At 64.8% G+C, this 55,450-nt stretch carries 53 protein-coding genes and 1 tRNA gene (2 of these 54 only partly in view); 33 read left to right on the plus strand and 21 right to left on the minus strand.

Features of this window, described 5'->3' with window-relative positions:
* Positions 1-756: the 3' portion of a prolyl oligopeptidase family serine peptidase gene (locus QTH87_RS00310; RefSeq protein WP_286606042.1), read on the plus strand. 1,305 nt of this gene lie to the left of the window's left edge; only the last 756 of its 2,061 coding nucleotides appear in the window; its start codon lies off the left edge, out of view; its stop codon occupies positions 754-756.
* Between the two features lie 12 nt (positions 757-768).
* Here the strand turns inward: QTH87_RS00310 and QTH87_RS00315 are convergent, their stop codons facing one another.
* From QTH87_RS00315 to QTH87_RS00325, 3 genes are read right to left on the minus strand one after another with little or no spacing between them, the layout of a single operon-like run.
* On the minus strand, positions 769-1,287 hold the full coding sequence (locus QTH87_RS00315) for a TPM domain-containing protein (RefSeq protein ID WP_286606043.1): 519 nt from the start codon (positions 1,285-1,287) through the stop codon (positions 769-771).
* A 2-nt stretch (positions 1,288-1,289) separates the two neighbouring features.
* Entirely contained in the window at positions 1,290-2,234 is a 945-nt protein-coding gene (locus QTH87_RS00320) for a TPM domain-containing protein (RefSeq protein ID WP_286606044.1), read from the minus strand.
* A gap of 22 nt (positions 2,235-2,256) precedes the next feature.
* On the minus strand, positions 2,257-2,853 hold the full coding sequence (locus QTH87_RS00325) for a LemA family protein (RefSeq protein WP_444812730.1): 597 nt from the start codon (positions 2,851-2,853) through the stop codon (positions 2,257-2,259).
* Between the two features lie 45 nt (positions 2,854-2,898).
* On the opposite strand from QTH87_RS00325, the gene QTH87_RS00330 reads away from it, so the two are divergent.
* From QTH87_RS00330 to QTH87_RS00345, 4 genes are all read left to right on the plus strand, one after another.
* Positions 2,899-3,681, plus strand: coding sequence for a hypothetical protein (locus tag QTH87_RS00330; RefSeq protein WP_286606045.1), 783 nt, complete (start codon positions 2,899-2,901; stop codon positions 3,679-3,681).
* Positions 3,682-3,727: 46 nt separating this feature from the next.
* Complete coding sequence (locus tag QTH87_RS00335) at positions 3,728-4,180, plus strand: YybH family protein (RefSeq protein ID WP_286606046.1); 453 nt, start codon at positions 3,728-3,730, stop codon at positions 4,178-4,180.
* An 8-nt stretch (positions 4,181-4,188) separates the two neighbouring features.
* Positions 4,189-5,187, plus strand: a complete 999-nt coding sequence (locus tag QTH87_RS00340; RefSeq protein WP_286607983.1) for a YheT family hydrolase — start codon at positions 4,189-4,191, stop codon at positions 5,185-5,187.
* Positions 5,188-5,323: 136 nt separating this feature from the next.
* A complete protein-coding gene (locus tag QTH87_RS00345) occupies positions 5,324-5,887 on the plus strand; it encodes a DUF2946 family protein (RefSeq protein WP_286606047.1) in 564 nt (187 codons plus the stop codon).
* Positions 5,888-5,956: 69 nt separating this feature from the next.
* On the opposite strand, the gene QTH87_RS00350 is transcribed toward QTH87_RS00345, so the two are convergent.
* The 4 genes from QTH87_RS00350 to QTH87_RS00365 all read right to left on the minus strand — a co-directional run bounded on the left by QTH87_RS00350 (position 5,957) and on the right by QTH87_RS00365 (position 12,511).
* Positions 5,957-6,568 (minus strand): c-type cytochrome, encoded by a 612-nt coding sequence (locus QTH87_RS00350; RefSeq protein ID WP_286606048.1) that lies wholly within the window; start codon positions 6,566-6,568, stop codon positions 5,957-5,959.
* A 121-nt stretch (positions 6,569-6,689) separates the two neighbouring features.
* Entirely contained in the window at positions 6,690-8,096 is a 1,407-nt protein-coding gene (locus tag QTH87_RS00355; RefSeq protein ID WP_286606049.1) for an efflux transporter outer membrane subunit, read from the minus strand.
* The gene (locus QTH87_RS00360; protein ID WP_286606050.1) at positions 8,089-11,250 is read right to left on the minus strand and encodes an efflux RND transporter permease subunit; all 3,162 of its coding nucleotides are present in this window, start codon (positions 11,248-11,250) and stop codon (positions 8,089-8,091) included. The genes QTH87_RS00355 and QTH87_RS00360 overlap by 8 nt, the downstream gene beginning before the upstream one ends.
* A gap of 13 nt (positions 11,251-11,263) precedes the next feature.
* Positions 11,264-12,511 (minus strand): efflux RND transporter periplasmic adaptor subunit, encoded by a 1,248-nt coding sequence (locus tag QTH87_RS00365; RefSeq protein WP_286606051.1) that lies wholly within the window; start codon positions 12,509-12,511, stop codon positions 11,264-11,266.
* 168 nt (positions 12,512-12,679) lie between these two features.
* On the opposite strand from QTH87_RS00365, the gene QTH87_RS00370 reads away from it, so the two are divergent.
* From QTH87_RS00370 to QTH87_RS00385, 4 genes are all read left to right on the plus strand, one after another.
* Positions 12,680-13,324: a TetR family transcriptional regulator gene (locus QTH87_RS00370; RefSeq protein WP_286606052.1), complete on the plus strand. Its 645-nt coding sequence runs from the start codon at positions 12,680-12,682 to the stop codon at positions 13,322-13,324.
* A 33-nt stretch (positions 13,325-13,357) separates the two neighbouring features.
* Positions 13,358-13,432, plus strand: a tRNA-Arg gene (locus QTH87_RS00375).
* Between the two features lie 174 nt (positions 13,433-13,606).
* Positions 13,607-14,830 carry a tyrosine-type recombinase/integrase gene (locus QTH87_RS00380; RefSeq protein ID WP_286606053.1) on the plus strand — a complete coding sequence of 408 codons (1,224 nt, stop codon included), beginning with the start codon at positions 13,607-13,609 and terminating at the stop codon, positions 14,828-14,830.
* A gap of 160 nt (positions 14,831-14,990) precedes the next feature.
* Positions 14,991-15,947, plus strand: a complete 957-nt coding sequence (locus QTH87_RS00385) for an Abi family protein (RefSeq protein ID WP_286606054.1) — start codon at positions 14,991-14,993, stop codon at positions 15,945-15,947.
* A 24-nt stretch (positions 15,948-15,971) separates the two neighbouring features.
* On the opposite strand, the gene QTH87_RS00390 is transcribed toward QTH87_RS00385, so the two are convergent.
* Positions 15,972-16,418, minus strand: coding sequence for a hypothetical protein (locus QTH87_RS00390; RefSeq protein ID WP_286606055.1), 447 nt, complete (start codon positions 16,416-16,418; stop codon positions 15,972-15,974).
* Positions 16,419-17,286: 868 nt separating this feature from the next.
* On the opposite strand from QTH87_RS00390, the gene QTH87_RS00395 reads away from it, so the two are divergent.
* The 6 genes from QTH87_RS00395 to QTH87_RS00420 all read left to right on the plus strand — a co-directional run bounded on the left by QTH87_RS00395 (position 17,287) and on the right by QTH87_RS00420 (position 22,623).
* On the plus strand, positions 17,287-17,709 hold the full coding sequence (locus QTH87_RS00395) for a hypothetical protein (RefSeq protein WP_286606056.1): 423 nt from the start codon (positions 17,287-17,289) through the stop codon (positions 17,707-17,709).
* Positions 17,706-19,301 (plus strand): DUF3987 domain-containing protein, encoded by a 1,596-nt coding sequence (locus QTH87_RS00400; RefSeq protein ID WP_286606057.1) that lies wholly within the window; start codon positions 17,706-17,708, stop codon positions 19,299-19,301. Before QTH87_RS00395 ends, QTH87_RS00400 begins: the two co-directional genes overlap by 4 nt.
* Positions 19,301-19,660, plus strand: coding sequence for a hypothetical protein (locus tag QTH87_RS00405; RefSeq protein ID WP_286606058.1), 360 nt, complete (start codon positions 19,301-19,303; stop codon positions 19,658-19,660). The genes QTH87_RS00400 and QTH87_RS00405 overlap by 1 nt, the downstream gene beginning before the upstream one ends.
* A gap of 506 nt (positions 19,661-20,166) precedes the next feature.
* Positions 20,167-20,793, plus strand: coding sequence for a hypothetical protein (locus tag QTH87_RS00410; RefSeq protein ID WP_286606059.1), 627 nt, complete (start codon positions 20,167-20,169; stop codon positions 20,791-20,793).
* A 229-nt stretch (positions 20,794-21,022) separates the two neighbouring features.
* Positions 21,023-21,886 (plus strand): restriction endonuclease, encoded by an 864-nt coding sequence (locus QTH87_RS00415; protein ID WP_286606060.1) that lies wholly within the window; start codon positions 21,023-21,025, stop codon positions 21,884-21,886.
* 2 nt (positions 21,887-21,888) lie between these two features.
* On the plus strand, positions 21,889-22,623 hold the full coding sequence (locus QTH87_RS00420) for a PIN domain-containing protein (RefSeq protein WP_286606061.1): 735 nt from the start codon (positions 21,889-21,891) through the stop codon (positions 22,621-22,623).
* Positions 22,624-22,765: 142 nt separating this feature from the next.
* Here the strand turns inward: QTH87_RS00420 and QTH87_RS00425 are convergent, their stop codons facing one another.
* Positions 22,766-23,953 (minus strand): PDDEXK family nuclease, encoded by a 1,188-nt coding sequence (locus tag QTH87_RS00425; RefSeq protein WP_286606062.1) that lies wholly within the window; start codon positions 23,951-23,953, stop codon positions 22,766-22,768.
* 382 nt (positions 23,954-24,335) lie between these two features.
* Between QTH87_RS00425 and QTH87_RS00430 the strand changes: the two genes are divergently transcribed.
* Complete coding sequence (locus QTH87_RS00430; protein ID WP_286606063.1) at positions 24,336-24,923, plus strand: recombinase family protein; 588 nt, start codon at positions 24,336-24,338, stop codon at positions 24,921-24,923.
* Between the two features lie 489 nt (positions 24,924-25,412).
* Here the strand turns inward: QTH87_RS00430 and QTH87_RS00435 are convergent, their stop codons facing one another.
* From QTH87_RS00435 to QTH87_RS00445, 3 genes are read right to left on the minus strand one after another with little or no spacing between them, the layout of a single operon-like run.
* Positions 25,413-25,925, minus strand: coding sequence for a hypothetical protein (locus QTH87_RS00435; RefSeq protein ID WP_286606064.1), 513 nt, complete (start codon positions 25,923-25,925; stop codon positions 25,413-25,415).
* A 54-nt stretch (positions 25,926-25,979) separates the two neighbouring features.
* Positions 25,980-26,378 carry a (deoxy)nucleoside triphosphate pyrophosphohydrolase gene (locus tag QTH87_RS00440; protein WP_286606065.1) on the minus strand — a complete coding sequence of 133 codons (399 nt, stop codon included), beginning with the start codon at positions 26,376-26,378 and terminating at the stop codon, positions 25,980-25,982.
* 7 nt (positions 26,379-26,385) lie between these two features.
* A complete protein-coding gene (locus QTH87_RS00445; protein ID WP_286606066.1) occupies positions 26,386-27,501 on the minus strand; it encodes an HNH endonuclease in 1,116 nt (371 codons plus the stop codon).
* Positions 27,502-28,118: 617 nt separating this feature from the next.
* On the opposite strand from QTH87_RS00445, the gene QTH87_RS00450 reads away from it, so the two are divergent.
* From QTH87_RS00450 to QTH87_RS00495, 10 genes are all read left to right on the plus strand, one after another.
* On the plus strand, positions 28,119-28,892 hold the full coding sequence (locus QTH87_RS00450) for a DUF6615 family protein (protein WP_286606067.1): 774 nt from the start codon (positions 28,119-28,121) through the stop codon (positions 28,890-28,892).
* A 57-nt stretch (positions 28,893-28,949) separates the two neighbouring features.
* Positions 28,950-29,801, plus strand: a complete 852-nt coding sequence (locus QTH87_RS00455; RefSeq protein ID WP_286606068.1) for a hypothetical protein — start codon at positions 28,950-28,952, stop codon at positions 29,799-29,801.
* A gap of 64 nt (positions 29,802-29,865) precedes the next feature.
* The gene (locus QTH87_RS00460) at positions 29,866-30,339 is read left to right on the plus strand and encodes a hypothetical protein (protein ID WP_286606069.1); all 474 of its coding nucleotides are present in this window, start codon (positions 29,866-29,868) and stop codon (positions 30,337-30,339) included.
* Between the two features lie 782 nt (positions 30,340-31,121).
* A complete protein-coding gene (locus tag QTH87_RS26180; protein ID WP_353506134.1) occupies positions 31,122-31,448 on the plus strand; it encodes a hypothetical protein in 327 nt (108 codons plus the stop codon).
* Between the two features lie 300 nt (positions 31,449-31,748).
* The gene (locus tag QTH87_RS00470; RefSeq protein ID WP_286606070.1) at positions 31,749-34,871 is read left to right on the plus strand and encodes a DUF499 family protein; all 3,123 of its coding nucleotides are present in this window, start codon (positions 31,749-31,751) and stop codon (positions 34,869-34,871) included.
* The gene (locus QTH87_RS00475; protein ID WP_286606071.1) at positions 34,868-35,512 is read left to right on the plus strand and encodes an anti-phage-associated DUF3780 domain-containing protein; all 645 of its coding nucleotides are present in this window, start codon (positions 34,868-34,870) and stop codon (positions 35,510-35,512) included. The genes QTH87_RS00470 and QTH87_RS00475 overlap by 4 nt, the downstream gene beginning before the upstream one ends.
* A gap of 3 nt (positions 35,513-35,515) precedes the next feature.
* Positions 35,516-38,353 (plus strand): anti-phage-associated DUF1156 domain-containing protein, encoded by a 2,838-nt coding sequence (locus QTH87_RS00480; protein WP_286606072.1) that lies wholly within the window; start codon positions 35,516-35,518, stop codon positions 38,351-38,353.
* Between the two features lie 44 nt (positions 38,354-38,397).
* Positions 38,398-38,733, plus strand: coding sequence for a hypothetical protein (locus QTH87_RS00485; protein WP_286606073.1), 336 nt, complete (start codon positions 38,398-38,400; stop codon positions 38,731-38,733).
* Entirely contained in the window at positions 38,730-41,462 is a 2,733-nt protein-coding gene (locus tag QTH87_RS00490; protein WP_286606074.1) for a phospholipase D-like domain-containing anti-phage protein, read from the plus strand. The genes QTH87_RS00485 and QTH87_RS00490 overlap by 4 nt, the downstream gene beginning before the upstream one ends.
* 344 nt (positions 41,463-41,806) lie before the next feature.
* Entirely contained in the window at positions 41,807-42,268 is a 462-nt protein-coding gene (locus QTH87_RS00495) for a hypothetical protein (RefSeq protein ID WP_286606075.1), read from the plus strand.
* A gap of 56 nt (positions 42,269-42,324) precedes the next feature.
* Here QTH87_RS00495 and QTH87_RS00500 read toward each other — a convergent pair whose 3' ends face one another.
* Positions 42,325-43,650, minus strand: coding sequence for an NAD(P)/FAD-dependent oxidoreductase (locus QTH87_RS00500; protein WP_286606076.1), 1,326 nt, complete (start codon positions 43,648-43,650; stop codon positions 42,325-42,327).
* Between the two features lie 24 nt (positions 43,651-43,674).
* Complete coding sequence (locus QTH87_RS00505) at positions 43,675-44,922, minus strand: cation:proton antiporter domain-containing protein (protein ID WP_286606077.1); 1,248 nt, start codon at positions 44,920-44,922, stop codon at positions 43,675-43,677.
* A gap of 122 nt (positions 44,923-45,044) precedes the next feature.
* On the opposite strand from QTH87_RS00505, the gene QTH87_RS00510 reads away from it, so the two are divergent.
* Positions 45,045-45,686 (plus strand): LysE family translocator, encoded by a 642-nt coding sequence (locus QTH87_RS00510; RefSeq protein WP_286606078.1) that lies wholly within the window; start codon positions 45,045-45,047, stop codon positions 45,684-45,686.
* 10 nt (positions 45,687-45,696) lie between these two features.
* Here the strand turns inward: QTH87_RS00510 and QTH87_RS00515 are convergent, their stop codons facing one another.
* The gene (locus QTH87_RS00515; RefSeq protein WP_353506135.1) at positions 45,697-46,068 is read right to left on the minus strand and encodes a c-type cytochrome; all 372 of its coding nucleotides are present in this window, start codon (positions 46,066-46,068) and stop codon (positions 45,697-45,699) included.
* A gap of 92 nt (positions 46,069-46,160) precedes the next feature.
* Between QTH87_RS00515 and QTH87_RS00520 the strand changes: the two genes are divergently transcribed.
* Together QTH87_RS00520 and QTH87_RS00525 are read left to right on the plus strand one after the other, a co-directional pair.
* Complete coding sequence (locus tag QTH87_RS00520) at positions 46,161-46,541, plus strand: hypothetical protein (RefSeq protein ID WP_286606079.1); 381 nt, start codon at positions 46,161-46,163, stop codon at positions 46,539-46,541.
* Positions 46,538-46,954 carry a hypothetical protein gene (locus QTH87_RS00525; protein WP_286606080.1) on the plus strand — a complete coding sequence of 139 codons (417 nt, stop codon included), beginning with the start codon at positions 46,538-46,540 and terminating at the stop codon, positions 46,952-46,954. The genes QTH87_RS00520 and QTH87_RS00525 overlap by 4 nt, the downstream gene beginning before the upstream one ends.
* Positions 46,955-47,024: 70 nt before the next feature.
* Here QTH87_RS00525 and QTH87_RS00530 read toward each other — a convergent pair whose 3' ends face one another.
* From QTH87_RS00530 to QTH87_RS00540, 3 genes are all read right to left on the minus strand, one after another.
* On the minus strand, positions 47,025-47,774 hold the full coding sequence (locus tag QTH87_RS00530) for an acetoacetate decarboxylase (protein WP_286606081.1): 750 nt from the start codon (positions 47,772-47,774) through the stop codon (positions 47,025-47,027).
* On the minus strand, positions 47,771-48,958 hold the full coding sequence (locus QTH87_RS00535; RefSeq protein WP_286606082.1) for a patatin-like phospholipase family protein: 1,188 nt from the start codon (positions 48,956-48,958) through the stop codon (positions 47,771-47,773). The genes QTH87_RS00530 and QTH87_RS00535 overlap by 4 nt, the downstream gene beginning before the upstream one ends.
* A 75-nt stretch (positions 48,959-49,033) precedes the next feature.
* Positions 49,034-49,657, minus strand: coding sequence for an N-acetyltransferase (locus QTH87_RS00540; RefSeq protein WP_286607987.1), 624 nt, complete (start codon positions 49,655-49,657; stop codon positions 49,034-49,036).
* A gap of 132 nt (positions 49,658-49,789) precedes the next feature.
* Between QTH87_RS00540 and QTH87_RS00545 the strand changes: the two genes are divergently transcribed.
* The gene (locus QTH87_RS00545) at positions 49,790-50,518 is read left to right on the plus strand and encodes a glutathione S-transferase (protein ID WP_286606083.1); all 729 of its coding nucleotides are present in this window, start codon (positions 49,790-49,792) and stop codon (positions 50,516-50,518) included.
* A 4-nt stretch (positions 50,519-50,522) separates the two neighbouring features.
* On the opposite strand, the gene rsmI is transcribed toward QTH87_RS00545, so the two are convergent.
* Positions 50,523-51,470 (minus strand): 16S rRNA (cytidine(1402)-2'-O)-methyltransferase, encoded by a 948-nt coding sequence (gene rsmI / locus QTH87_RS00550; RefSeq protein WP_286606084.1) that lies wholly within the window; start codon positions 51,468-51,470, stop codon positions 50,523-50,525.
* On the opposite strand from rsmI, the gene QTH87_RS00555 reads away from it, so the two are divergent.
* Together QTH87_RS00555 and QTH87_RS00560 are read left to right on the plus strand one after the other, a co-directional pair.
* The gene (locus QTH87_RS00555) at positions 51,470-51,871 is read left to right on the plus strand and encodes a YraN family protein (protein ID WP_286606085.1); all 402 of its coding nucleotides are present in this window, start codon (positions 51,470-51,472) and stop codon (positions 51,869-51,871) included. The genes rsmI and QTH87_RS00555 overlap by 1 nt on opposite strands.
* 36 nt (positions 51,872-51,907) lie before the next feature.
* Positions 51,908-52,543 (plus strand): SIS domain-containing protein, encoded by a 636-nt coding sequence (locus QTH87_RS00560; RefSeq protein ID WP_286606086.1) that lies wholly within the window; start codon positions 51,908-51,910, stop codon positions 52,541-52,543.
* A gap of 12 nt (positions 52,544-52,555) precedes the next feature.
* On the opposite strand, the gene QTH87_RS00565 is transcribed toward QTH87_RS00560, so the two are convergent.
* Entirely contained in the window at positions 52,556-54,034 is a 1,479-nt protein-coding gene (locus QTH87_RS00565) for a patatin-like phospholipase family protein (RefSeq protein ID WP_286606087.1), read from the minus strand.
* Positions 54,035-54,231: 197 nt separating this feature from the next.
* Between QTH87_RS00565 and QTH87_RS00570 the strand changes: the two genes are divergently transcribed.
* Complete coding sequence (locus QTH87_RS00570; RefSeq protein ID WP_286606088.1) at positions 54,232-55,023, plus strand: BON domain-containing protein; 792 nt, start codon at positions 54,232-54,234, stop codon at positions 55,021-55,023.
* 12 nt (positions 55,024-55,035) lie between these two features.
* Here QTH87_RS00570 and QTH87_RS00575 read toward each other — a convergent pair whose 3' ends face one another.
* On the minus strand, positions 55,036-55,450 hold the final stretch of the coding sequence (locus tag QTH87_RS00575) for an NAD(P)-dependent oxidoreductase (protein ID WP_286606089.1). Its footprint extends 506 nt past the window's final position; 415 of the gene's 921 nt are visible here — the last part of the coding sequence; the start codon falls outside the window, past its right edge; it ends in the stop codon at positions 55,036-55,038.

A 55,450-nucleotide genomic window follows, 5' to 3' on the forward strand; every position in this document is an offset into this window, starting at 1 on the left:
GGCACGCGCGTGCCTTACTTCGTCGTGCGGCCGAAGGCGCTGACCTTCGACGGCAGCGCGCCCACGCTGCTCTACGGCTACGGCGGCTTCGAGATTTCCCTCACGCCCCAATACTCGGGTGCCATGGGCCGCGCCTGGCTCGACCGCGGCGGCGTCTACGTGGTCGCCAACATCCGCGGCGGCGGCGAATACGGGCCCGGCTGGCACCAGGGCGCACTGCGCGAGAAGCGGCCCCGTGCCTACGAGGATTTCGCCGCCGTGGCGCGCGACCTGGTGGCGCGCGGCATCACCTCGGCACCGCAGCTGGGCATCCAGGGCGGCAGCAACGGCGGCCTGCTGGTGGGCAACATGCTCACGCAATATCCCGAGCTGTTCGGTGCCGTGGTGGTCCAGGTGCCGCTGCTCGACATGCAGCGCTATCACCACCTGCTGGCCGGCGCCTCGTGGATGGCCGAATACGGCGACCCCGACCTGCCCGCGGACTGGGCCTTCATGCGCGGCTTCTCGCCCTATCACCTGTTCGATGCGGCGCGCCGCTATCCGCCGGTGATGTTCCTGACCTCGACCCGCGACGACCGCGTGCATCCCGCGCATGCACGCAAGATGGCGGCCCTGATGCTCGCGGCCGGCAAGGCGGTCGACTACTACGAGAACATCGAGGGTGGCCACGGCGGCGCAGCCGACAACGCGCAGGCCGCGCACATGGAGGCGCTGGCCTACAGCTTCCTGTGGGAGAAGCTCGGGGCGAGGGCGTAACGCCGAGCGCCCTCAGAGCACCACGGGCGCGTCGGGCAGCTCGTTGCGGTCGGGCTCGCCTTGCGCGAGCGGGAAGTGCTCGACCAGCAGCGCCGAGACTTCCTCGAGCGCCTGCGTGAGCCCATCCTCGAAGCGCCCCTCGCGAAACGCCGCGGCCATGCGGGCGGTCATCGCAGCCCATTGCTCGGCGCTCACGTGGGCGTCGATGCCGCGGTCGGCCACGATCTCGATCGCATGCTCGGCCAGCAGCAGGTAGATCAGCACGCCGTTGTTGTGCGCGGTGTCCCAGACCCGCAGCTTGCCGAACAGCATGATCGCGCGCTGCCGGGCCGGTGCCTCGCGCTGCAGGTAGGACCAGGGCAGGCCGGCTTCGACGCACAGCCGGATCTCGCCCGTGTGGCGCTGCTCGCTGGCCGCCACGCGGCGCTCGAGGCGCTCGAGGGCATCGGGCGGCAGCGCGCGCCGCACGTCGGCCTCGTCGGTCCAGCGATGGCGCCACAGGCGCGCGAAGCGGGCGAACAGCGTTGCCATGGTCACCAGTCTCCCGAGGCGCCACCGCCGCCGAAATTGCCGCCGCCACCCGAGCCGAAACCGCCACCGCCGCCGCGCGACGATCCGCCACCCCAGCCGCCGGTGCCGAATCCGCCTCCGAGCCCGCCGCCGAAGCCGCCACCACCGCCACGCCGACCGATCGACGGCCCGCCGCCGAAGGCCATCGACAGCAGCGTGAAGAGCAGGGCGCCGAGGCCGGCCAGCACCGCCACCACGAGGCTGGAGGTGAGCACCATCACGACCACGCCCGTCAAGCCGCCGAGCGCGAGCGAGCCCGGCACCTTGCCGAGCACGCGCCGTGCGATCGGCCCGCCGACCGCCACCGCGATGAACAGGAAGATGCCGAGGTCCTGCCAGTCGAAGCCCTGGCCGCCGCGCGGGCCGCCCTCGAAATCGCCGCCGCGCACGTCGACCTCGGGCAGGGGCTCGCCGTTGACGCGTGCGATCAGCTGGTCGGCGGCGGCGTCGAGGCCGCCCGCGAAGTCGTTCTCGCGAAAGCGCGGCTTCATCGCGCCGTCGATGATGCGCACGGCCGCCAGGTCGGGCACTGCGCCTTCGAGCGTCTTGGCGACCTCGATGCGCATCTTGCGGTCGTCCTTGGCGACCACCACGAGGATGCCGTCGCCGACCGCCTTGCGGCCGATCTTCCAGGCGTTGCCGACGCGGTTGGCGTAGCTCGCGATGTCCTCGGGCTGGGTGGTCGGCACCATCAGCATCACGATCTGCGAGCCCTTCTTCTGCTCGAAGTCGGCGAGCTTTGCCTCGAGCGCCGCGCGCTGGGCGGCGTTCAGGGTGCCGGTCTGGTCGATCACGCGCGCCTCGAGCGCAGGCACCGGCAGCAGCGGCTGGGCCTCGGCGCCGAACAGCGCGAAGGCCGTCAGCCACAGGGCCGCGAGCGCTTGCCGGAGGCGAACGGCCGTGATCATCGGGAGCGGGGCGCGCGCGGGCCTACTTCTTGGGCGCGCTGAAGTCCACCGTCGGCGGCGTGGAGATCTGGGCCTCGTTCTGGACCGTGAAGTTGGGCTTCGGCTGGTAGCCCAGCACCTTGGCGGTCAGCATCGTGGGAAAGCTGCGGGCCAGCACGTTGTATTCCTGGATCGTCTGGATGAAGCGGTTGCGCGCCACCGTGATGCGGTTCTCGGTGCCTTCGAGCGTCACGCGCAGGTCGCGGAAGGCCTGGTTGGCCTTGAGATCGGGATAGCGCTCGGACACCGCCATCAGACGCGACAGCGCGCCCGACAGCTCGCTCTGCGCCTGCTGGAAGCGGTTGAAGGCCTCGGGATTGTTGAGGGTCTCGGGCGTGACCTGGATCGAAGTCGCCTTGGCGCGCGCGTCGATCACCTTGGTCAGGGTCTCCTGTTCGAAATTCGCTTCGCCCTTGACCGCGGCGACGATGTTCGGCACCAGGTCGGCGCGCCGCTGGTACTGGTTGAGCACCTCGCTCCAGGCCGACTTGCTGGCCTCGTCGAGGCGCTGGAAGTCGTTGTAGCCGCAGCCCGCGAGCGAAAGCGTCGCGACAAGGATCAGAAGCCAGCGTTTCAACATGGGACAGCCCTCACTTTGAGAAGTCGGCAAAGGTAGCATAGATGGATGGCGCTCGACCCCCTACAGGCACTGCAGGCCGCCGCCGGCCGACGGCCGGGCCTGCATCCGGACGCCGCCACCGCGCCCGGCGCCACTCGTGGCGCGCTGCTGATCGCGGGCGCCACGGGTGCGCTCGGCCACGAGCTGGTGCGCCGCCTGGCCGGCCGACATCGCTACGACCACACCTACGTGCTGGCGCGCGAGCCGATCCGTGACGGCCTGCGCGGCGTCGAGACCGTGCTGACACCGGCCGTCGCACCGATCGCCGGGTGGCCACTGGTGGCGGCCGATACCGCACTCGTGCTGTTCGAGCCGCCGCGCCTCTACTACGACCGCGAACGCGCGCTGTGGACGCCCGAGCCCGCGCAGCTGCCTGCGCTGGCCGGCTGGCTGCGTGCCTGCGGCGTGCGCACGCTGGCCGTGGTGCAGCCGCACGACCAGGGTCGCCTGCCCGAAGCCCTCAAGCACGGCCTGGCGAGCCTCGACGAGCAGGCCGTGGTGGCGCTGGGCTTCGAGCGCGTGCTGCTGGTGCGTTCGGCGCGCAAGCCCGGCCCGCAACGCTTCGCCAATCCGCTCGAGCGGCTCGCGGCCTGGATGCTGTCGATCGCGCGCTTCATGGTGCCGACCAGCGAGCAGCCGGTGCGGGCCTCGAAGGTGGCCGAGCTGATCGACGTGGCGCTGCGGCTTGCGCCGCCCGGCGTCCATGTGGCGGCACCCGAACTGGTGTGGCGCGCCACCCAGGGCGAGATGCGCGCCGTGGTGCAGGGCTGGGTCGCGCCGGTGCACTGAGCACTCGCGGCCGAGGCAAAATCGCAACCTCCGGCAGAACCCTTCCATGTCCACCAAAGCCAAACTCCGCGCCAGCACCGTCGGCGGCACCGCCGACGAGGTCGAGGCCGCCTTCTACGAAGCGCTGCAGCGCGGCGATATCGACGCCCTGATGGACTGCTGGGCCGACGAGGAAGAAGTCTTCTGCGTGCATCCGGGCGGTCCGAGGCTGGTCGGCACCGAGGCCATCCGCGCCGCCTTCGAGCACATGTTCGGCAACGGCAGCATCCAGGCCACGCCGGCGCGCGTGCGCAAGGTCGAGTCGCTCGCCAGCGCGGTGCACAACGTGCTCGAGCGCATCGACGTGCTCACGGCCGAGGGTCCGCGCCATGCCTTCGTGCTGGCGACCAACGTCTACCACCGTACCGCGCAGGGCTGGCGCATGGTCGCGCACCATGCGAGCCCCGGCAGCGCCCAGGAGCCCGGCGACACGGGCGAGGCGCCGCAGACCCTGCATTGAGCAACGCGATGCCGCCCGACTACGTCGCGCCCCGCTGGCTGCCCGGCGGCAACCTGCAGACCATCTGGCCCGCGCTCTACGGCCGGCGGGCCGAGGCGCCGCTGCCGGCCTACCGGCGCGAGCGCTGGTCCACCCCCGACGCCGACTTCATCGACGTCGACTTCCTCGATGCGCCCGGTGCCGAGGTCGCCAGGCCGCTGCTGGTGCTGTTCCATGGGCTCGAGGGGTCGTCGCGCAGCCACTATGCCGAGGTGTTCGGGGCCTTCGCGCATGCGCGCGGCTGGGACTACGCGGTGCCGCATTTCCGCGGCTGCAGCGGCGAGCTGAACCTCGGGCCGCGGGCCTACCATTCGGGCGATTTCGAGGAGATCGGCTGGATCCTCTCGCGCCTGCACGAACGGCGCGAGGCGGCGGCGCCGGGCCATGCGCCGCCGATGTACGCGGTCGGCGTCTCGCTCGGCGGCAACGCGCTGATGCGATGGGTCGAGGAGTCGGGCGAACAGGCGTCGCGCCAGGTGCGCGCTGCCGCCTCGATCTCGGCGCCGCTCGACCTGGCGGCCGGCGGCGCCGCCATCGGGCGCGGCTTCAACCGGTTGGTCTACACGCGCATGTTCCTCGCGACCATGAAGCCCAAGGCGCTGGCCAAGCTGGCGCAGCATCCGGGACTGTTCGACCGCGAGGCGCTGCTCGCCGCGCGCGATCTGCATGCCTTCGACAACGTCTTCACGGCGCCGCTGCACGGTTTTCGCGACACCGACGACTATTGGTCCCGCGGCTCGGCCAAGCCGCACCTGCACCGCATCCGGATTCCGTCGCTGGTGGTGAACGCAGCCAACGACCCCTTCGTGCCGGCCAGCAGCCTGCCGCGCCAGGCCGACGTCGGCGATCACGTGACGCTGTGGCAGCCGGCCCATGGCGGGCATGTCGGCTTTCCGCTCGGCGCGCCGCCGGGCCATGTGCGCGGCATGCCCGAGCGCGTGGTCGACTGGCTCGACGGGCTCGGCTGATCGAGCGGGCCGGCGAAGCGAGGCCCGTCTTCGGGAAACACCGCGGAACCGGCCTTGCCGGGCCGCTGGTGTTGCCCCCGGCAAGGGGTGGGCGGCTACACGAAGTGAGCCAACCTGGGGGGAGCAAAATATCGCCATGGATGACATCGTCAAGCAGGCCCTCGCCAAATGGCCCAACGTGCCGCACTGCTACGGCTGGCTCGGCCTCGATGCGCGCGGCAACTGGTTCATGCGCGACGACCGGACCCAGGCCATGGGCCCCTTCGCCGAGGCCAAGGGCTCGCAGCTGCGGCACGACAAGCTGATCGACTTCATCCAGCGCAACTACGAGCACGACGAGCGCGGCCAGTGGTTCTTCCAGAACGGCCCGCAGCGTGTCTATGTCGAACTCGAGGTCGCACCCTGGGTCTGGCGCATCGCCGACGACCACTCGGTCAGCGCCCACGACGGCCGGGCGGTCGAGCCCTCGGCCTGCCTGCTCGACGAAGACGGCAAGCTCTACCTGGTGACCGGCCTCGGCCTGGGCCTGGTCCACACGCAGGACGTCGGCCTCGCGGCCGATGCGATCGAGCAGGGCCGGTGGGTGCCCGAGGAAGTCCGTGCCGCCGACCTGCCGGCCCGCTTCGGCTACGTGCCGAGTCCGGCCGCGGGCCAGCCGCCGCCGGGCCACGGCCAGTCTGCGCCCGCCCCCGCCCGCTGAGCGGCGCTCGAACCGTCGCCCACAAAAAAGCCCGCGCGAGCGGGCTTTGGTGCGGAAGGCCGTGCGGCCTTACTTGGGGGCGGCCGGTGCTGCGGCAGCAGCGGATGCCGTGCCTTCGGGCGCCGCAGCGGCGGCCGGACGATCCGGCACCGGGAAGCTGGCGCCGCCGGCATTCGCGAGGAACACCACCGCGCGACCGATCTCGATGTCGTCGAAGTCGCCGCCGCCCTGTGCCGGCATCGCGCCCTTGCCCTTCAGTGCATGCTCGAGCAGGGTTGCGTAGCCCTGACCCAGACGCGGGCCCCAGGCGCCGACGTCGCCCTGGTGCGGCGCGCCCGGGATGCCCGGTGCGCCGTGGCAGGCCACGCATTGGGCCTTGAACACGGCCTCGCCGGTCGCCAGCGGGCGGTTGGCGTCGCGGATCTCGATCGAGCCCACCTTCTTGAGCCGCTCGGCGACATCGCGGTCGCGCGTGTCCTTCGAGACGCCGTACAGCGCCATGCCTTCGCCCTGTTCGGTGCCCGAAGGTCGGGTGCCCGAGACCACGTACGCCACGAGGCCGAAGATGATGAAGATCGGGGCAATGAACGAGAAAAATACCGCGAGCAGGAGCTGCTTGGGATTCTTGATCGGGCCCGTGTGGGCATCTTCCGTGGCCTGGTAGTGCGGGTCGTCGCTCATCGTGTCCTCAATATCGGGGGCGCTTCGGGGGGCTTTTTCGAATCAACCGCGGATTATAGGGACCGCCCCGGGCCGGCCCCGGGACGGTGCGGCAGCGGTCCGGCCGCTGCTGCTGCTGCTGCTACTTCGTCGCCCAGCCGCCGCCCAGCGTCTTGTACAGCGTGACCTGGTTCTGCAGCCGGGCCTGGCGCGTCTGCGCGGTGGCCAGCTGGGAGGTGAACAGCGAGCGCTGCGCGTCCAGCAGGTCGAGGCCGCTCGCAACGCCGCCGCGGTAACGCATGTCCGACAGCTGGAAGCGCACTTCCTCGGCCTTCGACTGCGCCACCAGCGCGCGCAGCTGCTCGTCGTAGGTGGCACGGCCGGCGAGTGCGTCGGCGACCTCGCGGAAGGCCGACTGGATCGACTTCTCGTACTGCGCCACGGCGATCTTCTGCCCGGCGCGTGCCGAGTCGAGGTTGGCCTGGTTGGCGCCCGCGTTGAAGATCGGCAGCGTGATCTGCGGCGCGAAGGACCAGGCCTTGGTGCCGCTGTCGAACAGCCCCGAGAACTCGCTGCTCGCGGTGCCGACCGAGCCGGTCAGCGTCACGCGCGGGAAGAAGGCCGCACGCGCGGCGCCGATGTTGGCGTTGGCGGCGATCAGCTGCTGCTCGGCCGCGCGGATGTCCGGCCGCTCGGCGATCAGGTCCGAGCTCAGGCCGGCCGGCAGCTCGGGCATCGGCGCCAGCGTCTGCAGGCCCTTGATGCTGCCCGCGGTGGCCGAGGCCGGCACCGGCGCGCCGATCAGCAGCGCCAGCGCGTTCTCGTCCTGCATGCGGATGCGCTGCTGCTGCGCATAGGTGGCGCGCGCGGTCTCGGCCTGTGCCTCGGCGAAGCGGTAGTCGATCTCGGACGACACGCCGTTGTCGAAGCGCAGCTTGGTGAGCTTGAGCGAGTCGTCGCGAGTGACCATGGTCTGGCGCGTGATCTCGAGCGCCTCGTCGTCGCCGAGCAGCGCCAGCCAGCCGTTGGCCACGGCCGCGATCAGGCTGATCTGGGTCGCCTTGCGGGCTTCCTCGGTCGCCAGGTACTGGGCCAGCGCCGATTCCTTCAGGCTCGCGACGCGGCCGAAGAAGTCGAGCTCCCAGGCGGTCACGCCGAGCCCCACCGAATAGGTCGACGACACGCCGTTGCCGAGCAGCGACGGCCGCTGGCGCGTGCCGCCAGCGCTCGCGTCGACGGCCGGGAACAGCGCCGCGCGCGTGATCTGGAACTGCGCGCGCGCCTGCTCGATGTTGAGGATCGCGACCTGCAGGTCGCGGTTGTTGGCGAGCGCGGTCTCGATCAGGCCGATCAGGCGCGGATCGGTGAAGTAGTCCTGCCAGGCCACGGTCGCGGCCGGCGGCAGGCCCTTGTCGGGCGCCGCCGCGGCGTTCGGGAAGGTGGCCGGCACCGGTGCCGCGGGCCGTTCGTAGGTCGGGATCAGCGAGCAGCCCGCCAGCATCAGGGCGGCGGCGCCCGCCAGCGCCGTGGTGATGAATCGCTTAGTCATGCTTGTCTTCCTCGATGCCCGCGGCCTGCGCGTGGCGCTTGTCGGCTTCGCGCTGGCGCGCGCTGCCCTTGAACATGCCGCGGACCACGACGAAGAACACCGGCACGAAGAACACCGCCAGCGCGGTACCCGTCACCATGCCGCCGAGCACGCCGGTGCCGATCGCGCGCTGGCTCGCCGAGCCGGCACCCGAGGCCAGCACCAGCGGCAGCACGCCGAGGCCGAAGGCCAGCGAAGTCATCACGATCGGGCGGAACCGCAGGTGGGCGGCGGCGAGCGCCGATTCGACGATTCCCTTGCCCTGGGCCTGCAGGTCCTTCGCGAACTCGATGATCAGGATCGCGTTCTTCGCCGACAGCCCGATGATCGTGATCAGTCCGACCTGGAAGTAGACGTCGTTCGAGTAGGCGCGGAACAGGGTCGCGAGCAGCACGCCGAGCACGCCCAGCGGTACCACCAGGATCACCGCGAGCGGGATCGACCAGCTCTCGTAGAGCGCGGCCAGGCACAGGAACACCGCCAGGATCGCGAAGCAATAGAGCACGATCGCCTGCGAACCCGCGAGCTTTTCCTCGCGCGACTGGCCGGTCCATTCGTAGCCGAAGCCGGCCGGGAGCTGCGAAGCGAGCTTCTCCATCTCGGCCATCGCGGCGCCGGTGCTGTAGCCCGGCGCCGCGTCGGCGCTGATGCGCATCGCGGGGTAGCCGTTGTAGCGCACGGTCTGCGTCGCGCCCGTGACCCAGCGCGTGGTCGCGAAGGTGCCGAGCGGAACCGGCTTGCCCTGCGCGTTCGCCGCGTTGAGCTTGAGCAGGTCCTCGGGCTGCATGCGTGCCGGCGCATCGGCCTGCACCACCACGCGCTGCAGGCGACCCTGGTTCGGGAAGTCGTTCACGTAGCTCGAGCCGAGCGCGGTCGACAGCGCCGCGTTGATGGCGTCGAAGGTGACGCCCAGCGCATTCGCCTTGTCGCGGTCGATGTCGATCTGCAGCTGCGGTGCGTCCTCGAGGCCGTCGGGGCGCACCGATGTCAGCACCTTGCTCTGCGAGGCCATGCCCAGCAGCTGGTTGCGCGCATTGACCAGCGCCTCGTGACCCTGGCCGGCACGGTCCTGCAGCCGGAAGGTCACGCCGCTGGCATTGCCCAGTTCGGGAATGGGCGGCGGGCTCAACGGGTAGATGAAGGCATCGCGCACGCCCGACAGCGCACCGAAGGCGCGGCCGGCGAGGGCGGCGGCGGATTCGCCTTCGCCCTTGCGCTTGTCCCAGTCCTTGAGCGTCACGAAGGCGAGGCCCGCGTTCTGCCCCTGGCCGGAGAAGCTGAAGCCCAGCACACCCACCATGCTCTGCACCTCGGGCTGCTTGAGGATGAAGTCCTCGACCTGCTTCATGACGTCGAGCGTGCGCTCCTGGGTCGCGCCCGGCGGCAGCTGCACGTTGACGATGATGTTGCCCTGGTCCTCCTGCGGCAGGAAGGAGCTCGGCACGCGCAGGTAGGCAAACACCACCGCGGCGACGATCGCGACGTAGATGATGAGGTAGCGCGCCGCGCGGCGCAGGATGCGCGACACCAGCGTCTCGTAGCCGCGCGCGGTGCGCGAGAAGCCGCGGTTGAACCAGCCGAAGAAGCCCTTCTTCTCATGGTGCGAGCCGGCCTCGATGGGCTTGAGCAGCGTGGCGCAAAGTGCCGGCGTGAGCGACAGCGCCATGAAGGCCGAGAAGCCGATCGAGGCCACCATCACGGCCGAGAACTGGCGGTAGATGTTGCCGGTGGAACCGGCGAAGAAGGCCAGCGGCACGAACACCGAGATCAGCACCACGGTCACGCCGATGATGGCGCCCGAGATCTGCTTCATGGCCTTGCGCGTGGCTTCCAGCGGTGGAAGCCCTTCCTCGCTCATGATGCGCTCGACGTTCTCGACCACCACGATCGCATCGTCCACCACGATGCCGATCACCAGCACCATGCCGAACATGGTCAGCACGTTGATCGAGAAGCCCAGGGCCAGCAGCACACCGAAGGTGCCCAGCAGGGCGATCGGCACCACGATGGTCGGGATGATCGTGTAGCGCCAGTTCTGCAGGAACAGGAACATCACGAGGAACACCAGCACCACGGCCTCGATCAGCGTCTCGGCCACCTGCGAGATCGAGATCTTCACGAAGCGCGAGCTGTCGTAGGGGATGTCCCATTTCACGCCCGGCGGGAAGAAGCGAGAGAGCTCTTCCATCTTGGCGCGCACCAGCTTGGCGGCTTCGAGCGCGTTGCCCGAAGGCGCGAGCTGGACGCCGATGCCGACCGCGGGCTGGCCGTTCAGGCGCGCCGACGTGGCGTAGCTCTGGCCGCCGAGCTCGATCCGCGCGACGTCGCGCAGCCGGACGGACGAGCCGTCGGTGTTGGCGCGCAGCACGATGTTGCCGAACTGCTCGACGTTGCTGAGCTGTCCGTTGACCACCACCGTGGCTGCGATCGCCTGGCCCGCCACGTTGGGCAGGTCGCCGATCGTGCCCGACGCCACCTGGGCGTTCTGGGCCCGGATCGCGTTCGTGACGTCGGTCGACGACAGGTTGAAGCCGTGCATCTTGGCCGGATCGATCCAGATGCGCATCGCACGCTCGGTGCCGAACAGCTGGGCCTGGCCGATGCCGGGGATGCGCTGCAGCTCGGGCACGACGTTGCGGGAGGCGTAGTCGCCCAGCGCGGTCGGATCGTAGGCCGGGTTGTCCGACGAGAGGATCGTGAACAGCAGGAAGTTCGAGCGCGACTTGTCGACCCGCACGCCCTGCTGCGTCACCGCCGCGGGCAGCCGCGGCGTGGCGCGCGAGAGCCGGTTCTGGACATCGACCTGCGCCAGGTCGGCGTTGGTGCCGGGCGCGAAGCTGATGGTGATGGCGCCGGTGCCGTCGGCCTGCGCCACCGACTCCATGTAGATCAGGCCCGGCGAGCCGTTCATCTCGCGCTCGATCACGGACAGCACGCTGTCCTCGAGCGTCTGCGCCGAGGCGCCCGGATAGACGGCGTTGATGACGATGGCGGGCGGTGCCACCGGCGGGTACTGGGCGATCGGCAGCTGCGTGATCGCCACGCCGCCCACCACCAGGATGAACAGTGCGATCACCCACGCGAAGATCGGGCGATCGATGAAGAACTTGGCCATGCGGGCGCGCTCCTTACTTGGCGGCCGCGGCCGGTGCGGCGGGTGCCGATGCGGCCGGTGCCGCGGCAGGGGCCTGCGTCGCCTTCCACGGCACCGCCTTCACGGGCGTGCCCGGCGGCATCATCTGCAGCTTCTGGAAGCCGTCGACCATCACCTGCTCGCCGGCCTTGAGACCTTCGAGCACCACCCACTGGTTGTTCTGCGCGGCGCTGATCTTCACCGTGCGCTTGCTGAGCTTGCCGTCCGCACCGACCACCGTGAGCGTGTCGCCCTGCTGGGTCCGGGTCACGGCCTGCTGCGGCACGGTGATGGCGTTGGTCGCCTGGGCCTGCTCGAGCCGCACGCGCACGTACAGGCCCGGCAGCAGGTCGCCCTTGGGATTCGGCACTTCGGCGCGCAGCGTGATCTGGCCTGTGGTCTGGTCGACCGTGAGGTCCGAGAACAGCAGCCGGCCGGGGTGCGCGTATTCGGTGCCGTCCTCGAGCACGATGCGCACGCTGGCGGCCTCGTCGCCCGCGGCGCGCTTGACCTGGCCGTCCTGCAGTGCGCGGCGCAGCCGCAGCACCTCGGTAGCCGATTGCGTGAAGTTGACGTAGAGCGGGTTGATCTGCTGGATCACGGCCAACGCCGTGGCGTCGCCCTGGCCGACCAGTGCGCCCTCGGTCACCAGCGAGCGGCCGATGCGACCCGAGATCGGTGCGGTCACGGTGGCGTAGCCCAGGTTGATCTTGGCCGTCTGCACGGCAGCGCGGCCGACCGCGACGTCGGCCTCGGCGGTCTTGGCTGCAGCCACCGCGTTCTGGTACTCCTGCTTGCTGACCGCGTTGGCGTCCACCAGCGGCTTGTAGCGATCGGCAAGGGCCTTGGCCTGCACCGCATTGGCTTCGGCGCGCGCGAGCGAGGCTTCGGCGCTGGAAAGGCTGGCGGCATAGGGAGCCGGGTCGATGCGGAACAGCACCTGGCCGGCCTTGACGTCGCTGCCTTCCTGGAACACGCGCTGCTGCAGGATGCCTGCGGCACGGGCGCGTACCTCGGCCACGCGCGTGGCCTCGAGCCGGCCCGGCAGTTCGGTCACGAGGCCGACATTGCCTGGCGTCGCCACCACGACGCCGACTTCGGGCGCGGGCGGCGGGCCGCCGGCGGCCTTGGGCGCCTCGCCCTTGCCGCAGGCACTGAGCCCGATCAGGACGAAGGCGGCGGCCGCAACGGCTGCAACGCGCAGCGGGAACGACGAATGACGCGAGACATGCAGGTCGGGCATGTGATTCCTTTGAAGGGAGAACGGTGGACGGTGCACGAAGGCCGGCGCGCGTGTAAAGCAATGCGGCGATCTTGACTATCGGGAAAAGAGCCGTAGTTTACATACATTCATGCATGTATAGTGACGACCTTGTCCGGCAAGAGGATTTTAAGAAGGGGAGACGACATCATGGTCCGGCGCACCAAGGAAGAAGCCCAGGAGACACGCAACCGCCTGCTCGATGCGGCCGAGCTGCTGTTCCAGGCGCAGGGCGTCTCGCAGACCAGCCTGCAGCAGATCGCGCACCAGGCGGGCGCGACGCGTGGTGCCATCTACTGGCACTTCAAGGACAAGGCCGCGCTCTTCAACGCCATGATGGAGCGCGTCAAGCTGCCCATGGAGGCCGCGGTGCAGGAGGCTGCGGGTGCCGACGCCTCGATCGACGGCGTCGAACTCATGATGGTCGAGGCGCTCAAGCTCATGACCCGCGACCCGCAGGTGCGGAGGGTGTTCGACATCGCGACCCACAAGGTCGAATACACGCACGACATGGCCTCGGTGCAGCAGCGGCACCTGGTGGCGCGCAACGCCTGCGTGGTCGACTTCGAGCGTGCCATGCTGGCCGAGGCCCGCCGTACCCGGCGCCGCATGCCGATCCCGGCCGCCGCGGCAGCCCACGGCCTGCATGCGCTCATCAGCGGACTGATCCAGAACTGGCTGCTCGATCCCGACGAGTTCGACCTGGTCGCCACCGGCCGCCGGGCCTTCCGCGTGTACCTGTCCGGCCTGGGCTTCGCAGGCGGGCCCGAACCCACGTCCGCGGATCAGCGATAATGGCGGGCTCGCGACCCGTGCGCGACACCCCATCTCGCTGTATTTCAACGGATAGAATTCGGCCCTCCGAAGGCTGAGATCCAGGTTCGATTCCTGGCGGCGGGACCAGATACCGAGATCAAAGAGTCTCACCAAGCATCAAAACCGGCACGTTTCCCCAGCGTAGTCGGTTTTTTTTGCCTCAAGCCATCTCACCGCGTAACATCCCATCTCAGAGAAATACCGTTACTTTTGCCGGTATCTCCGAAAGTACCGGCAACGGGATACCGTCAAGGAGCGGGGATGGCACTGACAGACACGTTTGTTCGGCAGGTGAAGCCGACCGAAAAGGCGATCGGCGACAAGTACGCTGACGGCGGAGGTATGTACCTTCTGGTGAAAGCGCCAGGCAAGTACTGGCGGATGGACTACAGCTTCCACGGCAAGCGCAAAACGCTGGCGCTGGGGGTCTATCCCGACGTGACGCTCGCCAAAGCCCGGCAGCGCCGCGACAGGGCGCGGGAGCAGCTCGCCGACGGCACCGATCCGGCGATTGCCAAGCGCGAAGAGAAGCAGGCGCGAGCCGATGCAGCGGCAAACACGTTTGAAGCTGTCGCTCGCGAGTGGCTTGCCAAGACCTCGAACAAGCGAGCAGCGGTCACGCAGGCCAAGGTGACGAGCTGGCTCGAAAAGGACGTGTTTCCGTTCATCGGTAGGTTTGCGATCGCCAGCATCAAGGCCAAGGACATCCTCGACAAGGTTGCCCGTCGCATGGAGGCACGCGGCATTCATGAAAGCGCCCACCGGACCGTTCAGATCTGTTCGCAGGTTTTTCGGTATGCCGTCGCTACGGGTGTTGCCGAGCGCGACGTGACGAGCGACCTACGGGGCGCTCTGGTCGCGATCGAGAAAACCAACTACGCCGCCATCACAGAGCCAAAGCAAGCCGGCCAGCTCATGCGGTCGATCTACGCCTACGCCGGCCATCCTTGCGCTGTGGCCGGTCTGAAGCTGTCGCCGCTCGTGTTTGTTCGGCCTGGCGAGCTTCGCGCTGCCGAGTGGGCCGAGATCGACCTCGATGCAGCCGAGTGGCGCATCCCGGCCGCGAAGATGAAGATGAAGGTCGAGCACCTCGTGCCGCTGTCGTCGCAGGCGGTGGACATCCTCAGAGCGGTGCATTCGTTCAGTGGGCATGGCCGGTACGTTTTTCCGAGCATCCGCACAGGCGAGCGCTGCATGAGCGAGAACACCATCAACGCGGCGTTGCGCGGCATGGGCTACTCGAAGGAAGTGATGACGGCTCACGGCTTCCGGGCGATGGCTCGCACGATCATGGATGAGGTGCTGGGCGAGCGCGCCGACTTGATCGAGCACCAGCTTGCTCACACAGTGAAAGATCCAAACGGCCGCGCCTACAACCGCACCGCGCATTTGCCCGCCCGGCGGGAAATGATGCAGCGGTGGGCCGACTATCTGGACAAGCTCCGCGTCGGCGCGGATGTGATTGCTCTCAATCGATCTGCCTGAGGCATAGCGTTTCACTATTGACGCGTGGCATATTTGGCACGCGGGTGGTTGCCAAACCGGCCTGAGTCGCTATGATCGACTGCAATACGCCCCTCACCTCTGTCCCCGGCGCAAGCGCGGTGTGTCATGTGGGGGGTTTCTCTTTTGCGCGGCATTATTCATGACCGGCAACGTCCAACTCAAGCCGCACCTCACTCACGAATTGCAACTCGATCGGCTCGTGGAGCGTTCCATGGGCGTCGGCGACATGGCGGATGCGGTCCGGTTGCTGAAGCGCTTCGGCTACTACCGGCTGTCAGGCTATTTTTACCCGATACGGAAGACCAAACCGCGAGGTGAAGCCGGCCGACTTGACGATTTTGTAGACGGCGCCACGCTGCAATTGGTGGTGAACCTTGCCGAATTCGACAAGACGCTGCGCGTCCTTGTGATGCATGCGGTCGAGACGATTGAGGTCGCCGTGCGCGTCGCCATCGCCCACACCTTGGGACCGTACAGCCCGGAGGCGCACCTCGATCCTGCCGTGCTGGACGGGCGGTTCACACTGAAGCCCCGCACGGGGGGCGATTCACCTCACGATGAATGGATCGATCGCTTCCACGAGCTTTGTGAACGATCCAGAGAGGATTTCGTGAAGCACCACCGGCAAAAGTATGGTGGGCGCATGCCAATCTGGGTCGCTATCGAACTGTGGGATTTCGGTCTGATGTCGAAGTTCTTCGCAGGTTTGCAGCGCCGCGATCAAGCAAAAATCGCCGGCGCATATGGGGGACTAGACGGCCCTATCTTGGCCTCTTGGTTGCGAAACTTTTCTTTCGTCCGGAACGTGGTGGCCCACCACGGCCGACTTTGGAATCGAACGAACACTGGCCAGCTGCAGTTGCCGTCCAAGGGTCGGGTGCCGCTGTTAGATCACCTCCATGACATGCACCAACAGCGCGCCAAGCTCTATGGAAGTCTGGTCTGCATGCGTTACCTTCTGCGGACAATTCAACCTACATCGGAATGGCATTTGCGTCTTAAAGAGCACGCCTTGACCTTCCCCCAAACGCCCCTGATCGCTCTCAGTGCAGCCGGCTTCCCTGATGGATGGGAAGCCTCGCAAATCTGGCAATAGTCGGGTCATTGCGCGCCTTGCGACCTATTCTTCCGGCGGCGAGGTGCTGAAAGAGGCCGAGGCGATCAAGGCGCTGCCGTAGCGCGGTGTCTGGAAGCTGAAGTGGCAGGATTTCAGGCGCCCCGCGCGGGCGATCGACAGCAGGGTATCGAACTGCCTCAATGACAACTCTATCCCTGCCTGCAGCTTGGGCTTCATGCCAATAATCGAGCCAACGCATGGGATCTCAGCTCTGCCTGTCGTTGGAGAAATCGAGCCGGTGATCTGGAAGTCAAACGCAAGGACGCCATTGACTGCCTCCGTGAGCGTACCCCGAACCCTCATGTAGATCTGTTCCTCCCGCCCGCGGTCCTCGATCACTTTGCCACCTTGAGCCATCGCATAGAGGCTGAGATCCCAGTCTTCGATCGCCCCTTCTCGTGCCAGGATTTCGCGTCGAGGGCGGAGTGTCTTCTTCTTCGCGGTGGTCATGGACGATGGAGCGTCATTGCACATCGGCGGGAACTGTAGATCGAAGTCTGGCCCATCGTCCAGACGGCTCGATGTTGCTTGCACGCACGCTGCTTCCTGCACGCACAGAAATGTTGCCGCAGTGGCGGACTACTTGACAAGCGCGGCGCAGCTCCGATGTGAGCTCGCTTGCCGCGCGCCTGGAAGCAACGATTCCCCGTAAGTCACCATACATACCTATGTGTTGCGTACGTGCGACATTTCTTAAGTCATTGATACCAAACGAAATTTTGTCAGGTGGAGGCATGTCGTGTCACCGAGGTCCAAATCAAAACCCCGCGTAGGGTTTTGGGCGAAGGGGTAGTGGGTTATGAAATCCGTGTTGCGCGCAAATTTCCAACCGCGCAACGCGAAGCCTTTGGCCCGGCTACGTGTTGCGCAAACCGGCAACACACATGCAACTTAACCCCAACGCCCCTCTGACCGCGGTTGCGACGGCAATTCCACTGCAGCCACCGCGAGCGGTCGCCACACAAGAGCCGCTGCCACTCATTCGTTCTGGTTTCGACGCACTGCCTGACAGTGCGTTCGTTCGGGTATCTCAACTCGTCCGGAGCCCAAAAAGGCCCAACGACCCTGTGCTCCTGCCATTCAGTGCCCCGACGCTCTGGCGAAAAATTCAGGCGGGCACGTTTCCACCGGGGGTGAAAATCTCTTCAGGCGTCACTGCGTGGTCTGTGAAATCCATCCGGTCCTGGTTGGATTCGCAGATTGCGAAGGCAACGACACAGACCCTACCCATCGAGGGCGCCATAAAAGCGCCGGAAATCTCACGGCCAAAGCGAAGAGTCGGCAAGCATTCAGACCTCCTGCAGATCGGAGGCCTCCTTTGAGTGCGATCGAGCGCATCCTTCCGCGCTTGGACAAAGTGCGCCAGCGCAGCAACCGCCAGTGGTCCGCGCGCTGCCCTGCCCATCAGGACCGCGGGCCATCGCTCTCCATCAAGGAACTGCCGGACGGCCGTATCCTGATGCACTGCTTTGGCGGCTGCGACGTTGCATCCGTAGTGGACGTCATCGGCTTGGAGCTTTCCGACCTGTTTCCGCCGTCGGGCACGGCGTTTGGCCCGGGAACGCGCTCTCGGTTGCTTCCCGCCGGGCAAGCGCTTCAGATTCTGGAGTTCGAGGCGCTTCTGATTGCCACCGTCGCAGGAAACATCGCGCAGGGAGGGGTGCTGACCGAAGATGATCACATGCGGCTTCTCGTCGCGACCGGACGCATTCTGGCCATTGCCCACGAGGTGCGCGCATGAACCGCGAGGCCTACGAACGGCAGGCAGCCATCCTCGACGCTCACATGCCACCTGTGCCCCGAGCCGACGACGATAACCATCGCAACGCACCAAGGCCAGATTTAGCAGCCCTCTACGGGTTGGTCGGAGACGTTGCCCGCGCAGGCAGTCACTCCACTGAGGCTAACCCCTTCGCGATCGCGCTCAACTTCATCGCCTACATGTCCTGCGCAGTAGGCCGCGGACCGTATATGTCAGTGGCGAACACCTGCCATCACGCTCGACAGTTCACCTTGCACATCGGCCGATCCGGTCGTGGCCGCAAGGGAGATGCCGTCTCTTTGGTGGGCCGCATCGCCGAAGCCGTGAAGGAGGTCTCCGAGCACGGTGCGCCGAAAATCCATCGTGGTGGGCTTTCGACCCGAGAGGGTCTCGCCTTCCTGATCCACGATGGCTACAAGGATGGGAAAGATGAGGTTCCTGCCGAGGAAGACAAACGATTGTGGGTGATCGAAAGTGAGTTCGCCAACGTGCTGCATCAAGGCAAGCGCGAGGGCAATACGTTGTCAGCAGCCCTGCGCGACCTTTGGGACGGCGTCTCCATCAAGCCGGCCACGAAAGCAAATCGCCTTTCCGCAACTGCCCCGCATGTCTGCCTGAGCGGCGCCGTGACACCCAGTGAACTGCGCAGCCTCATGGCAGCGCGTGAACTCACTAACGGCTTCGCCAATCGCTTCTTGATGATCTGGGCCGAGCGCACCAAGATGCTTCCGTTTCCCACGCCAACATCGCAGGAGACCGTTGATGCCCTGGCGCGCCGTGTGGTCCAGGTGCTGGAGTTTTGCCGCGCGCGGGAATGGGTCAATCGCGATCACATGTCCATGGAATTGACGCCGCCGGCGCGAGAGCGGTACGGCAAGCTCTATATGGGTGAGCTCAACGACACCAGTGCGGGTGAGCGCATCTCATCATTGGTGGAGCGCCGTGCGCCGATGCTACTGCGCTTGGCCATGCTGTTCGCGCTGTGCGACCTGCAAAGCGCGGTAGACGTACCACACGTTCAGGCCGCTCTGGCGTGGGTGCGCTACTCGGTCGAATCTGTGAAGTTCGTATTCGCGAGCGCCACCGAAGAATCTGAGGCAGCGGAAGTCAACGATGCGGCGCAGAAGATCATTGATTTTCTTCGCGTCAGAGGCCGGGCGACTCGAACCGAGCTGACCGTCGATTGCTTTCGACGCCACTCATCGAAGAGCCTGATCGATGCTGCGCTCGACGCATTGTTGCTCGCGGCGCCGCCGCGCCTCGTGGTCACGGAAACCCCCCGCCCCAAAGGCTCGCCGGGTACCCCGACCAAGTCGTACCAGCTGACGGGCGCGAACTGTGCGAACTCAGCGAACAGTGACAATGGGCGAGGGAAATCGGACAATCGCCCCGATTCTGAGTTCAGCGAAGTGTGCGAACGCAGCTCGGGACTCGTGGGCTCGGTTCGCACACTTCGCGAGCAGAACGAAACCCCGCAAGGCGTTGCCGGTCCTAACAGTTCGCGCACATCGCAGAGTTCGCATGGGTTCTCGGAGGCAGATGCCGGCGTGGCGCAGGAGGAGGAGCTGTGATGCCACCGCAAGCGATCCTGGCCGCGCTTTGGGCAGACGGGATTTCTGTGCGACTTGCGCCGGACGGCGCAACCCTCAAAGTGCCTGCCGGCCGCTTAACACCCGGCCAGCGCGCGATGCTGGTGGCCAGCAAGCCCGAGATCATTGGGTTCCTCAAGGACGCGCATGACAGCACCCAGACATTGATCGAGGTTGCAATGCGAGTATGTGATCGCTATGGCGACGGAAAAGCCGCACGAGAGGACATGGTGCGTGACTGCACTGGGACGCCCCCCCACCTGCGAGCTGACTTGATCGACTACCTGAAGAGCGCGGGGCCTGATCGGCAGGAGCAAGGCGTACGGCGTGACGCCGGATGACAGATTCCGGTGACCTGCGTTCTTGATAGCTTCAGGAGCCAGCAGGTGTTTGGCGCGCACATGCACCCCAAGAAGAGCTGATGCGATTCCGGCGTGTGAGGCACATGGGGGGTCAGTTCCTGATGTCGCTTGACACGGCGAGCTCGCTGCGTCGTCTGGACGGGCCCGACGCTGTCTTTCGTGCCTGAGCCGGAACAACCGTAGCAAAGAACGTAGCCACTTGGCAAACGGGTAGCAAACGGGTAGCAAACGGGTAGCAATTGCTAGCGTAGCACTTGATCGCACCCTACAAGCGCAAGCGGGTATCGCCGCATCGTCTTCCGCAGCGTGCGGAGTGCAGCCTCCCTTTCCAACCCCGTGTAGGGTTTTGAGGTGGCAGGAAGTTCGGGGACCATCGAGCCTATGAAGCATCACACCCTACCTGACGTCCTCCTCGATACGGCAGACGCAGCCCTCGCTCTAGGTGCCGCTCGCACTGATCTGCGCCCCGTCGCAGATCTCCCGTAGTGGCCCGCCGCTCCGATATTGACTGGGACGCCATCGAGCGCGAATACCGTCTTGGCCAGAAATCCAACAAACAACTAGCCACCGAGCACGGCGTGCAGCCGTCTTCCATCGGTCGCCGGGCTGAGAGGCACGGGTGGATCCAAGACAAGGCCGGTGAGGTTCGTTCCCGTGCTGCCAACATACTCGTACAGGCCGCGGCGGCCGATGTCCCCGGTAATGCAACTCCGAATGCAAACTCCAATGCAACCCCTACAGAGCAGCAAATCAAAGTTGCAGCACGTGTGGCCGCTGACGTGGTGCTCGGGCACCGCAGGGGCTTGACCAAGCTTTCTCGCTTGCGCGACTCCATGCTCGATGAGATCGAGGCGCAGACTGTCGCAATTGACATGCTCGCCCGGATCGTCGAGGTGACGCGCGAGCCAGACCAGAATGGCATAGACAAGCGCAATGACCTGCTCCAGCGCGTCATCAGCCTGCCCAGCCGAGTTGAATCTCTCAAGAAGCTCACCGAGGTCGACGAAAAAATCCGTAGGGGCGAGCGCGAAGCCTTCGGCATCACTGCTGACGAGGGCGCTTCAATAGAGAAGGCCCGTGTCGTGTGGATGCCGAAGAAGGACGCCGATTGAGCTGACAAACCGGTGTACCCGAGGGCCTGAGCGAAGACGCCAGCAACGGGTCGCTTTCCAGCGTTGCACGCCGAGCCCGAGAATTGGAACTCGAGTTTGGCGAATCACTACCGCCAGCACCGTGGCACGCAACCCACAGCCCGCTGTGCATTATTGCCCAATGGCTGTGCCGTTCGATGTGGAGCGAAGTGTTCTCCGGGCAGAATTGCCTGAACTACAAGAATCGCCGATGGCCCGCCGCAAGAAATCCAGCCCTGCTGAAGACGTTATCGACATGGTTGCGCTGCTCCCTTGGTACGTGGGCGTTGTCTTGGCGATCGTCGGTTACCTTGTGCTTCATCGCATGGCGGCGGCGCCATTGGTCGCACTCAAGCCTGGTGACGTAAGCGGTGCGATGTTCGGAGCCGTGTGGCGCGGCCTTGCTTCTGCAGGGCAGTACATCGTGCCGCTCTTCTGCCTCTTGGGTGCTGTGATTTCCGCCTGGCGGCGCCGCACACGTCGATCGTTGATTGACTGCGCGACGCGTTCCGCGGCCCCAGACGTCCTAGACGGAATGAGTTGGCGCGAATTCGAGATGCTCGTGGGCGAGGGTTTCCGCCTGCAGGGCTACAGCGTCGCAGAGAACTTCAAGCCGGGCCCCGACGACGGTATCGATCTGGTCCTTCGTAGGAACGGCGAACAGTACCTTGTGCAATGCAAGCAATGGCGCGCCTTCAAAGTCGGCGTATCAGTGGTGCGAGAGCTATATGGAGTCATGGCGGCCAAGGGGGCCGCTGGCGGCTTTGTTGTTACCTCAGGTCGATTCACATCCGAGGCCGAAGAGTTCGCCAGCGGGCGCAACGTTCGCCTGGTCGATGGTCCGCAGCTACAGCGGTTGCTTAAGCAGGCCAATGGTGATGCCGGCGCTAACTCTACGACTGAGGGCAATGCAGGACGAGTCACCGCCTCGGCACCGAAAGCGGCGGAGGTATCCGCTCCGAACTGCCCGAGGTGCGCGCAGGCAATGGTCCGTCGTAGAGCAAGAAAGGGTGCCAGCGCGGGCCAGGAATTTTGGGGCTGCTCGGACTACCCGCGCTGTCGCGGAACCGCTTGAGCATGGTGACCAGCGTCCACTTGCTCGTTGATCTAGAGAACGTTCAGCCATCCCCAAAGGAAGTGGAGGCGTGGATTGGTGACGCGGGACAGGCATGGGTCTTTTACGGCCCGCACCAACTCAAACGCAAGGCGGTTTTTGAGCTCGACAGCCCCCGATCGACGCTTATTCCGATCTCGCGCACTGGCTCGAACTCGCTGGATTTTCATCTGGTGTTCTACCTCGGCTACCTAGCAGCCAAACATCCCCAGTGCCGGTTTGTGGTTCTGGCGAAGGACACTGGCTACGATCCCCCAATCGCGCATGCACGAACGCTCGCCTTTTCCGTCGAGCGCATGAACTCGCTCCCGATTGGGGCACCGACATCCAGCACACCATCGAAGAGACCTCCGTCTGTACCGGTCACGAATGGCAAGGCTGAAGGAGCGCCCAAGAAGGTGGCAGCAGACGCCAAGTCCCCCAAAGGTCAGGAAGCTCCGGCGGCGGCCAAGGCAATGCCCGCGGGGCAGAAGAAGTCTGGGGAGAAGCTGCCCATTGCGATATATAGAGACTTGCTGAAGGAGTTCAAGGCTTCAAACCGCCCCGGGAGCCTGTCCGCCTTGAAGCGTCACATTCAAACGAAGTTCGGGCCCGCCCCGGCGCCACAGAAGGTACAGCGGCTCATCGAGCGCCTGCTAACGAGCGACGTGATTTACTTCGCCGATAGCAAGCTGTGCTACGGGCCTCCGAAAGTGTGATGCCAACTGGCGCCAACCATGCCGGTTCGGCTGGGCGGAATCATTCTTTTTGCCTCGAGCCAGCCCAACTCGCCGATCGAGGGACGCGGCGTTCGCCGGAGTTACTGAACAAGCTCTGAACGACGAGTCGATGGCGGCCTGCCTACCCCTCGACCAAGCGCCTCACTCGGGGCCGCAGTTCGTTGACGAAGGCGTTGACGCCGTCGAGCACCCAGTTCTTGCACTCGGCCTCTGACGCGAAGCTGTCGACCTGCCGGACGACACGCAAGGACTTGCGGTGATCGAACCGGGTACCGTCTGGCAGGTTCGGCACGATTTGGGCCATCTCTTCGTCGAGCGCGCGCAGCACCTCGCCCAAGGGCTCCTCCCGCCCGCTCAGCATGACTCCGACAACAGGCTTGCCGCCTTCGGATGCCCGGTAGGCCGTGACCCATGTGTTCGGCCAGGGCAGCGGCGTGCGCACGTTGTGTGGCCAGTAGTAGCGAAGTGCGGGTTGGTCGGGATGGCTGAGGCCTTTGTCCAGAATGCCCTGCCACCAGCCAAGGGAGCTCGCGTGCGCCTTGCTCGCGGCGTTGGGCTCACCGGTAGGTTCCTCATCCGCCATGTCCGCACCCTGGATGGTGACCGCCGTCCCATCGGCCCTTTCCACCATGACGACGGTGCGCTCAATAAGCTTGGTTTTGGCCAGGACGCGCGGTTGCAGGACGACAGACTTGTCGGGCAACCGGTACATCGCGACTTCGAACATACCAAACGCGAATGCCGCCGCGGCGTTGCGGTTAATCAGGGCGCCGATTGCCTCGACGTCCTCGCGGATGCCGTCGCCGGCGATCAAGAGCATGAAGCGTCCCTGACGCAACGCCCGGGTGGTCGCATCGTGGAAGTCCGACTCGGACAGGTCCGATTGGCGTTCCTTCACCAGCTCGTATAGCGTGTTGCCCGTCTTGCCCAAGCGCGCATTGACTTGCGCCTCCAACTGCGAGTACGACCAGCTGGACAGGTGCTTCGCGTAATCAAGGATCTGCGCGACGACCTTGCGGCGGGCCTCGGGATTGAGCCAGAGCTTGCATTCCACCAGGGTCAGGCGTCCCTCCCGATTGATGAAGACGTTGTCGATCCGGCCGGACGGTGTGCCAAGCTCCGTGCAGACCGGGATGAGCGGGCCGTAGGCCGGGTCGATCTCATCGATGGGGATCACTTCGGGGTTGCCCTGCAAGCTGTCGCGAAGCCACGCTTCATTGAAGCCAGCGGTGTCGCCGAGTGCCAGCTTGGGCCAGCGCTCCAGCGTCTTCGTGTCAGCGTTGATGTGCAAGAGGTGCTCTTTTTTCATGCAGTCCTTATGGTTGGGCTTGGTGGAAATCTACCAACCCGTGCTAACCGCCGGCGCACCGTTTTGAGCGGACTTGCCCACGGCATCTCGGTCCCCGTCATCGCGCTGTCGCGTTCTGAATCGGATCGGCTGTACGCCTGCCATCCGACGAGACACAAGAGCACGAGCACGACGAGCTCACAGGGATGTGAAAGGCCGGAATGTATCAGGGCGTATCGCGCGGACGCCGAGCATCGAGGGGTGCGTCCAACTGAGGTACACCCATATAAGACATGGTGGGCGATGCGCCGTTGTGTCTATCTAGGATCATTTCTGGAATTGTTTGACATATTCCACAATGCCTCTTAGAGTTCAACTGTACAAAGCACGGAATTGCCCTCCCATGAACTCACAGCGCCAGACCGCCGCAAGGCACACCGGAAAAAGCATCGGCTACGTTCGGGTCTCCAGCGTGAGTCAGAACGACGCCCGGCAACTGGATGGCGTTGAGCTGGACAAGACCTTCACGGACAAGGCGAGCGGCAAAGACACCCAGCGGCCACAACTTCAGGCGATGCTCGACTACGTACGCGAAGGCGACCACCTGTTCGTGCACAGCATGGACCGCCTCTCACGGTCCTTGAAGGACTTGCAGGACGGGGTGGAAGCACTGACCGACAAGGGGGTGTCAGTGACCTTCATGAAGGAACGTCTCACCTTCGCCAAGGACGACAGCGACCCGATGTCGATGCTGATGCTCCAGTTGCTCGGCGCCATCGGTCAGTTCGAGCGGTCGCTGATCAAAGAGCGCCAGCGCGAAGGGATTGCGATCGCCAAGGCTCGAGGGGTCTACAAGGGGCGCAAGCCAGTGCTAGACGCTGACGCCGCCAGGACGCTCCGGGAGATGGCTGCGCGGGGCGTTCCGAAGGTGGACATCGCGCAGACACTCGGCATTTCCCGGGCCAGCGTGTATGAGTATTTGAAGGCATGACCGCCTCCCCTATCCCTGCGGGTTGCGCGAGCCCCCACGAACCCATCAGCGACGAAGACGACATAGAGGTGCGCTGGGAGGGTGCCGACAGTGGGTTGGCCGAGGTCACCCGAATCGGATTCCACGGCATATGATCGCTAGCGGGTCCGGCGTGACCGGGCTTTTGCACCAGCCCCTCACGGGCATGCCAATGACCAGACGAACTGCACCGCACATGCGTTCGCCCTGCAGGCAGCAAGCGGCACCTCTGGGTGCCGTTTGTCTTACTCAGCCAGCCCGAAGACTTTTCCTAGACCACCGTCTCCCGGGGGCACGGCGGCGATAGTCCGCCGAGCCTTTGCAATGGCCCGGCATTCAGGGCCCCGCGCAGGCCGACCGGCGGCTCTTCGATCACGCTACAGAAGCTCAACGAGCGCCCGCAACGTAGCAGAACTTCCGTGACGAATGCGGCACGAATGCCGGAGTCGGCCAGGTGCGGACACGCCCGGCTCAACGGGAAGCGCCGACTCGCAGCACTTCCCTGACACGCTTGCCTTCGACCCTTCCCGCTTCGCCAAGCTCACGCACCAGTTGCTGCATCTGCGGGAAGTACCGATTGAAGATCGGGATCACGCCTCTGAGGCCGTCGGGCCCTATTGCGTGATGCATGAACTCCGTATCTTCCTCCGCGGAGAATTCGTAGCTACTACCGGGCTCGCGTCCCCAGAAGTCCTGCCGATCATGGGTGGCGTTGTGAAAGACTATCTGGCTGATGTCCCGGTTATCGCCGTGCCCACGCTCCGCGTAGTCTTTGCTCAACAAATAGAACTCGGCAGCAAACCCGCCGCACGCCACACGCCTCTCAATCTCTGGCAAGACCACGCAGCGTGCGCGAGCGTATCCACGGACGTCGCCGTCAAGCAGCTCGATGAAGTCGACCCCGCCGCCGAGATGCAAGCAAACAGTCGCGTGGCCCAACTCGTGCCAGCACCTGTACTCGACGCTATCGACGCGAATCTTCATGCTAGAACCAAAGATGCGACTCGCCGCACTTCGTGCCAAAGTTTGAGGCTGCCGCTAGTCGACCAATAGCAGCGGCTGCAAAAACTTGTCTGCGGGCGCAAGCGCGATCTGATCGAAGGCGGTCGGTGCGAACCACTCAATGCTCTCGTGCTCGAGGTTCCGCAACGACGCGTGATCGCACGTGACCCAGTAGGCCTCGATCTGGACCACCGAATTGCCGTAGTCGTGTACGGAGGCGCCCACAGGAGCACCTACAGTCACGTTACGGGCATCCAGTTCCTCAACGAGCTCCCGCGCGAGCGCCATTTGCGCTGTCTCGCCCTGCTCAATCTTGCCACCGGGAAACTCCCAGAACCCGCCCTGCGCCTTGTGCGCCGGTCGCTTGGCAAGCAGGTACCGCCCACCTTGACGGATCACGGCCGCCGCAACGCGAATCGTCTTGTCTGCCATCATTCGGGCTTCAGGTGAGCGGCTCGATCTCGGCCAGGTACTCGGTTAGCTCGGCATTGCGTAGCTTGCCGTCGAGGCCGTGGTGAATCTCGCGATGGCAGGTCGGGCAGATCGCACCAACGAATCGGGGGTGATCTAGACCACCATCCGATACGCGAGTTGTATGGTGCGGCTCCAGGTAAGGGCTGCCATCGACCCGCTTGAATGGCGCAGGCTCGTGACAGGACTCGCACTCGCCGCGCGACCGGAGGAGCACATAGACCCTAACGAGTCTGCTGCGGACATACAGCTTCTTCTTAGCCTCCTTGCCACCGCTCCCCTCATTGGCGCCAAACGCCGATAGAGCTCGCTTGCGGGCTTCCGCTAGGTCCAGAGCCGGTGGACCTGAGTCGATCACGTCGTCCTCACTAGGGGGCACGTCATCGGTCTCCCTGCCTATCGGAACTAGATGGAACACGATGACTTGCCGATCGTTTCCTTCTCGGTCTGGGCCGCGCTGGAAGCTGTGGTTCACATAGGTGAACTCTCCAACGTATTTCTGGCCCTTGCCCTTCCCGAGGGACTCGAACACATGGAGCGCGCGGCCGTCCCGGGCATGGTTGGTGATAGAGAGGTTGCCCTTGGTGACTTGCATGTCACCGACCTGCCCCTCGCCGGTATACGAAAACACGCCGTCGGCGTCAAAGGCATCGCGATAACCGTACTGCTCACCCGAGTCGCCGGTGAACAAGAATATCGCTGGCGCTTGACTGGAAGGAGAAATGCCGCTCTGGCGACTGCCGCCGTAAGGAACGTTAATGTCCGGCCAGCGGTCATATATCTCGCCGACCACAAACCTTGGGGCTTCCAGTGGTCCACTTGTCGCGTGGTCGATGGCGACGGTCTCGAAGCCACGATTCTTTAGGTACTCGTTCGATTGGCGTCCGCCCGAAAACCCGCCCACCGGCACACCGGCCGCCATCGAGATGATCTTCTTGGGTGGGTACCGAAGTCCCTTGTGGACAAGAGCAAACTTCTGAGCTGCGCTGGTCTCCCATTGGCTCCACTCTTGCAGTGCCCGCAAGTCAGCATCGAACCGCAGAAGGGCGTCCTCCAGCACTGCTCGCTCAACATCAGGCAATACCAATTATTTCTCCTCTTGTTTCAGTCCAAACCCGCCCGAGGGCTGCCTCTGCTGGCGGCGGTCTCATTCTCCCTGTGCGGAAGACGAACGTCTACGGAAGCGGTCACAACTGGATGACTGCTACCGGGCGATGGATCAGCACAGCAACGTCAGGATTGGCCTGAGCGGCCATCCCGATAAATGCCGCAAAGCCGTCATCCAGCCGATGGCAAGTTCAACACCCAATGGACTGGAGGTCCCTGAGGCGTTGACTTTCAGCACATGAGCGCAGATCAAGGTCGTGCACGTCTGCTGCAACGCGCCGTGAGTTGGCCAGCATGGCAAGAAAGCGCTCGACCTCCTCACGCCCCATATCTCGCGGTTGCCGCAAAACTCGCGATTTCGCGACAATCGCACATAAGTCTGCCCAGTGGGCACGTTATAGTATGTAACTAATACGCTCGCCGACCTGATATCCAGAAACGGTGTAGCGCGCAACCCAGGAGGGGCGGATTTCGCAAGCAGCGCATGTGCCACAGAGAAAGGCTGCAAGCCACTTTCCGCGCGCTCACGTCGCCAGTTAGACCGCCGCCGCCAGAAATGGCCGGGCGTTTTTTTACGGTCTCATTACGTCAGCCTTCATGAAACCGTACGAATTGTTCGAAGTGCTTGCCGGAAAGACTTGGCGCTCAATAGAGAGGTTTAGTCGAAACCGGATTCACCTCGGTGAGGATGCGATTACCTCCAATAATCTCGACGCTTTGGCATCGGCCGGTCCAGCGTGTGTGTTCTTGGAAGACACTCGAGCACAGGAGTCAACCAAAGGATGCGACTTCGAACTTTGGATAGGCAGTTCATACCTAGGCTGGCGGCGATACGCTGTGCAAGCGAAGAAGATCCAAGTTAGTTCAAGCCGCTATGCCTCGCTCGCGCACGAGGTTTCTGGAGTTCTCCAGATTGACATTCTGGATGCCTATGCCGGAGCAAACAGAGCACTGGCACTCTATTGCTTCTACAACCATTCGACAAAGCCATACAACTGGAACTGCAACCTCGCTCCAGAGCTAGAGCAGCTCGGTTGCTCAGTAACGCCTTCCCGAGTGGTGCGAGCTGCCATCGCCAAGCACGGCGCGAGGAACTACACGCACCTGCATTCGCAGCCAGAAACACTGCCTTGGCGTTGTCTCTTGCGCTGCCCGAACTTCGTCTCAAAGGGCGCACCTGGCCATAGTGGATGGCCAAGTCTCGCCGAGAACTTCTATCCGCAGCTACCGGCTGCCTTGCAGAGGTTGCGAGCCCAAGGAGGAAAGATCTCGTTCGAAGACCTGCCGGAACTATTCAACTCAAACATTCAATTCCGCCCGCAGTGGGTTGGCGTCGTAGATGTCGGCGGTCAGAGTCGCGACGGCGGCTAACCCTTCGTCGCAGCCGACTGCCTCCGGCGCCGGTTGAACTTAAACGTTAGAACTCACGTGGCACGCAACTGGAAAGAAATTCCGGCCATCTGGCTCTTCACCGCGCTGTTCGTGGTGCTGTCGATCGTCAGTTCGATTATTGGACACAGTCCCCTGGCGACGAAGCTGAACGAGAACCAGGTCCTGTATCTGTTCTCTACCACCGGCCAAGTCATCGCAGCCGTCTATGGTCTTACGCTTACAGGGTTCATATTCTTCCGAAATGAGCTAAGCAGGGAGGAATTCGAAGATGAAACGCTCGCAGAAGCTGTGGACGCACTGAAGGCGAGGTATTTCGTGCTTCTCGCTTTCATCACGCTGTTGGTGCTCCTGACTATCTTTCTCTCGAACTTGGCAATCGCGAGAGAGGCCGCGGGACCTACGTTCGGGAACGCTGCAATCATTAATACGGGTCAGTCGGCCTTTGTGACGAGCCTCTTGGCTGTGGCCTACTTCGTGTTCGACGTAATATCCCCTCGACGTATTGAGAACGCGAGTCGGCGCCTTCAGGACGAGGTTGACCCTTCGCGATCTGAACAGACCAAGGGTAGTCTTGAGGAATTTCTGACGAATTACAACCAGATTGAGGCGTTGCTGAACGAAGCAGGTTTTCCTTATCAGCAATCTGCAACAGCTTCCATCGACCGTGGTCGCCCGCGGCACATTTCGAACACAAGATTGGCGGAGATCCTATTCCGAAACGAGCGGATCGACAAAGTTCAATTCGCGCATCTGCGCGAATTGATCACACTGCGCAATTCGATCATTCATGGTGCGGAGCCCATCGTTAGCCACCAGGCGGTCACGATGTCTCGTGATGTACTGGAACGATTGCGGACCGCTCTAAGTGGAGGCGAGGGTGAGCTCTAACAGGTCGCTCCGTTCGACGACTTCGCCGCCCGCTGAGCTTGTTCGTTGGGCGGCTTGAAGCGCGATGCCAACCTTGGATGATGTGTACAGAAAGTTCGGCGAAACGTCCGAGGCAGCGCAGCTTCTCGAAACAGAGCTTGGGAACGTACTTCTTCTAAACCACTGTGTTGAGGCTGGCCTTTTCGAACGTCCCGACTCGGAAAAGGCGACAGAGATATACCGGCAGATCAACAAGCAAACTCTTGGGCAACTAATTAAAAAGCTGGGCCTCAGCAATACATCGGGCTTACAGTTTCAAGAGTTGCTTTCTCAGGCGCTCAAAGTTCGGAATCGCCTGGCGCATTCCTTCTACTTGCGGCACAACCTCCGCCGTAACTCCGAGGCTGGGTGCGCAATCATGATCCAAGACTTGGAGTCCATGCACAACAAGCTGATGGAAGCATACAAAGCTGTCATGCTTTTCTCAGGCGTCGACCTCGACAAGCTTGTTGCAGATAGCGGCAATACACCTCAGCCCATAGGCCATCTGCCCATATGAACAAACAGATCGCCGCATGTCCGATCGGCCTGAAGGCCCGAGGTTGGCTTACATAGCCGCATAAGAAGGCAGCAATACGAATGGCTGCATTTGGCCGATTCCAGAAATCCGCACGGAGTTTCTCGCCGTCGAAACGCCGTCCCCCACCACTGGAGCGGGAAACGCCGCCGAAATCAGGTAGGGCGGCTCCTGGGCCTCTCGATGGTCGTGGTCGTGCGACCGGCGCCGGCGGATCGACCCCACAGGGGAACACCGCGCCGTTCACCGCCCCAACTTTATTCCAGGGCCTTAGGGGAGCGGCCAAGCAACGCACGCCCGGCGGCCGCTTCCCACGAGGTATAGCGCCTTCGCCAGCCTTACGCACCTTCCAGCCCTTCAGGACGGCGCTGATTGCAGCGGCGGGGTCAGCCACCGTGTCGTCGTCGGCGATGCGGCGCAGCTCATCGACGACGTGCGCTCGGGCTGCAAGCTCGTGTTTCATGCCGTGGGTATGGCAATCTGGTTGATGCGGGGGCGCAGATCGCCGGGATGGGTTGACCGTTGTGCATCGCTCAGTCGGCCAATTCGCAGCCTCGCGGATGCCACCGGCAAGACGGGCGCTCATCCAGCAGGCGGGACCTTGGGCCGGCGGGCTAACCCACGCCAGTCCAGCGGTGCCCATCAAGCGCAGTGCATCTCGGCATCATTTCCAGCAGCATCAGCCACGCATCAAGCATCGTCTTGCCGGCTTCGCTTGATTTCGCAGATTGCCCTACGATGCGCCCAGCAACGAGGAGTAGACGATGCGGATGATCATTGCTTCATTTGCCGCGATCGCCCTGCTTGCAGGATGCGCAGCACCGAACGAGCCGGGGGCCATGTACAGCCCGCCACCTGTGGCTAACGTCGCGCCCACGCAAGTTGCGCCGGTTCCATACGTGCGTGCACCCAGGCCCACCGGCCGGGACAGTTACAACGCCGAGAAGCTCGCCAAGAACCGGGGGTGCGCCGCCCAGCCCTTGGCAAGCCTCACTGCCAAGGGCCCCGGCTTCGAGACCTACAGCGCGCCCTGCAGCGACGGCCGCGCGATCGCGATCAGGTGCGAGGTCGGTAACTGCAGGGTGCTCTAGTAACCTCTGCTGAAAATGAAGGGGCGGCGCCTGTCGAAGTGCCGGCGTGTTCTGGAATGCCACCTCCACCTGCCCGCACGGTTTGATGGTAGGGATGATGGAAGAAGACACGGAAGGTCGTCGAACAGAATTCCGCGTTCTTGCCTACGCGACAATACGGTCTGACGAATAGACGTCCATCGATGGATCGATGGGCACAAACGTACGGGCACCTAGAACAACACCGGCTTCGAAACCCACGCCCAAATATGGGGTCAGCCTCTCGGCTGGGTATCCAGCACGAATACTCACGGAGCAACAATGCTTTTGACAGTTAGACAAGCTTGCACGCTGAACGAAGGCGCACTCAATATCCGCATTAGCGATGGCATTGAGCGGGTCGACGAAGATACCCAGAGCATCGAAGACGGGCGCCGGTTTCTGAAGCACTCGTACCTCACCAAGGGCATGGTCGAACTAGTCCAGGAAGGCTTCAAGCGGCTCTCTGGCGGCCATGGTGGCAAGCCGGTGTTTCGACTGAAGCAGGCTATGGGCGGTGGTAAGACCCACCTTATCAAGACCATGGCATTCCTGGCCCGGCATGACCCGCTTCGCTCGGAATTTTTCAGTGAGGCGGCCAGCCGGTACAAGTTCGGCTCTGCAAAGGTCACCTTCTTCAACGGCCGCGAGCAGCCGGATGAATATTTCTGGGGGCGGATCGCCGCACAGCTAGGTCACGACGGATTCTTTGAGGCTGGCGTCAAGGCGCCAGGTGAGAATCATTGGAGCGACCTTTTCAGCAAAATCGACGCGCCGGCGCTGATCCTGTTGGACGAAATGCCCACCTATTTCGCGTACTACAAGACACAACCAAGCGGTGGGGGCACGGTCGCTGAAGTCGCCGGCCGCGCATTCGCGAACATGCTCACCGCCGCGATGGCACGCAAGAACATCTGCGTGATCGTCTCCGACCTGGAGGCCTCGCACGCAGAGGGCACACAGATCATTAATGCCGCGCTCGAGAACGCGCGCAAGGAACTGAGCCGTGTGGAGTTCAACATCACGCCAGTTGACTTGGCCGGCGATGAGACCTACGCGATTCTGAAGAAGCGGCTCTTCGCGAGTTTGCCCGACCCCAACAAGATCGCCCATCTGGCCCAGATGTACGCCAAGTGCATCGAACAGGCCCAGAAGTCGCGGACGATCGACCAGCAGAAGACGCCCGAGCAGTTGGCGATGGAGGTCGAGCAGACCTACCCCTTTCACCCGCAGATGAAGAACTTGTTCGCCTTGTTCAAGGAGAACAAGGAGTTCCAGCAGACTCGTGGGCTGATGGAGTTGGCATCTCGGTTGCTGAACTCGGTGTGGTCGAGGACGTCCGACGATGTGCTCCTGATCGGACCCCAGCACTTCGACCTCAGCATCGACGAGGTTCGGGATAAGGTGATCTCCATCTCCCGGCTCGAGGATGCGGTCGCGCGCGATATCTATTCCAGGGAGGGTGGAGCGCACGCCCAAGTCATCGATGCCAATGCCGGCAGCGATTGCGCCACGCAGGCAGCAAACCTGTTGCTCATTTCGAGCATGTCGACCGCAGTAAATCCGGTGAAGGGCCTGACCCGATCCGAGACGCTCGAATGCCTGGCCTCGCCCATCGCTGACCTCAGCTTCTTCGAGGCTGCGATCGACTCGCTGCAGAAGTCCGCCTGGTATATGCACCGCACGACCGAGGGTCGCATCTACTTCGACAAGATCGAGAACCTGACCAAGATGCTGGTCGGCATGGCAGAGCGGGCACCAGAACCGAAGGTCAAGGAATTCGTGTCCTCGCGGCTCAAGCAGATGTTCGAGCCCAAGCGCAAATCGGCCTACACCAAAGTCCTCGCTCTGCCGCTTATCGACGAGATCCAGGCCGACGTTCAGGCTGGACGTGTCCTGGCCATCGTTCCGCCAGACTCTGCCTTGCCGCCTGAAGAGGTGGTCAAGCTCTTCGATGGCCTGACGCGCAAGAACAACCTGCTCATCCTCTGCGGCGAGCGTTCGTTCGAGATGGACAAGCTGTGGGATTCGGCGCGGATGGTTTACGCGGCCAATCAGGCCGAAGTACAGCGACGTGTGGAGCGAGGCGGCCCGCAGTGGGAAGAATTCGAAGACCTTCGCAAGCAGTTTGAGCTGACCTTCACTGGCGTTGTGAAGACACTATTCGACAAGCTGCTGTTTCCTTTCCAGACGCCGAGCACGGCCCCAAAGCTGCAGCCACGCAACCTGGAGCAAAGCGGCGACACCAACGATGGCGAAGCGCGCATTGAAGCGACGCTGACCAAAGATCCGATCAAGCTCTACCTGGACTGGCAGGACACCGCCAAGTTCGCTGGGGTCCGATCGCGCGTGGAGCGCCTGTTCGGCCCGCAAGATGACGTTGCCTGGGCCGACATCAAGGACAAGGCGCAGACCGATTGTTCGATGTACTTTCTGCCGCCGGGTGACCTGGAGAAGATTAAGACTCGCGCGATCAACGAAGGCCTATGGGAAGACCTGGGCAACGGGTACGTCACTAAGAAGCCCAAACCCAAGCAAGCCGGCGTGCAGGTCACGCCCGTGGGCAAGATGCAAGACGACGGTTCGACGGTGCTGCAAATCGGCATCATCAACGCCAGTCCCGAGACCACGAGCGTGCACTACGCCGAGGACGGCGAGGTCTCAGAGGCCAGCCCGAAGCTCAGTGATGACAAGCTGAGCACCAGAGCGCTGAAGGTTGCCTTCTTGGCGGTAGACCACTCTGGGCGCACCCAGAAGGGCGCCCCGCATGTGTGGTCGAACAAGCTGCTGATCCAGTGGGAAATTGCCCCAGCAGCACAAGGCAAGCGCACGGTCACGCTGACGGTGTTGCCCCGTGCCGACGTGGTGCGCTACACCCTCAACGGCGCCGAGCCTCGGAATGGCATCGACTACACAGCGCCCTTCACGGTAGGCCCGGATGCCGGAATGCTGCTGGTCTTCGCCGAGGCCAGCGGTCTTGAAACAAGGGTTGAGTACCGCATTCCACAGGCTGCCGGTGGCGGCGGGGGGGGCGGTGGCGGTGGCGAGGCGCCCCCGCCACCCCTCAACAAGCCCGTCGCGTTTCCGACCCAGCGCAACGCGCAGGTCACCTCGCGCGAAAAGGTCTTCGCCGCCCTCTCCAAAGCGACTGAGCGAAACATCGCCTTCACCGACGTGGTCTTGCGCATCCAGGACGGAGCCGCCTTCGGCCAATTTGGCCTACAGGGCCAGACCGCCACGGCATCGCGGGTTCAACAGGCGCTTGTAACCTTGGCCGAGGGGTTTGGGCCTGCTACGCCCGTGACGATGCAGTTTAGGGCCCAGTTCCCGACCGGCCAAGACTTGATCGACTTCGCCGCGCTGCTTGAGCTGGCCTACGCCGGCGATTGGAAGGAGGTTGAATGACGCATCCTCTTCTGACCGGCGATCAGCGCCCTGGCACAACGGCGCTCGTCGCTGCCGAGCCAGGCCGCTTCGTGGGCTTTGGCGCCAGCGCAGAGTATGGCGCCCATGTCTTCAAGGCCGTGATTCCTGCCGGGAGGGCGGGCGACGTAGTACTGACCGAAGACTATGGCTATCTCGCGGGCGTAGAGGGCACACCGGAGTCCGAGACGCGCGCAGTTCTGCCCCGCGCCAAGTGGGGAAAGCTTGCCGACGTCGCGCGCAAGGACTTCAACGCCAGGCTGCGCGCGCGCAAGGTGCCGCCGAGCACATGGAAACCGCAGGCCAATCTGCTGGATCGCATGTTGGGCAAAGAACTCTGCGTGCTGATGTGGGCAGCTGAGCATGCAGGCGAGGAGCAGCTGGAAGCGATCTGCAGGCAGTGGACCGCCCTACGACCGGAGGAGCGCTGGTGGCTGTATGCCATGACTGCCGCGCAAGGTGGTTTGGCGGAGGACGGCAAGCGGGGATGGCGGCGGGCACTCTTCTACGCACTCTCAGACATCGATGCGGTCGCGCCTCGCAAGGTGCAGCGCGCACTACTAAATGACCGCACGACATACAGCCTTTTTGGCCAATCGGACCTGCATCCGCGGAAAGCATGAGTGATGGAAATTAGTCCTGAAGTTGTTCCGTTCACCCTCAAGAACGCGCCGTCTCTTATTGAGAGGATTTTGCCCGTCCAAAGACTCTCGATAGACGTATACAAAGAAAGAATGGCAGGGCCTGGGCAAACACTGACCGCGCTTGGGTCGTATTGGAAGGGCCGAAAACCTCTTATATTGAATCGCGCATGCGTGCTTGGATCATTGTTGCCGGCCTCTGAGAATACAAAGCGAGATCTTGAGATTTTCGAACTCTTGATGGGAATGGATGACACCTCCATGAAGAAGCGCCTGCAACTCGGGCTCGATAAATCTCTACCTCCGAACTCCTATCGAGATTTAGCTGCCAAGGCAAAGCGGCCCGAAGAGCTTGAGAACACAATCAGCAATCATATATGGCCTGACGTAAATTCCCATTTGGGAACGAATGCGCAAAGTTACACGATGCTCATTGAACAATTGGGCATTATGCGCTTCGGGCATCGGCCGAAGGTGGCTGATGTTTTTTCGGGATCCGGACAAATTCCATTTGAGGCTGCTCGCTTGGGCTGCGATGTATATGCTTCAGATATAAATCCAGTTGCGTGTATGCTCACGTGGGGAGCATTCAATATAGTCGGGGCCAAAGATGAGGCGCACACCCTAATTTCCAAGGAGCAGCAAAGTCTAGTTGCTCGGGTGAGAGGGGACATTGATGCGCTCGGATTTGAGACTGATGGCCAGGGCTGGAGAGGTAAGGTTTATTTGTATTGTTTAGAGGTTCTTTGTCCGACCTCCGGCTGGCGAGTGCCCGTACTTCCAAGTCGCCTCCTGAGCCAAACGCGCAAAGCAATTGTTGATCTGATACCAGTTGCGGCCACCAAGAGCTACCAGGTTGTCGTTCGAACAGGAGTCAGTGCTACAGACTTGAAAAATGCAGAACAGGGGACTATCACGCGGAGCAGCCGATTTGGTGAGGCTTACGTGACGCATCTGGTTGACGGCATAACGCACAGGAACTCAATATCGTCAATCAGGCGAGATGCTGATTCGATCATTGATGGCAACAAGCAAACCGTCAATTCACTACGCAAGTGGACTCTCCAAGACATTGATTTCAATACCTCAGATGTATTGGGCGAGCGGCTATTCGCCATTCAGTGGCTTCGCGACGACGGATCGATTCGACCAGATCTCCAGTTTCGCTCTGTGACTGAGGACGACTTGACGCGAGAGTCAAGGATTCGAGAGTATGTCGCGGCCAACCTTAAAGACTGGCAGGCTGCAGGCCACGTGCCTGACATGCGCATCGAACCGGGTGCGCCCCCGCGATATCAAGGTAGAAGCCTAACGACCGATCGCGGCTGGACGCATTGGCATCATTTGTTCAACCCCCGGCAGTTATTAGTACATGCTCTATTGAATAAATACAAAACCACCCGGACGGCGTTGTTTGTTGCCGGCAGTCTTGAGACCTCATCAAGGCTTTGTGGATGGAATCCTGGATTGGGGAAGGATTACACCACTAGTGTTTTTTACAATCAATCCCTCAATACTCTTTATGTTTACGGAGCGCGAGGAATTAGCTTCTTGGCGAATAAGGTGGCCCAGGACTTCGCTAGGGCGCCAATATTCTCCGAGGCCGTTGTCAAGAACCATTCAGCGATGGATCTTGACTCCGGCGCCGACATATACATCACCGACCCCCCTTATGGAGATGCAGTCAAATACGAAGAAATTTTTGATTTCTTCATATCCTGGCTCAACAAGAATCCGCCAAAGGAATTTTCAAGTTGGATATGGGACAGCCGCAGAGCCCTAGCAATTAAGGGTGAGGATCATGATTTCAAACTAGGTATGGTGTCCGCCTACAAGCGGATGGCCGAACTCATGCCCGACAACGGGTTGCAGATCATCATGTTCACCCACCAATCCGGTTCAATCTGGGCGGACATGGCGAACATCGTGTGGGCCAGCGGACTGCGGGTTACGGCGGCTTGGTACGTTGTGACCGAGACGGACAGCGCCCTTCGCGAGGGGCAGTACGTCAAGGGCACGATCCTACTCATACTGCGCAAGCGGCTTCAGGAACTGGACACTGCGCGTGACGAGCTTGCATACGAACTGGCCGAAGAGGTCAAGACCCAGGTCGATTTGCTGACGGGCTTGAACAATGGCGTCAAGGATCTGTATCGCGACGAGAACCTGTTCGAGGATGCCGATTTGCAGATGGCAGGCTACGCCGCTGCACTCCGGGTGCTGACGCGCTACAGCACCATCGACGGGGTCTCAATGCCGCAAGAGGCGATGAGGCCACGAGTGAGGGGGCAGACGACTATGGTCGACGAGCTGATCGCGTTCGCCGTCAACATCGCCAACGAGTACCTAGTGCCTGACGGTGTGGACCGTGCAGTCTGGGAAAAGAGCGTCGGCGTCGAGCGCTTCTACTTGAAGATGTTGGACATGGAGTCCAGGGGCATTCACGTTCTGTCGAACTACCAGAACTTCGCCAAAGCCTTCAAGGTGCATGACTACGGCGCGGTAATGGATGAGGTCAAGGCAAACCGCGCGAGCTTGAAGACAGCCGCACAACTCGGGAATCGGGGCATGACAGCCGGCGAGGAGTTTGGCCCGACCGTGCTGCGCAGCGTGCTGTATGCCGTTCACCTTCTGCAAGAAAACAAGGTCAAGCCCGAAGACGTGCTTCACCAGCTGCGCGATCTCGTGCCCGACTATTTCCGCGAGCGCGAACGCATCACCGCGCTGGCTGACTATGTGAGCAAGAAGACGGCGAAGGCCCGGCCTGACGAGAGCTCGAACGCCATGGTTCTGCGTGATCTGGTGCGTCGAGAACGGGTCTGAGCCTAGCCAGCACCGTCGATCCAATTATCAAGCCCGCGACGACGATGGACAGGAAGCTCCTAGATGCGATCACCAGGGAGGCGGTCGTCAAGGCCGGCGAACGGGAAGTCAGGAAACAAGAGTTCATGCTTTCAGGGCGCGGTCACAAGCCGCGTGTCACGTTCAATCGCAACATGGCTGCGTTGCTCAAACAGTGCAACCTGCCGCGTGTGACCATTTTTGGCTACTGCGCCAAGAACTTCTACCCGCCACGAGTGTTCACGTCGGCCAGAACGGTCTTGCTTCGTAAGCTGGGCTGGGCCCCTTTCGAGATCTCTCGCGATTCGACGGTGTACATGATGGACCCGCCAAGCGCCACCAAACTGGGGCCCCAACCTTGATCCAACGTTTCTCATCGCTGCGCCAGCGCCTGGACCATGTGTTCTTGGCCGATCGGCTACAGGGCGCGCGGTCTTACAAGCGCATTGCCGGTTACTTCCGGTCGTCCATCCTCGAACTGGTTGGCGAGCAGATCGAGGGGATCGAAGACGTCCGGATCGTGTGCAACAGCGAACTCGACCCGCATGACGTGATGGTGTCGAAGGCAGCGCGCGAGGTGGCGCTGAAGGAGCGCTGGAACCAGGAGCCGATCGAGACTGAGGCCTTCTTCCACCGTGACCGCTACCGGCGCCTGTATGCCTTGCTGAGCAGCGGACGCGTGAAGATCAAGGTGGTGCCGAAAAACCGCGTCTTTCTGCACGGCAAGGCCGGCGTGATCACGCTGGCCGACGGCAGACGAACCAGCTTTCTGGGGAGCATCAACGAGAGCCGAGCCGCCTTTGCGGAGAACTACGAGATCCTCTGGGAAGACCCTTCTGAGGAAGGGTGCCGTTGGGTCGATGCGGAATTCGAGGCCCTGTGGGCGGAGGGGCACGACCTGCCGGATGCCATCCTCACCGAGGTGAAGCGCATCGCCGAGCGGGTTGAGGTGACCTTCGGTGACTTGCCCGCCAAAGACTTGCCTGCTGCGACGATGGTCGAGTCGCCCATCTACCGCGGCGGCGAGCAGCTTCAGCCGTGGCAGCGATCGTTTGTCGCCACCTTCCTGCTGCACCGAGAGATCTACGGCAAGGCGCGGCTGCTGATCGCTGACGAAGTCGGTCTGGGCAAGACCTTGTCGATGGCAACGGCAGCGCTGGTCAGTGCGCTACTGGGCGACGGCCCAGTGCTGATCCTGTGCCCCGCCACATTGACGCTGCAGTGGCAGGCCGAACTCAAAGACCGGCTGGGCATTCCCAGTGGCGTATGGGTGAGCAATCAAAAGTGCTGGCTGGACGCCGAAGGCCGCACGATTATGACGCGCGGTCCGGAAGACATTGCGCGCTGCCCCTTCCAGGTGGCGATCGTCTCCACGGGACTAATCGTCCACCAGTCCACCGAGGCGAACGTGCTGAAGCGCGTTCGCGTGGGCACCTTGATCCTGGATGAGAGCCACAAGGCGCGGCGACGCGGGCAGCTCGGCGTGGATGACCCGGAGCCGAACAATCTGTTGGCCTTCATGATGGAGATGGCCCACAACGCACGCCATGTGTTGCTGGGCACAGCGACGCCGATACAGACGGCGGTTCGGGAGTTGTGGGATCTGCTGATGATCCTGAACCAGAGCGCCGATTTCGTCATGGGCCGGGAGCATGCCTCGATCTGGCGGTTCTGGCAGCGCACGCACCCCTTCATCACGGGTCAGGAGCTTGTGCCGGATGAGGCGACGGCTTGGGACCTATTGCGCTCGCCGCTTCCAGCCAAGACCACGCCGATGATGGACGGTGTCTGCAGGCAACTGGTTCTGGCGGTGCGCAGTGACCTCAACATCCCCGACGCTCAGTTCCATGTCTCGGATGCGCCCACAAGCCTGAACCCCTTCACCCGCAACGATCTGCATGGCGTGGTGAACTCCAACTTCTTCCAGCGCAACAACCCTTTCGTGCGCCACGTCGTGCTCCGGCGCCGCAAGACGCTGGAAGACGCTGGCCTGCTTGAGAAGATCGCCGTCGATGTCCACCCGGACCCGGATGCACCACCGGGCACGTACCCCGGTGTGACCTTCGTTGGCCGTGGTCTGATGACGAACAGGCCGTTCGAGCTGGCCTACGAGGCTGCGGAGGCCTTCATCGACGTGCTCAGCCAGCGCACCAAAGGCGCGAAGTTGCTGCGGTCGGTCTTCCTGCAGCGGATCTGCTCATCGTTCCAGTCGGGCCGCCTGACCGTTGAGCGGATGCTGGAGCGGCAGATCGACACCCGGGACGACAACCCGCAGCTGGAAATTATTGAGCTCGGCGCACTGCAGACGCTGACCGATGAGGAAATTGGCTACCTCGAGGCCATCCGCGATGAGCTGAGGCGTGCAGAGGCTGTGGACCCGAAGCTGAACGCCGTACGCTGGTTCCTGAGCCAGCAGCGAAGCGGTGGACAGACCTGGAGCGAGCTGGGTTGCATCATTTTTTCGCAGTATTACGACACCGCGTACTGGGTGGCCACCGAACTCGCAAAGGACTTCCCCGACAAGGTGGTGGCCGTGTACGCCGGCGCCGGCAAGAGTGGATTGTTCCGCAACGGCGAGTTCATCGGGATCGAGCGGGATCAGATCAAGAAGCTGGTCAAGACGCGTGAGATTCACCTGGTGGTGGCGACCGATGCGGCCTGCGAGGGTTTGAACCTGCAGACCCTCGGCACGCTCGTCAACATCGACCTGCCCTGGAACCCCTCGCGTCTTGAACAACGCCTCGGCCGCATCAAGCGGTTCGGTCAGGCCCGTGACACCGTGGACATGCTCAACCTCACGTACCACGCCACGCGGGATGAGGACGTCTACAACACGATTTCATCGCGCATGAGGGACCGCTTCGACATCTTCGGTGGCCTGCCCGACTGCATCGACGACGACTGGATCGAGGACATCCAGGAGTTCGAGGACTTGGCGCAAACCCACCTGCACCTGCGTGGCCAGATCTCGAACATCTTCGAGGAGACGTGGGGTGCGACGGTCAGCAGCGAGCAGAACCGGTGGGAGGAATGCGCGCGGGTACTGTCTCGGCGCGACATCCAGCATGTGATGGGAGCGCCGTGGCGTTGAGGCGTTCACACGCTCTACCGGTCGTCGTCGCGAGCGACACATCGAAATTTGTCGGTATTTTTGTCGGTATCGAGAGCGATGAAATCTAACGTTCTCAATATCCATGCGGATTGCAGACGAGAATTCGATTCCTGGCGGCGACCACATTCAGGGACATCAGGTCTCACACAGCGCCCCAACCCGCTCGTTCCCCGAACGCAGCGGGTTTTCTTTTGGCTCACCCCTGGCGCATTGGACATGGCGATGGCGCGTCGCCACAATCCGACCCTGGGGGGCAAGGTCGACAGCAAGGTCTGCGACCCAAGGGCGGTCCGATCCGGTTCGGCCTGAAAAGGAGTTGCAGAATGCTTTCCGCACGAGCTCTCGTTTGCGCGGCGACGCTGGCCGCGACGCTCATGGCATGGACCGCCGAGGCCCAGGCGCAGATCGCGTTCATCGCCCGGCATGCCATCGGCCGAATCGAGCAGATGTCGCAGCAGCAGGGCAATGGAGGTGTCGCGTACGACATGGCTGCGGTGCTGGTCGAGGTCCCTGCCGAGCAGGTCTATGCGGTCGCCCTGCGCAACCTCAGCGCGCAGCCGCAGTTGCGCATCACCCAGCAGGACCCGCAGAAGCGCGTCATCCAGTTCACCAACAACATCCAGATCGCGGGGCTGCAGGTCAACCCGCTGTCGGAAAAAATCTCCCAGATTCTGATCACGTCGGCCCACACGGGAGACCAGCAGAACGTCTCGACGCTCATCCTCGAGCGCATCCTCAAGTTCTGCGCCGACATGCAGGTGAAGTGCACGCAGTCGCAGCACTAGCGTGATCGACAGGCCGGCGAGGGGCCGGCGGCGGGTCGGTGCTCCTCGCGCGTCCTTCAATCCACCTTCTGGATCGTCTCGCCCCGCAGCATCCCCATGTCCCGGATGTTGAAGCGATGCCGCTTCCACCCGGCATAGGTGCGGCGCCAGTTCAGCACCGAGACGAAGTAGTAGACCAGCTTGAACATCCGCAGCGACTGCCGGTACGCCGGCCCGTGGTGGATGTCGGCGGCCAGCAGCGACATCAGGCCGCGCTTGGCGTTGAAGATGTTCTGCGGATGCATGAACATGTCGCGGATCGTCGGGTTCGTGACGCGGTAGATGAACCACGAGTAGTCGCGCGGGCCGGTACGCATGCGCTTCTCGATCGCCTTGCGTGCCGCAGGCAGCGCCGACGGCCGGTCGAGCGCGGTCTGCACCAGCTCGGCGCCGTCGAAGGCGCTCTGCATCGCGAGGAACACGCCCGACGAGAACATCGGATCGATGAAGGTGAAGGCATCGCCGACCATCAGGTAGCGCTCGCCGGTCGCATGCGTGCTCGAGTACGCGAAGTTGCCGGTCGCGTGGACCTTGTCGTCGACCAGCGTCGCGTCCTTGAGCCGGTCGTTCAGCTCGGGGCACATCGCGATGGTGTCGAAGAAGTAGTCCTTGAGCGGCTTGTCCCGCGCCTTCAGGTAGTAGGCCCAGCAGACCGCGCCCACGCTGGTCGTGCCGTCGGCCAGCGGGATGAACCAGAACCATCCGTGTTCGAACCAGCAGATGCTGATGTTGCCCTCGCGCCTGCCTTCGAGCCGCCGCGCATTGCGGAAGTGGCCGAAGAGCGCCGTGCTGTTGTGCTTCGGATTCCTCTGCTTGGACTTGAACTTGGTGGCCAGCAGCGTGTCGCGGCCGCTCGCATCGACCACGAAACGTGCCCGCCAGCTGCGGCGCGTGCCGTCGTCCCGCAGGGCCTGGACGGTGGCGCCGCCCTCGTCGAAGTCGACCTCGCGCACGCGGGCGCCCTCGATCGCGAGCGCGCCGGCCCGGGCGGCGTTGCGAAACAGCAGCTCGTCGAGCTCCGAGCGGCGCACCTGCCAGGCGAAATCCTTCGACGGGTCCCAGCCTTCGGAGAAGTCGACGTAGCTGCAATAGTCGAGGTCGGGCGGGACGAACTCGATGCCGAACTTCGGCATGCCGATCCTCTCGACCTCGGCGCGCACGCCGAGCTTGTCGAACAACGCGACGTTGCCGGGCAGCAGCGATTCGCCGATGTGGAAGCGCGGGTGATGGTCCTTCTCGAGCAGCACGACGCGCCGTCCTTCGCGCGCCAGCAGCGCGGAGATCGTCGAGCCCGCAGGGCCTCCGCCGATGACGAGCACATCGCAGTCTTCTGCTGCATCCATGGGGTCAGTTCTCCTTCGGGTTCTTCAGTGATTGGGCGCACCGCGGACGTCTTGGCTGCGTTGCCTTGCGACGAGCGTGAGCAGCGGGCCGGTGGCGGCGGTGGTAACGAGCGCCATGACCAGCAGCATGGTGAACAGCTCGGCGCCGATCAGGCCGGCATCGAGCCCGACCTTGATGACGATGAGCTCCATGAGGCCACGCGAGTTCATCAGGGCGCCGGTGGCGAGGCTGTCGCGCCAGTCATAGCCGCACACCCGGGCGCCGGCGGCGGCGCCCGCGATCTTGCCGAACATCGCGACCCCGAGGATCAATCCCATCGCCCCGAGGCCGGCATCGGCGAAGGCGCCCGAGGTCGTGCCCAGGCCGGCCAGCGCGAAGAAGATCGGCATCAGCACCACGATCGACAGCGGCTCGAGCCGCTCCATCAGGTGCTTGAGCAGGCGGTCGTCGCGCGGCAGGCTGACGCCGAACAGGAAGGCGCCGAACACGGCGTGCAGGTGCAGCCATTCCGTGACCATCGCGCAGGCGAAGAGCCCGATCATGAGCCCGGCCAGCACCATCGGCGATGGCACGCCGTCGGGCGCATGCACGCGCAGCAGCCAGGCCAGCGCCGGCCTGACGACCAGGAACACAAGGGCAACCAGCGCGGCCAGGCCTAGCGTGATCCGCACGAAACCCGCGAAGCCGTTGCCGGCACTCGCGAACGCCACCACCAGCGCCAGCAGCACCCAGGCCAGCGAATCGACAACGCCAGCGGCGCCGAGCGCGAGCTGGCCGACCGGCGTGCGCGTCATGCCGCGGTCCTTGAGGATGCGCGCGAGCACCGGAAAGGCCGTGATCGACAGGGCCACGCCGAGGAAAAGGGCGAAGGGCCAGAACGGCAGGCCAGCGGGTGCCAGCGTCGGATGCAGCACGGGAGCGATCGCCAGGCCGAGCACCATCGGCAGCGCCATGCTGCTGACACCGACCCAGCCGGCGGCCTTGACCTGGGCCGCGACACCGCTCGGCGCGCGCAGTTCTGCGCCCACCACGAACATGAACAGCACGATGCCCAGCGAAGCCAGCGACGACAGGCCCTGCAGCGAGGCGGGCGGAAAGAGCGCCGCATGCCATTGCGGAAACAGGGCACCGAACACGATCGGCCCGAGAAGAATGCCGGCCGCCATCTCGCCGACCACCATGGGCTGGCCGAAGGCGCGAAGCAGCAGCCCGCAGGCGCGGGCGACGATCAGGATCACGGTGAGCTGAAGCAGCAGAAGGGTCAGCGTCATGGGGCAGCGAAAGCGAAGCCTTCGAGTATGTCTGATCGGAGGCGGCCCATCGGAACCGCTGGCGCCGGCGTCAGCGCTTCGCGGCAGAATGGGCGTCTACCCCGCCAGACCCGAAAACGCCCATGCTCACCGCCACCGAACTCGGCTGGTTCGCGCTCGCCTCGCTGCTGCTCGTGCTCACGCCCGGACCCAACATGATCTATTGCGTCTCGCGTGCCCTGTGCCAGGGCCGCCGCGCGGGTTTCGTGTCGCTGGCCGGGGTGCTGGTCGGCTTTCTCGTGCATCTGGTGGCGACCACGCTGGGCCTCACGGCGCTGCTGGCCGCGGTGCCCTTCGCCTTCGACGCGGTCCGCCTGGCCGGTGCCGCCTACCTGCTCTGGATGGCCTGGCAAGCGGTGCGGCCCGGCGGGCAGGCGCCGTTCGCGGCCCGCTCTCTGCCGGTCGATCCGCCCGCCAGGCTGTTCCGCATGGGCTTTCTCACCAACGTGCTGAACCCGAAGGTGGCGATGTTCTACCTCTCGTTCTTTCCGCAGTTCCTGCATCCCGAGCGTGGCGCGGTGCTGCTGCAGAGTGCATTGCTCGGCGCGATCCAGATCGGCATCAGCGGCCTGGTCAACATGACGCTCGTGATCTGCGCCGCCTCGATCACGGCCGTGCTGTCGCGGAGCGAAGGCTGGCTGCGCGCCCAGCGCTACCTGATGGGCAGCGTGCTCGCGCTGCTGGCCTTGCGCATCGCGACGGACGGCCGCAAGGCGACGGCCTGAGCCTTTCGCCTCAGGGCGGCGACGGCAGCGAGAGCAGCCACTGCACCAGCAGCTTCGCCTGGGCCTCGTCGACCTGGCTCTGGCGCGGCATGATGACCCGGCCCCAGTTGCCGACGCTGCCGTTGCGGATGCGGCCCACGAGGCGCGCGGGTGCCTCGGCATCGCCGCGGTAGCGCGCGGCGATCTGCGCGAAGCCCGGCCCCACCTGCTTGTGGACCAGGCCGTGGCAGCTCATGCAGCCGGCCTTGCGCGCCAGGGACTGCGCCTCGGCCTGCGCCTGCAGCTGCAGCGCGGAATCGGCCGCCGTGCACGCGCCGGACGCGGCGAGGCCCAGCAGCAGCGAAGCTGCCGACATCAGGAACCGGTTCGTGGTCAAGCGCATCGACTTCGATTCTCGGCCATTCGATCGGCTGGACGCCGGTGTCCGAACTTCCTAGGATGTTCCGCAGGCGGTGGTCCGCCGCGGGAGCTTTCATGCATCGATACAAGACATGGGTGGTGGTCGGCCTGCTTGCGCTGGGCCAGGCCGCGATCGCGCAGGCGCCTGCGCCGACGGCAGCTGCGGACGACGCCTCCAGCCTCTCCTGCGCAGACTTCAACGCCGCGGCCTCCCAGGTGCTCCCAGGCCCGAACCCGACCGAACTGCAGCGCCGCCGCGCGGTCGAGGCACAGGACTACATCGGCAACGGCATGGTGTGGCTGCACGGCTATCTCACGGGCCGCAACGGACCCGCTTCGGTCGGCAAGCTCTCGCGCGACTGGATCAGCAGCAACGTGACGCGACTGGGCAAGGCCTGCGCCGCGGCGGCCGATCCGGCGGCGACGAGGCTGGTCGATCTGGTGCAGAAGCCATGACCACCGGCACGCTGCGCGCGCTCGGCATGGCCGCACTGCTGCTGCTGGCCGCGGGTGCGGCCGACGCGCAGCGCCACCGCCATCCGCCGCCGAACCGCCACCATGGCGGCTGGCACCACAACAGCCAGTGGCACGGCAACCAGTGGAATAACAACCACTGGAACAACGACTGGCACAACCGCCGCGACGCCCAGCGGGCCGGCGTGGTCACGGGCATCGTGGCCGGCGGCGTCGCCGGCTCGGCGGCGCGCAGCCAGGCCGACATGCGCCACAGCGACTGCATGTGGGCCACGGGCGGCAACCACTGGGAATGCGACCGCCGTCGCTGGGACGACGAGGTGCGCGCCCGCGACCGCGCCCGCCGCACCGGCGTGGTGGCCGGCGTGGCGGCCTATGCGATCGTGAGGAACTGACGACGGCGAGGCCAGGGCACGCCAGCGGCATCCGGCTGCCGACCTGCCGGCCCAGCCGTGGCGTGCCGCTTCAGGCCAGGTAGTCGAACTCCACCGTGCCCAGCGCCAGCGTCATGTCGGCGATGTAGTGCACCGCCGATTCGACCTTCAGCACCGGCAGGTCGGCCACCGGCGCGAGCGCATGCGGATGCAGCTCGAGCGAGGACGGGCCGCTCCAGGCGCCATGCAGCTGGATGTCGGTCATGTAGTAGCGCACCAGCTCGCAGATGCGCGGCGTGCCGTCGACGTGCGGAATGATCTTGAGCAGGAAGTTCGGCTGTGCGGCCGCGGCGAGGATGGGCTCGGGTGCCAGGGTCTTGTGCTTGAAGCCCATCGTGGCCTTGGCGATGCGCACCTTGCCGTAGTCGAGCGTGCCCACCACGACGTCGGTCTCGTAGTCGAGCACCGGCGTGGCGAGCTTCTTGGGGAAGCCCCACAGTTCGCGCCCGCCCGCGATCGGCGGGTGGTCGTTGAGGAACATCGCGTGGACATAGCCACCCTGTTCGATGCCGCGGTCGGTGCGCAGCTGCACCGGAATCACCTGGCCCGATTCGGTGTAGTCGCCGAAGCCGGTGGAGTCGGGCATGCGGATGAACTCGTACTTGACCAGCGGCTCGACCACCTCGAGCGGCTCCGGCACCACGGCGCGCAGCGCGTCCATGTCGGTGCGGTAGGTGATGACCAAAAATTCGCGCCGCATGAAGCGGTAGGGCCCGGGCGGAAAGGCCGGGCTCGTGAGCGGCATGGCGAAGGCGTTCTTTCGGACTTCGGAGATGTTCATGGTGCGTTGCTGTCTGCGGAGGGTGGAGTGATCGGACGCTTGATGCGGATCGCCGCGGGATCGGCCAGGTCGTAGGTGGTCACGCCGTCGCTCTGGGCATGGCTCTCGAAGACGCCCGTGTGATCGAGCGTGCGGCGCATGTCGCGCTGGCCGACCTCCCAGTGCTCCTCGACCGTGGCGCGGGAGAACTCGTAGTCCTTGGAGTCGCGCTCGTAGGGCTTGTCGCGGTAGATCAGATGGAAGATGTCGACCGGCTGGTGCGTGAGCTGCTGCTGCACCGCCCGCACGCTGGCGTCCTTGCGCAACGCGGGGGGCAGCTTGGCCATCAGCTCGGCGATCGCCTGCTGCAGGTTGACGTTGGCCGCCAGCGCGTCGGTGTTCATGCGCGTGCGGCTCGAATAGGTGATGTCCTTCTGCCGCGCCATGACGTCCGAGATCGTGGCCGGCATCTGGCCGCGCGCGTTGAACAGGTCGACCTGCAGCACCACCAGCGGCTCGCTGCGCGGCTGGTTGTCGAGCAGGTATTGCAGCGGCGTGTTCGAGACCAGTCCGCCGTCCCAGTACGGCTCGCCATCGACCTCCACCGGCGGAAAGCCCGGCGGCAGCGCGCCGCTGGCCATGATGTGCTCGGGGCCGATCCTGTGGATCGTGTTGTCGAAGTAGACCGAGTTGCCGGTGCGCACGTTGACCGCGCCGACGCTGAGCCGCACCTCGCGCGCGTTGATGCGGTCGAAGTCGACCAGGCGCTCGAGCGTGGACTTGAGTGGTGCCGTGTCGTAGTAGCTGAGCATCGGCGCATCGCCGCCCATCATCAGCGTGGGCGACAGGCGCGGTTCGAAGAAGCCCGGGATGCCGAACACGGTCGCCAGGCTGGCGCTCCACTGGTTGAGCGTGGGCCGGTCGGCCAGCCAGTTCGGCAGCCGCTGCGGCGGGCCCGACGACACCAGCTGCCAGAACTCGCGCAGGCGCTCGACCCGCCGCCGCGGCGCGTTGCCGGCGATCAGGGCGGCATTGATGGCACCGATCGAGACGCCCGCGATCCAGTTCGGCTGGTGATGCGGATGGCCGCTCAGCGCGTCGTAGACGCCGGCCTGGTAGGAGCCCAGTGCGCCGCCGCCCTGGAGGACCAGGGCCTTGCTGCAGGCACGGTGCAGGGGGCCAGGGTGGATGCGACTTGCGTTCATGCGGCACTGTATGCGTTTCACATGACTTTGTGTCTCGACACGCTGCTGCCTGCGCGTCATGCCGCCGGGCCGGACTCAGCGCATGCCGGTGGCGGCGGTGAAGCGGTCGAGGGTCCAGCCGCGGCCCAGCAGGAACATGCGCGTGGACAGCTTGCCCAGCACCTCGGGTGACACCTCGCGGCCGAGATAGGTCAGGGTCTTGTCGCGCAGGTCGACGCAGCCGATCGTGTAGTGGCGGGCCAGCGCATGCCAGAGCGCATGGGCGGCCGGCGACTGGCGCGCGCCGGTCAGCAGGCACAGGCCGGCATCGAGGCCCCAGCGGTAGATGGCGGTGGCGAGGCCGCGCCGCCGGTAGCGCGGATCGAACTTGGAATGCGGCGCGCGCAGGCAGCGGTCGGCGTGCCGGTTCACTTCGATCAGGCGGTTGAAGACCACGTAGCCGGCCAGCCGGTGGTGGCGGACGTCGTCGACGTAGACGTAGAACTCGCCGTCGGCCTCGCGCCAGCGCAGGACCAGGTCGGGGTCGTCGGTGGCGACGACGGGGAGGCCGTGCAGGCGATGGCCGGGCTGGTGCAGGCGGCCATGGATGGCGGCGAGTTCGCCGTCGAGCCTGTCGGGGCCGTGCTCGACGTCGATGCGAAGCTCGGCCGGGCGCGGGCGCCGCACCGGCGGTGGCCGCAGCGACGGCGGGAAGAACATCTGCAGCGAGGGCAGGGCGAGGATCATGGGGCGACTCCGGTCGAATGAAAAACGGCTGAAGTCTAGGTGCGGCGCGTCGGCCCCATGGCTCGTATGCTTGGCGGCCGTTTCGCATTTCCCGCCGGAGGACGCTTGACCTTGCAGCTTCACTACTGGCCCACGATCCAGGGCCGCGGCGAATTCGTCCGCCTCGCGCTGGAGGCCGCGGGCGCCGCCTATGTCGATGTCGCGCGCGAGCCGCCCGCGCGCGGCGGTGGCGAGTCTCGCCTGATGCGCGACCTCGACGACCCGGCCAATGCGCGGCCTTCGTTCGCGCCGCCTTTCCTGGTCGACGGCGATCGGGTGATCGGCCAGACGGCTGCGATCCTGCTCTATCTGGGGCCGCGCCTGGGCCTGGCCGGCACGAGCGAGGCCGACGCGCTGTGGACCCACCAGCTGCAGCTCACGGTGGCCGACTGCGTGGCCGAGGCCCACGACACCCACCATCCGATCGCCACCGGCCTCTATTACGAAGACCAGCGCGAAGCCGCCATGGCGCGCGCGCGGGATTTCCGCGAGCAACGCATTCCCAAGTTCCTCGGCTGGTTCGAGAAGGTGCTCGGGCGCAATCCGCAGGGCGGCCTGCACCTGGTGGGCAATGGCCTGACCTACGCGGACCTGTCGCTGTTCCAGCTCGTGGCGGGCCTGCGCCATGCATTCCCGAAGGCGAGCGGGCGTGCCCTCGCGCAGACGCCACGAGTGGCGAAGCTGCATGCCAACGTGGGCCGGCGCCAGCGTGTGCGCGCCTACCTGCAGAGCCCGCGCCGGATCGCCTTCAACGAGCAGGGCATCTTCCGCGCCTATCCCGAGCTGGACGCCTGAGCCTTCAGCCGTTCTCGTCGGCGGGGCCTTCCTTGCGCAGCCGCAGCGCGGCCTCGTAGAGCGCGTTGCGCGGCGCGCCGCTGATCTCGGCGGCCACGCGCACCGCGCTCTTCACGGGCAGTTCGGCCAGCAGCAGGCGCAGCACGCGCTCGCCCTCGGCACCGTCGTCGGTGGCTGTCGGACGCGGATGCAGCACCAGCGCGAATTCGCCGCGCGTGCGGTCGCGGCTGGCCGCGAACCAGGCCGGCAGCGCTGCCGCGGCCACGGTGTCGATCTCCTCGAACTGCTTGGTGAGCTCGCGGCCGACGGTGACCGGCCGCTCGCCCAAACTGGCCAGCGCGCGCGCCAGCGCCTCGATGCGGTGCGGCGCCTCGAGCAGCACCACGCTGCGCGGCTCGTCGGCCAGGCGCAGCACCGCGGCATCGCGTTCGCCGGCCTTGCTCGGCAGGAAGCCCGCGAAGACGAAGCCGCCCGCGCCGTCCGCAGTGTCCACCAGCCCTGCAGCGCCGACCAGCGTCGTCACGCTGCTGGCGCCGGGCAGCGGCAGCACCCGGTGGCCGGCCGTGCGCACCGCCGCCACGAGGCGCGCGCCGGGGTCGCTCACGCCGGGCGTGCCGGCGTCACTGACGTACGCGATGCGCTCGCCCGCGGCCAGGCGGGCAATCACGCCCTGTGCCGCCTCGCTCTCGTTGTGCTGGTGCAGCGCGATCAGCTGCGCGCCGGGGCGGTCGATGCCGTAGGCGCGCAGCAGGCTCTGCGTGTGGCGCGTGTCCTCGCAGGCCACCGCATCGGCCAGCTGCAGCAGATGCAGCGCGCGCAGCGTGATGTCGGCCAGGTTCCCGATCGGCGTCGCCACCACGTAGAGTGTGGCCTGCGGATAATGCTGGGCGCCCGCGGCATCGCGCGCGGCGAGCAGGGCGGCGCCGAACGAAGCGGGAGCGATGGAAGTCAATGGCTTATCTCCAGAACAAGGGGGCGGGGCGCGCGACGGCGCCACCGACGACCAAGCAGCGCGGCGACGCCGCCGAGGACGCCGCGCTGCGGCACCTGATGGCGGCCGGCCTCGACCTGGTCGCGCGCAATTATCGAACCCCGGGCCGCGGCGGCGGCGAGATCGACCTGATCATGCGCGATCCGGCCGACCAGACGCTGGTGTTCGTCGAGGTGCGCCGTCGCGCGAGCGGGAGCCACGGCGGCGCCGGCGGCAGCATCACCGGGCTGAAGCAGCACCGCATCGTCTTTGCGGCGCGCCACTACATCGCCGGCCTGCGCGTGTTGCCGCCCTGCCGCTTCGACGTCGTGCTGATCGAAGACCGCATCGAATGGATCCGGGGCGCCTTCGACGCCGGATGACCTGAAGCCGAAAAATGCCGGGGCTATCATCATTCGATGTCAGAGCAACGGATCCAGCAGCATTTCATCGACAGTGCCGACCTCAAGTACCAGGCCGGCCCACTGCTCGGCAAACCCATTTCGCAGGCCATGCAGGCCGTGCTGGCCTGCGTCACCAGCGGCGGCAAGATCCTCGCGTGCGGGGCCGGCGTCTCGGGCTTCCTGGCGGCGCAGTTCGCGGCCCAGTTCGTCGGCCGCTTCGAGCGCGAGCGGCCCGAACTCGCGGCCATCGCGCTGCCTGGCGATGCCACCGACCCGGCCGCCGACACCCCGGAGGCCCTCGGCGCCGACCGCTTCGCGCGCCAGGTGCGTGCGCTCGGTCAGGCCGGCGACGTGCTGCTGGTCCTGAGCGCGAGCGGCCAGTCGTCCGCGGTGCTATCCGCCGTCGAGGCCGCGCACGAGCGCGACATGACCGTGGTGGCGCTGCTGGGCAATGCGGGCAGCAACGGCGGCGGCAGCGGCGGTGCCGTGGGCCGGGCGCTGCGCGAGACCGACGTCAACGTCTGCGTGCCGCACGAGCGCGTCGCGCGCATCCACGAGGTGCACCTGCTCGCGCTGCACTGCCTGTGCGACGGCGTCGACGCCCAGCTGCTCGGCGACCAGGACAACGATTCCTCGCTGCTGTCGCCCTGAGCGCCGCGCCGCCTACTGCGCGGCGGCGGCCCTCGCGGCCGGCGCGTTGGTCTCGTCGATGCGCAGCAGCAGCTCGCGGTACACCGGCGATTCGCGCAGCAGCCGGCCGCCGAGCGCGCGCAGGCGGTCGACCTCCTCGGCGCTCAGCACGAAGCTGGTCGGCAGGTTCATGAAGTAGCGCTGCTCCTCCTTGTCCTCGATGGCGTCGAAGCTGACGTCGATCGAGTCGAAGCGCAGCCGCGGCACCGCGGCCTCGGCCTGCGCCTTGGACATGCCCGCGAGCCGCCGCTCGGCCACTTCGAGCCGGCGCTTGTCGTCCCAGCGCTGCGCGATGTCCTTGAGCAGCTCGACCGACTCGTAGGAGAAATGATCGATCGGCACGCTCGAGGACTGCAGCAGCTGTGCCACGATGCCGGGCGCCCGGGCGCGGCGGTCCCAGTCGGTGGCGGGGGCCGAGCGCGAATTGACCACCACCACCACGATGCGCTTGATCGACTCCAGTCCGAGCTCGCGCTGGTAGCGCGGGCTGGCCTCGACTTCCTCCAGCGCCTCCAGCAGGCCGCGCAGGCCCAGGTTGTCCGAGACGCCGCCGTCGACCACGTGCAGGTAGGGGCGGTTCCTGCTGTCCTCGAAGCTCTGGATGTCGCGATAGCGCAGCAGCGCGCGGCCGGCCGGGCGTTCGGGCCCCCCGGGCTTCGTGACGTCGAACACCCAGGCCGGCATCACCGCGCCGCAGCCTCCGCCGTAGTTGTAGTACGTGACGGGCGACAGTACCGCGGGCACGGCCGAGGAGGTCGCCGCCGCGCGGGCCAGCCGCACCGTGCCGAGGTCGGAGCACAGCAGGTCGAAGTGGTCCTGCGAGAACGGGAAGCGGGCGCCGGTCGAGAGGTCGGTGCCGGTCACGGCGGTCACGGGCGTCGGCAGCTTGAGCAGGTCGGCGAAGGTGGCGCCGTTGAACAGGATCTCGTCGTAGTAGTCGGCGGCCATCTCCGAGCGGCCGTAGAGGCCGCTGCCGAGGCTGAACCAGTTCAGCGGATTGAGCGCCCGCGCGGTGAGCGTGCCCTGGACGTCGCGCTTGAGGAAGCGCGGCTCGTACTCGGTGAACAGCCTGTCGCCGTAGAGGGCGTAGGCCAGCGCCGTGAAGCTGCCGCCCGACACGCCGGCGATGGCATCGACCTCGTGCAGCAGGTTGCGCGTCTCGCCGCGGACCTTGACGTCGGTGCGCCGCAGTTCCTCGAGCACGCCGTACGACAGGGCCGCCGCGCGCGTGCCACCGCCCGAGAAGGTGAGCAGGAACAGCGTCTCGGCATCGTTCTGAACGCCTTCGTGCGGCCGCTTGAGCAGGCGGCCGACGCGGTAGCCGCTGTCGGGGTCGACCTGGGTGATCGGCGGGTTGACCGGCGCGAGCGCGTTGCAGCCGGCCAGCAGCACAGCGGCCAGCAGGCCGGCCGTGCGGCGCAGCAGGGGCGATCGTGCAGCAACGGGAATCAAGTGTCGTCCTTTCGCGTGGTCGGATGCGGTGCCGGAGGTCTGGAGCGGCATGCAACATGCGCGCCATGGACGGCTCAAATTGTGGCAGCGACGCCGGAGTGCAAATCCCCCGCGATCGATGACAGGTCGTAACCAGACGTCAAAAGGCCCTCGGATAAACTCGGCGCGCCCATCAACGCACAGGAAGGCTTCCCTCCATGACGACGACATCCACCCGACGCTTCGCATTGGCATTGACCGCAGGCGCCTTGCTGGTGTCGGGTCTGACCGCCTGCGTGCCGCTGGTGGTGGGCGGCGCGGCTGCGGCCGGCGTCGGCATGGTCGCGACCGACCGGCGCAGTTCGGGTGCCCAGGTCGACGATCAGGCGATCGAACTGCGCGCCGGTGCGCGCGTGCGCGAGATCTCGAACGACAACATGAACGTCAGCATCACGAGCTTCAATCGGCAGGTGCTGCTGACCGGAACGGTCGGCAGCGAAGCCGACAAGCGCCGTGTCGAGGACGTGGTCAAGCGGGTCGACAACGTGCGTTCGGTGGTGAACGAACTCATCGTCGGGCCGCCGACCTCGTTCCAGGAGCGTTCCAACGACACCTTCATCACCGGCAAGGTCAAGGCCTCGCTGCTCGATGCCAAGGACATCTTCGCCAACTCGTTCAAGGTCGTGACCGAGCGCGGCACGGTCTACCTGCTGGGCATCGCGACCCGCCGCGAGACCGACCGCGCGACCGACATCGCGCGCGGCGTGTCCGGCGTCAACAAGGTGGTGCGCGTGGTGGAGATCGTCAGCGAGGCCGAGCTGCAGAACCAGCTGAACCAGGCGCAGCAGGGCGGCACCGGCTCGTCGTCGGCGCCGGCCGCGGCACCGGCAACCGGAGGCAACACTTCGGGATCGCGCTCCAGCGTGCCGCTGCCGCCGATGGAACCGCTGCCGCCGCTGCCGTCGTCCTCGACGCCGGCGGGCGGCGTCACGACCTCGCCGGTGCGCTGACCGGGCGCGCGGCTACTTCAGCCGCGTGATCAGGCTCGAGGTATCCCAGCGCTTGCCGCCGGACTGCTGCACGTCGGCATAGAACTGGTCGACCAGCGCGGTCACCGGCAGCCGGGCGCCGTTGCGCTTGGCTTCGTCGAGCACCAGGCCCAGGTCCTTGCGCATCCAGTCGACCGCGAAGCCGAAATCGAACTTGCCCTCGATCATGGTCTTGCCGCGGTTGTCCATCTGCCAGCTCTGGGCCGCGCCCTTTCCGATCACGCCCAGCACCGCGTTCATGTCGAGCCCGGCGCGCTGGCCGAAGGCGACCGCCTCCGACAGGCCCTGCACGAGGCCCGCGATCGCGATCTGGTTCACCATCTTCGCGAGCTGGCCGGCGCCGCTCTCGCCGAGCAGCGTGACCGCGCGCGAGAAGGCCGCGGCCACG

It is taken from the genome of Variovorax jilinensis, from assembly GCF_030316885.1.
Classification (GTDB): domain Bacteria; phylum Pseudomonadota; class Gammaproteobacteria; order Burkholderiales; family Burkholderiaceae_C; genus Variovorax; species Variovorax jilinensis.

What these genes read in the sequence shown, in the direction of transcription:
- QTH87_RS00335 (WP_286606046.1), top strand. Translation starts at nt 3,728, where the DNA reads ATGTCCACCAAAGCCAAACTCCGCGCCAGCACCGTCGGCGGCACCGCC.
- QTH87_RS00430 (WP_286606063.1), top strand. Translation starts at nt 24,336, where the DNA reads ATGAACTCACAGCGCCAGACCGCCGCAAGGCACACCGGAAAAAGCATC.
- QTH87_RS00435 (WP_286606064.1), bottom strand. Translation starts at nt 25,925, where the DNA reads ATGAAGATTCGCGTCGATAGCGTCGAGTACAGGTGCTGGCACGAGTTG.
- QTH87_RS00505 (WP_286606077.1), bottom strand. Translation starts at nt 44,922, where the DNA reads ATGACGCTGACCCTTCTGCTGCTTCAGCTCACCGTGATCCTGATCGTC.
- QTH87_RS00500 (WP_286606076.1), bottom strand. Translation starts at nt 43,650, where the DNA reads ATGGATGCAGCAGAAGACTGCGATGTGCTCGTCATCGGCGGAGGCCCT.
- QTH87_RS00390 (WP_286606055.1), bottom strand. Translation starts at nt 16,418, where the DNA reads ATGACCACCGCGAAGAAGAAGACACTCCGCCCTCGACGCGAAATCCTG.
- QTH87_RS00540 (WP_286607987.1), bottom strand. Translation starts at nt 49,657, where the DNA reads ATGTTCTTCCCGCCGTCGCTGCGGCCACCGCCGGTGCGGCGCCCGCGC.
- QTH87_RS00420 (WP_286606061.1), top strand. Translation starts at nt 21,889, where the DNA reads ATGGTGACCAGCGTCCACTTGCTCGTTGATCTAGAGAACGTTCAGCCA.
- QTH87_RS00415 (WP_286606060.1), top strand. Translation starts at nt 21,023, where the DNA reads ATGGCCCGCCGCAAGAAATCCAGCCCTGCTGAAGACGTTATCGACATG.
- QTH87_RS00355 (WP_286606049.1), bottom strand. Translation starts at nt 8,096, where the DNA reads ATGACTAAGCGATTCATCACCACGGCGCTGGCGGGCGCCGCCGCCCTG.
- QTH87_RS00510 (WP_286606078.1), top strand. Translation starts at nt 45,045, where the DNA reads ATGCTCACCGCCACCGAACTCGGCTGGTTCGCGCTCGCCTCGCTGCTG.
- QTH87_RS00385 (WP_286606054.1), top strand. Translation starts at nt 14,991, where the DNA reads ATGACCGGCAACGTCCAACTCAAGCCGCACCTCACTCACGAATTGCAA.
- QTH87_RS00345 (WP_286606047.1), top strand. Translation starts at nt 5,324, where the DNA reads ATGGATGACATCGTCAAGCAGGCCCTCGCCAAATGGCCCAACGTGCCG.
- QTH87_RS00400 (WP_286606057.1), top strand. Translation starts at nt 17,706, where the DNA reads ATGAACCGCGAGGCCTACGAACGGCAGGCAGCCATCCTCGACGCTCAC.
- QTH87_RS00320 (WP_286606044.1), bottom strand. Translation starts at nt 2,234, where the DNA reads ATGATCACGGCCGTTCGCCTCCGGCAAGCGCTCGCGGCCCTGTGGCTG.
- QTH87_RS00440 (WP_286606065.1), bottom strand. Translation starts at nt 26,378, where the DNA reads ATGATGGCAGACAAGACGATTCGCGTTGCGGCGGCCGTGATCCGTCAA.
- QTH87_RS00340 (WP_286607983.1), top strand. Translation starts at nt 4,189, where the DNA reads ATGCCGCCCGACTACGTCGCGCCCCGCTGGCTGCCCGGCGGCAACCTG.
- QTH87_RS00530 (WP_286606081.1), bottom strand. Translation starts at nt 47,774, where the DNA reads ATGAACATCTCCGAAGTCCGAAAGAACGCCTTCGCCATGCCGCTCACG.
- QTH87_RS00405 (WP_286606058.1), top strand. Translation starts at nt 19,301, where the DNA reads ATGCCACCGCAAGCGATCCTGGCCGCGCTTTGGGCAGACGGGATTTCT.
- QTH87_RS00325 (WP_444812730.1), bottom strand. Translation starts at nt 2,853, where the DNA reads ATGTTGAAACGCTGGCTTCTGATCCTTGTCGCGACGCTTTCGCTCGCG.
- QTH87_RS00525 (WP_286606080.1), top strand. Translation starts at nt 46,538, where the DNA reads ATGACCACCGGCACGCTGCGCGCGCTCGGCATGGCCGCACTGCTGCTG.
- QTH87_RS00560 (WP_286606086.1), top strand. Translation starts at nt 51,908, where the DNA reads ATGTCAGAGCAACGGATCCAGCAGCATTTCATCGACAGTGCCGACCTC.
- QTH87_RS00515 (WP_353506135.1), bottom strand. Translation starts at nt 46,068, where the DNA reads ATGCGCTTGACCACGAACCGGTTCCTGATGTCGGCAGCTTCGCTGCTG.
- QTH87_RS00360 (WP_286606050.1), bottom strand. Translation starts at nt 11,250, where the DNA reads ATGGCCAAGTTCTTCATCGATCGCCCGATCTTCGCGTGGGTGATCGCA.
- QTH87_RS00330 (WP_286606045.1), top strand. Translation starts at nt 2,899, where the DNA reads ATGGCGCTCGACCCCCTACAGGCACTGCAGGCCGCCGCCGGCCGACGG.
- QTH87_RS00365 (WP_286606051.1), bottom strand. Translation starts at nt 12,511, where the DNA reads ATGCCCGACCTGCATGTCTCGCGTCATTCGTCGTTCCCGCTGCGCGTT.
- QTH87_RS00475 (WP_286606071.1), top strand. Translation starts at nt 34,868, where the DNA reads ATGACGCATCCTCTTCTGACCGGCGATCAGCGCCCTGGCACAACGGCG.
- QTH87_RS00380 (WP_286606053.1), top strand. Translation starts at nt 13,607, where the DNA reads ATGGCACTGACAGACACGTTTGTTCGGCAGGTGAAGCCGACCGAAAAG.
- QTH87_RS00535 (WP_286606082.1), bottom strand. Translation starts at nt 48,958, where the DNA reads ATGAACGCAAGTCGCATCCACCCTGGCCCCCTGCACCGTGCCTGCAGC.
- QTH87_RS00485 (WP_286606073.1), top strand. Translation starts at nt 38,398, where the DNA reads ATGGACAGGAAGCTCCTAGATGCGATCACCAGGGAGGCGGTCGTCAAG.
- QTH87_RS00370 (WP_286606052.1), top strand. Translation starts at nt 12,680, where the DNA reads ATGGTCCGGCGCACCAAGGAAGAAGCCCAGGAGACACGCAACCGCCTG.
- QTH87_RS26180 (WP_353506134.1), top strand. Translation starts at nt 31,122, where the DNA reads ATGCGGATGATCATTGCTTCATTTGCCGCGATCGCCCTGCTTGCAGGA.
- QTH87_RS00450 (WP_286606067.1), top strand. Translation starts at nt 28,119, where the DNA reads ATGAAACCGTACGAATTGTTCGAAGTGCTTGCCGGAAAGACTTGGCGC.
- QTH87_RS00425 (WP_286606062.1), bottom strand. Translation starts at nt 23,953, where the DNA reads ATGAAAAAAGAGCACCTCTTGCACATCAACGCTGACACGAAGACGCTG.
- QTH87_RS00480 (WP_286606072.1), top strand. Translation starts at nt 35,516, where the DNA reads ATGGAAATTAGTCCTGAAGTTGTTCCGTTCACCCTCAAGAACGCGCCG.
- QTH87_RS00520 (WP_286606079.1), top strand. Translation starts at nt 46,161, where the DNA reads ATGCATCGATACAAGACATGGGTGGTGGTCGGCCTGCTTGCGCTGGGC.
- QTH87_RS00315 (WP_286606043.1), bottom strand. Translation starts at nt 1,287, where the DNA reads ATGGCAACGCTGTTCGCCCGCTTCGCGCGCCTGTGGCGCCATCGCTGG.
- QTH87_RS00555 (WP_286606085.1), top strand. Translation starts at nt 51,470, where the DNA reads ATGGCTTATCTCCAGAACAAGGGGGCGGGGCGCGCGACGGCGCCACCG.
- QTH87_RS00570 (WP_286606088.1), top strand. Translation starts at nt 54,232, where the DNA reads ATGACGACGACATCCACCCGACGCTTCGCATTGGCATTGACCGCAGGC.
- QTH87_RS00460 (WP_286606069.1), top strand. Translation starts at nt 29,866, where the DNA reads ATGCCAACCTTGGATGATGTGTACAGAAAGTTCGGCGAAACGTCCGAG.
- QTH87_RS00350 (WP_286606048.1), bottom strand. Translation starts at nt 6,568, where the DNA reads ATGAGCGACGACCCGCACTACCAGGCCACGGAAGATGCCCACACGGGC.
- QTH87_RS00495 (WP_286606075.1), top strand. Translation starts at nt 41,807, where the DNA reads ATGCTTTCCGCACGAGCTCTCGTTTGCGCGGCGACGCTGGCCGCGACG.
- QTH87_RS00470 (WP_286606070.1), top strand. Translation starts at nt 31,749, where the DNA reads ATGCTTTTGACAGTTAGACAAGCTTGCACGCTGAACGAAGGCGCACTC.